Source organism: Kribbella speibonae (genome assembly GCF_004331375.1).
GTDB classification, from domain to species: domain Bacteria; phylum Actinomycetota; class Actinomycetes; order Propionibacteriales; family Kribbellaceae; genus Kribbella; species Kribbella sindirgiensis.
The window spans coordinates 1-57,671 of record NZ_SJKC01000003.1 but is presented as its reverse complement, the minus strand read 5'-3'; the positions used below and the strand labels follow the sequence as shown (position 1 = coordinate 57,671).

The 57,671-nt window shown below is 66.5% G+C and carries 54 protein-coding genes and 1 pseudogene (1 of these 55 running past the window's edge); 18 read left to right on the top strand and 37 right to left on the bottom strand.

Translation table 11 applies throughout. The features are described from left to right. From E0H92_RS21550 to E0H92_RS21535, 4 genes are all read left to right on the top strand, one after another. Positions 1-576: the 3' portion of an SAM-dependent methyltransferase gene (locus E0H92_RS21550; protein ID WP_238173535.1), read on the top strand. Its footprint begins 153 nt before the window's first position; 576 of the gene's 729 nt are visible here — the last part of the coding sequence; its start codon lies off the left edge, out of view; it ends in the stop codon at positions 574-576. A 22-nt stretch (positions 577-598) separates the two neighbouring features. Beyond that, on the top strand, positions 599-1,021 hold the full coding sequence (locus E0H92_RS21545) for a hypothetical protein (protein ID WP_131295701.1): 423 nt from the start codon (positions 599-601) through the stop codon (positions 1,019-1,021). Between the two features lie 81 nt (positions 1,022-1,102). Further along, positions 1,103-1,648 carry a TetR/AcrR family transcriptional regulator gene (locus tag E0H92_RS21540; protein ID WP_131497530.1) on the top strand — a complete coding sequence of 182 codons (546 nt, stop codon included), beginning with the start codon at positions 1,103-1,105 and terminating at the stop codon, positions 1,646-1,648. 1 nt (position 1,649) lies between these two features. Then, positions 1,650-2,819, top strand: coding sequence for an FAD-dependent monooxygenase (locus E0H92_RS21535; protein ID WP_131497529.1), 1,170 nt, complete (start codon positions 1,650-1,652; stop codon positions 2,817-2,819). Here E0H92_RS21535 and E0H92_RS21530 read toward each other — a convergent pair. The 17 genes from E0H92_RS21530 to E0H92_RS21450 all read right to left on the bottom strand — a co-directional run bounded on the left by E0H92_RS21530 (position 2,816) and on the right by E0H92_RS21450 (position 22,979). Further along, positions 2,816-3,307 (bottom strand): class E sortase, encoded by a 492-nt coding sequence (locus E0H92_RS21530; protein ID WP_131498324.1) that lies wholly within the window; start codon positions 3,305-3,307, stop codon positions 2,816-2,818. The two genes, E0H92_RS21535 and E0H92_RS21530, sit on opposite strands and share 4 nt — an antisense overlap. 309 nt (positions 3,308-3,616) lie before the next feature. Next, positions 3,617-4,141 carry an MOSC domain-containing protein gene (locus tag E0H92_RS21525; RefSeq protein WP_131497528.1) on the bottom strand — a complete coding sequence of 175 codons (525 nt, stop codon included), beginning with the start codon at positions 4,139-4,141 and terminating at the stop codon, positions 3,617-3,619. A gap of 2 nt (positions 4,142-4,143) precedes the next feature. After that, on the bottom strand, positions 4,144-4,896 hold the full coding sequence (locus E0H92_RS21520; RefSeq protein WP_238173534.1) for an aminoglycoside 3'-phosphotransferase: 753 nt from the start codon (positions 4,894-4,896) through the stop codon (positions 4,144-4,146). Next, on the bottom strand, positions 4,877-6,346 hold the full coding sequence (locus tag E0H92_RS21515) for an arylsulfatase (RefSeq protein WP_131497527.1): 1,470 nt from the start codon (positions 6,344-6,346) through the stop codon (positions 4,877-4,879). Before E0H92_RS21515 ends, E0H92_RS21520 begins: the two co-directional genes overlap by 20 nt. After that, complete coding sequence (locus E0H92_RS21510; protein WP_202873762.1) at positions 6,343-7,335, bottom strand: LacI family DNA-binding transcriptional regulator; 993 nt, start codon at positions 7,333-7,335, stop codon at positions 6,343-6,345. The genes E0H92_RS21515 and E0H92_RS21510 overlap by 4 nt, the downstream gene beginning before the upstream one ends. A 17-nt stretch (positions 7,336-7,352) precedes the next feature. Next, on the bottom strand, positions 7,353-8,228 hold the full coding sequence (locus tag E0H92_RS21505) for a carbohydrate ABC transporter permease (protein ID WP_131460474.1): 876 nt from the start codon (positions 8,226-8,228) through the stop codon (positions 7,353-7,355). Continuing rightward, complete coding sequence (locus E0H92_RS21500) at positions 8,225-9,184, bottom strand: ABC transporter permease (RefSeq protein ID WP_238152542.1); 960 nt, start codon at positions 9,182-9,184, stop codon at positions 8,225-8,227. The genes E0H92_RS21505 and E0H92_RS21500 overlap by 4 nt, the downstream gene beginning before the upstream one ends. Positions 9,185-9,187: 3 nt before the next feature. After that, a complete protein-coding gene (locus tag E0H92_RS21495; protein ID WP_131460475.1) occupies positions 9,188-10,810 on the bottom strand; it encodes a type 2 periplasmic-binding domain-containing protein in 1,623 nt (540 codons plus the stop codon). Between the two features lie 170 nt (positions 10,811-10,980). Then, the gene (locus E0H92_RS21490) at positions 10,981-11,829 is read right to left on the bottom strand and encodes a DUF11 domain-containing protein (RefSeq protein WP_131460476.1); all 849 of its coding nucleotides are present in this window, start codon (positions 11,827-11,829) and stop codon (positions 10,981-10,983) included. A gap of 162 nt (positions 11,830-11,991) precedes the next feature. Next, entirely contained in the window at positions 11,992-14,520 is a 2,529-nt protein-coding gene (locus tag E0H92_RS21485; RefSeq protein WP_131497526.1) for an ATP-binding protein, read from the bottom strand. Between the two features lie 38 nt (positions 14,521-14,558). Further along, positions 14,559-15,557, bottom strand: coding sequence for a LacI family DNA-binding transcriptional regulator (locus E0H92_RS21480; protein ID WP_131497525.1), 999 nt, complete (start codon positions 15,555-15,557; stop codon positions 14,559-14,561). 13 nt (positions 15,558-15,570) lie between these two features. Beyond that, complete coding sequence (locus E0H92_RS21475) at positions 15,571-16,389, bottom strand: carbohydrate ABC transporter permease (RefSeq protein ID WP_131460479.1); 819 nt, start codon at positions 16,387-16,389, stop codon at positions 15,571-15,573. Beyond that, the gene (locus tag E0H92_RS21470; protein WP_238173533.1) at positions 16,386-17,282 is read right to left on the bottom strand and encodes a carbohydrate ABC transporter permease; all 897 of its coding nucleotides are present in this window, start codon (positions 17,280-17,282) and stop codon (positions 16,386-16,388) included. The genes E0H92_RS21475 and E0H92_RS21470 overlap by 4 nt, the downstream gene beginning before the upstream one ends. Then, on the bottom strand, positions 17,279-18,538 hold the full coding sequence (locus E0H92_RS21465; RefSeq protein WP_131460480.1) for an extracellular solute-binding protein: 1,260 nt from the start codon (positions 18,536-18,538) through the stop codon (positions 17,279-17,281). The genes E0H92_RS21470 and E0H92_RS21465 overlap by 4 nt, the downstream gene beginning before the upstream one ends. Next, positions 18,535-20,001, bottom strand: a complete 1,467-nt coding sequence (locus E0H92_RS21460; RefSeq protein ID WP_131497524.1) for a sulfatase-like hydrolase/transferase — start codon at positions 19,999-20,001, stop codon at positions 18,535-18,537. The genes E0H92_RS21465 and E0H92_RS21460 overlap by 4 nt, the downstream gene beginning before the upstream one ends. An 88-nt stretch (positions 20,002-20,089) precedes the next feature. Beyond that, positions 20,090-20,728 carry an aspartate/glutamate racemase family protein gene (locus E0H92_RS21455; RefSeq protein ID WP_131497523.1) on the bottom strand — a complete coding sequence of 213 codons (639 nt, stop codon included), beginning with the start codon at positions 20,726-20,728 and terminating at the stop codon, positions 20,090-20,092. Between the two features lie 52 nt (positions 20,729-20,780). Continuing rightward, complete coding sequence (locus E0H92_RS21450; protein ID WP_131497522.1) at positions 20,781-22,979, bottom strand: carbohydrate-binding protein; 2,199 nt, start codon at positions 22,977-22,979, stop codon at positions 20,781-20,783. Positions 22,980-23,122: 143 nt separating this feature from the next. Here E0H92_RS21450 and E0H92_RS21445 point away from each other — a divergent pair, with 143 nt between their 5' ends. Then, positions 23,123-23,578 (top strand): hypothetical protein, encoded by a 456-nt coding sequence (locus E0H92_RS21445; protein ID WP_131497521.1) that lies wholly within the window; start codon positions 23,123-23,125, stop codon positions 23,576-23,578. Between the two features lie 7 nt (positions 23,579-23,585). Here E0H92_RS21445 and E0H92_RS21440 read toward each other — a convergent pair whose 3' ends face one another. Next, on the bottom strand, positions 23,586-23,915 hold the full coding sequence (locus E0H92_RS21440) for a cupin domain-containing protein (protein WP_131497520.1): 330 nt from the start codon (positions 23,913-23,915) through the stop codon (positions 23,586-23,588). A gap of 140 nt (positions 23,916-24,055) precedes the next feature. Here E0H92_RS21440 and E0H92_RS21435 point away from each other — a divergent pair, with 140 nt between their 5' ends. After that, on the top strand, positions 24,056-24,364 hold the full coding sequence (locus E0H92_RS21435; protein WP_131497519.1) for a hypothetical protein: 309 nt from the start codon (positions 24,056-24,058) through the stop codon (positions 24,362-24,364). 7 nt (positions 24,365-24,371) lie between these two features. Here E0H92_RS21435 and E0H92_RS21430 read toward each other — a convergent pair whose 3' ends face one another. From E0H92_RS21430 to E0H92_RS21395, 8 genes are all read right to left on the bottom strand, one after another. Continuing rightward, positions 24,372-24,752: a hypothetical protein gene (locus E0H92_RS21430; RefSeq protein ID WP_131497518.1), complete on the bottom strand. Its 381-nt coding sequence runs from the start codon at positions 24,750-24,752 to the stop codon at positions 24,372-24,374. Continuing rightward, a complete protein-coding gene (locus E0H92_RS21425) occupies positions 24,749-25,105 on the bottom strand; it encodes a hypothetical protein (protein WP_131497517.1) in 357 nt (118 codons plus the stop codon). The genes E0H92_RS21430 and E0H92_RS21425 overlap by 4 nt, the downstream gene beginning before the upstream one ends. A 201-nt stretch (positions 25,106-25,306) precedes the next feature. Beyond that, positions 25,307-26,050 (bottom strand): hypothetical protein, encoded by a 744-nt coding sequence (locus tag E0H92_RS21420; RefSeq protein WP_131497516.1) that lies wholly within the window; start codon positions 26,048-26,050, stop codon positions 25,307-25,309. After that, positions 26,032-26,568: an SMI1/KNR4 family protein gene (locus tag E0H92_RS21415; RefSeq protein WP_131497515.1), complete on the bottom strand. Its 537-nt coding sequence runs from the start codon at positions 26,566-26,568 to the stop codon at positions 26,032-26,034. Before E0H92_RS21415 ends, E0H92_RS21420 begins: the two co-directional genes overlap by 19 nt. Beyond that, on the bottom strand, positions 26,565-27,821 hold the full coding sequence (locus tag E0H92_RS21410) for a NucA/NucB deoxyribonuclease domain-containing protein (RefSeq protein WP_165549902.1): 1,257 nt from the start codon (positions 27,819-27,821) through the stop codon (positions 26,565-26,567). The genes E0H92_RS21415 and E0H92_RS21410 overlap by 4 nt, the downstream gene beginning before the upstream one ends. Positions 27,822-28,268: 447 nt before the next feature. Further along, the gene (locus tag E0H92_RS21405; protein ID WP_131497513.1) at positions 28,269-29,141 is read right to left on the bottom strand and encodes an alpha/beta fold hydrolase; all 873 of its coding nucleotides are present in this window, start codon (positions 29,139-29,141) and stop codon (positions 28,269-28,271) included. Between the two features lie 65 nt (positions 29,142-29,206). After that, the gene (locus tag E0H92_RS21400) at positions 29,207-29,824 is read right to left on the bottom strand and encodes a TetR/AcrR family transcriptional regulator (protein WP_131460488.1); all 618 of its coding nucleotides are present in this window, start codon (positions 29,822-29,824) and stop codon (positions 29,207-29,209) included. A 20-nt stretch (positions 29,825-29,844) separates the two neighbouring features. After that, on the bottom strand, positions 29,845-30,525 hold the full coding sequence (locus E0H92_RS21395) for a GntR family transcriptional regulator (protein ID WP_202873761.1): 681 nt from the start codon (positions 30,523-30,525) through the stop codon (positions 29,845-29,847). 166 nt (positions 30,526-30,691) lie between these two features. Between E0H92_RS21395 and E0H92_RS21390 the strand changes: the two genes are divergently transcribed. The 8 genes from E0H92_RS21390 to E0H92_RS21355 all read left to right on the top strand — a co-directional run bounded on the left by E0H92_RS21390 (position 30,692) and on the right by E0H92_RS21355 (position 39,103). Continuing rightward, on the top strand, positions 30,692-32,410 hold the full coding sequence (locus tag E0H92_RS21390) for a GH39 family glycosyl hydrolase (protein ID WP_131497512.1): 1,719 nt from the start codon (positions 30,692-30,694) through the stop codon (positions 32,408-32,410). Positions 32,411-32,415: 5 nt separating this feature from the next. Beyond that, entirely contained in the window at positions 32,416-33,240 is an 825-nt protein-coding gene (locus tag E0H92_RS21385) for an aldo/keto reductase (protein WP_202873856.1), read from the top strand. Positions 33,241-33,262: 22 nt separating this feature from the next. Beyond that, the gene (locus tag E0H92_RS21380) at positions 33,263-34,153 is read left to right on the top strand and encodes a carbohydrate ABC transporter permease (protein ID WP_202873760.1); all 891 of its coding nucleotides are present in this window, start codon (positions 33,263-33,265) and stop codon (positions 34,151-34,153) included. Next, positions 34,150-35,019: a carbohydrate ABC transporter permease gene (locus E0H92_RS21375; RefSeq protein WP_131497510.1), complete on the top strand. Its 870-nt coding sequence runs from the start codon at positions 34,150-34,152 to the stop codon at positions 35,017-35,019. Before E0H92_RS21380 ends, E0H92_RS21375 begins: the two co-directional genes overlap by 4 nt. Positions 35,020-35,028: 9 nt before the next feature. Next, the gene (locus E0H92_RS21370; protein ID WP_131497509.1) at positions 35,029-36,471 is read left to right on the top strand and encodes an ABC transporter substrate-binding protein; all 1,443 of its coding nucleotides are present in this window, start codon (positions 35,029-35,031) and stop codon (positions 36,469-36,471) included. Further along, positions 36,468-37,226: an SDR family NAD(P)-dependent oxidoreductase gene (locus E0H92_RS21365; RefSeq protein ID WP_131497508.1), complete on the top strand. Its 759-nt coding sequence runs from the start codon at positions 36,468-36,470 to the stop codon at positions 37,224-37,226. Before E0H92_RS21370 ends, E0H92_RS21365 begins: the two co-directional genes overlap by 4 nt. Positions 37,227-37,476: 250 nt before the next feature. After that, complete coding sequence (locus E0H92_RS21360; RefSeq protein ID WP_165549900.1) at positions 37,477-38,169, top strand: hypothetical protein; 693 nt, start codon at positions 37,477-37,479, stop codon at positions 38,167-38,169. Between the two features lie 58 nt (positions 38,170-38,227). Next, positions 38,228-39,103 carry an 8-oxoguanine DNA glycosylase OGG fold protein gene (locus tag E0H92_RS21355; RefSeq protein WP_131497506.1) on the top strand — a complete coding sequence of 292 codons (876 nt, stop codon included), beginning with the start codon at positions 38,228-38,230 and terminating at the stop codon, positions 39,101-39,103. 79 nt (positions 39,104-39,182) lie between these two features. On the opposite strand, the gene E0H92_RS21350 is transcribed toward E0H92_RS21355, so the two are convergent. The 3 genes from E0H92_RS21350 to E0H92_RS21340 form a co-directional block, all read right to left on the bottom strand. Continuing rightward, the gene (locus E0H92_RS21350) at positions 39,183-40,187 is read right to left on the bottom strand and encodes an ATP-grasp domain-containing protein (protein ID WP_131460496.1); all 1,005 of its coding nucleotides are present in this window, start codon (positions 40,185-40,187) and stop codon (positions 39,183-39,185) included. Continuing rightward, positions 40,184-41,293, bottom strand: a complete 1,110-nt coding sequence (locus tag E0H92_RS21345) for a tyrosine/phenylalanine carboxypeptidase domain-containing protein (protein ID WP_202873759.1) — start codon at positions 41,291-41,293, stop codon at positions 40,184-40,186. Before E0H92_RS21345 ends, E0H92_RS21350 begins: the two co-directional genes overlap by 4 nt. Positions 41,294-41,966: 673 nt before the next feature. Beyond that, complete coding sequence (locus E0H92_RS21340) at positions 41,967-42,575, bottom strand: flavodoxin family protein (protein WP_131497505.1); 609 nt, start codon at positions 42,573-42,575, stop codon at positions 41,967-41,969. A 22-nt stretch (positions 42,576-42,597) separates the two neighbouring features. On the opposite strand from E0H92_RS21340, the gene E0H92_RS44230 reads away from it, so the two are divergent. Further along, a complete protein-coding gene (locus E0H92_RS44230; RefSeq protein ID WP_165549898.1) occupies positions 42,598-42,735 on the top strand; it encodes a hypothetical protein in 138 nt (45 codons plus the stop codon). A gap of 39 nt (positions 42,736-42,774) precedes the next feature. Here the strand turns inward: E0H92_RS44230 and E0H92_RS21335 are convergent, their stop codons facing one another. Beyond that, a complete protein-coding gene (locus tag E0H92_RS21335; RefSeq protein WP_131497504.1) occupies positions 42,775-43,755 on the bottom strand; it encodes an iron-containing redox enzyme family protein in 981 nt (326 codons plus the stop codon). A gap of 53 nt (positions 43,756-43,808) precedes the next feature. On the opposite strand from E0H92_RS21335, the gene E0H92_RS21330 reads away from it, so the two are divergent. From E0H92_RS21330 to E0H92_RS21320, 3 genes and pseudogenes are all read left to right on the top strand, one after another. Beyond that, positions 43,809-44,030 carry a CDGSH iron-sulfur domain-containing protein gene (locus tag E0H92_RS21330; protein ID WP_131460499.1) on the top strand — a complete coding sequence of 74 codons (222 nt, stop codon included), beginning with the start codon at positions 43,809-43,811 and terminating at the stop codon, positions 44,028-44,030. Between the two features lie 22 nt (positions 44,031-44,052). After that, a pseudogene (locus E0H92_RS21325) lies at positions 44,053-44,929 on the top strand (SDR family oxidoreductase). A gap of 216 nt (positions 44,930-45,145) precedes the next feature. Beyond that, positions 45,146-45,952: an endonuclease/exonuclease/phosphatase family protein gene (locus tag E0H92_RS21320; protein WP_131497503.1), complete on the top strand. Its 807-nt coding sequence runs from the start codon at positions 45,146-45,148 to the stop codon at positions 45,950-45,952. Between the two features lie 89 nt (positions 45,953-46,041). Here E0H92_RS21320 and E0H92_RS21315 read toward each other — a convergent pair whose 3' ends face one another. The 7 genes from E0H92_RS21315 to E0H92_RS21285 all read right to left on the bottom strand — a co-directional run. Further along, positions 46,042-46,290 carry a hypothetical protein gene (locus E0H92_RS21315; RefSeq protein ID WP_131460502.1) on the bottom strand — a complete coding sequence of 83 codons (249 nt, stop codon included), beginning with the start codon at positions 46,288-46,290 and terminating at the stop codon, positions 46,042-46,044. Positions 46,291-46,338: 48 nt separating this feature from the next. Continuing rightward, positions 46,339-46,536, bottom strand: coding sequence for a DUF8129 domain-containing protein (locus tag E0H92_RS21310; protein ID WP_131497502.1), 198 nt, complete (start codon positions 46,534-46,536; stop codon positions 46,339-46,341). 178 nt (positions 46,537-46,714) lie between these two features. Next, complete coding sequence (locus tag E0H92_RS21305; protein WP_131497501.1) at positions 46,715-47,233, bottom strand: hypothetical protein; 519 nt, start codon at positions 47,231-47,233, stop codon at positions 46,715-46,717. Between the two features lie 1,067 nt (positions 47,234-48,300). Continuing rightward, positions 48,301-48,567, bottom strand: a complete 267-nt coding sequence (locus E0H92_RS21300) for a hypothetical protein (RefSeq protein ID WP_131497500.1) — start codon at positions 48,565-48,567, stop codon at positions 48,301-48,303. After that, the gene (locus tag E0H92_RS21295) at positions 48,564-49,037 is read right to left on the bottom strand and encodes a hypothetical protein (protein ID WP_131497499.1); all 474 of its coding nucleotides are present in this window, start codon (positions 49,035-49,037) and stop codon (positions 48,564-48,566) included. Before E0H92_RS21295 ends, E0H92_RS21300 begins: the two co-directional genes overlap by 4 nt. A gap of 30 nt (positions 49,038-49,067) precedes the next feature. Further along, entirely contained in the window at positions 49,068-49,952 is an 885-nt protein-coding gene (locus E0H92_RS21290) for a hypothetical protein (RefSeq protein WP_131497498.1), read from the bottom strand. Between the two features lie 74 nt (positions 49,953-50,026). Further along, the coding region (locus E0H92_RS21285) for a DNRLRE domain-containing protein (protein WP_131497497.1) at positions 50,027-57,671 on the bottom strand (7,645 nt) is incomplete at its 5' end.

The following is a 57,671-nucleotide window of genomic DNA, read 5'->3' as shown; positions in this document are numbered from 1 at the left end:
GGCTCCGGGAAGGGCGCGACCGCCGTCTTCCTCGCGAAGGAGTACGGCGTTCAGGTCTGGGCCGCCGACCTGTGGGTGGACCCAACGGACGCCGCCGCGCACATCGACCGCGACGACGTCGTGACGCTGAAGGCGGAGGCGCACACGCTGCCGTTCGCGCAAGGGTTCTTCGACGCGATCGTCTGCGTCGACGCCTACGAGTACTTCGGTACCGCGGACAACTACCTGTCCTACATCACGTCCTTCCTCAAGCCCGGCGGGCAGCTCGGCGTCGCGACACCGGCGATGACCCAGGAGGTCCGCGAGCTCGGCCACATTCCGGAGCACATCAAGAAGATGGTCGGCTGGGAGGCGCTCGCCTGGCACACGGCGGACTGGTGGCGGTTCCAGTGGGAGATCACCGAGCTCGTCGACGTCACCGCCGCGCGCCTGCAGGAGAACGGCTGGGCCGACTGGGTCAAGTGGTCCCACGCGGTCTCGGAGTACCGCGGCGAACGCGACGGCGCCCTCGACATGCTCGAGGCCGACAACGGCCAATACCTGACCTTCGCCATCCTCGCCGCCCGCAAGCGCTGACCGGCCTGGCATGCTGGGGGGCATGAGCTGGGCTGTTTATGCGATGCGCGGGCCAGGAGGCGTACGGCGCCTCGACGACATTCCGGTCGACTACGAGCCGCCGGCGGTGGGTCTGGCGACCGACGTGGTGGCCAAGGTCCGGGAAGTGGTGCCGGACGTGGACACGAGCAAACCGTCCTGGCTGGCGTTGCGAAGTCCGGAGTACGACGTCGAGATGACGATCGGCAAGGGCGTCGAGGTCCGCGACATCACGTTCTACCTGAACGACGGCCCGCGGTCGATCCCGATCGTGATGGAGATCAGCCGCCAACTCGGCGTCACGCCGTACGACACCGAGTCCGGTGACTTCCTCACCGAGGAGTCCCGGCCCCCGGTCCCGCCGCCGATGACGGCCGACGAGATCAAGATGAACAAGCCGAAGTGGTGGAAGTTCGGCCGTAAGTAGTTCTGACCCCGCTTGCCCTCGCGCTGTCACACCTTCTACGATCAGGACGATCGTACAGGACGATCGCCCTGGAGGAATTCGATGGCCCCGACGGCGAAACAAGGTCAGGAGGTACGGCGGCGGTTGCTGGCCGCTGCCGTGGAACTGATCCCCGAACGCGGCTGGTCGGCGGTGAGTACGCGGATCCTGGCCGAACGCGCCGGCGTCACCCCGAGCGTCGTGCACTACCACTTCTCGTCCGTGCAGGACGTGCTGACCGAGGCCGCGATCGCGATGATGCGCGAGGTGCTCGCGGCGACCGACTTCACGTCCGCGCCCACCCCGGCCGCCGCCGTCGACGCGATGCTGGGCTCGCTCGAGCGGTACGACGGGACCGACCCGACGTCGCTGCTCTTCACCGAGACCTACCTGGCCGCGACCCGGGACGAGCACCTGCACGCGCAGATCGCCGCCCTGATCACGGACTTCCGGACCCGGCTGGCCGACTGGCTCGCGATCCACCAGGTCGCCGAGCCGTCCGCGACCGCCGCCGTCCTCGCGGCGACCATCGACGGCCTGCTCCTGCACCGGACCCTCGGGCCGGAGTCCCCGCACCTGACCACTGTTCTGCGAAGGCTGGTGAGTTGAAATGCACGTGATCATCGGTGGAGCCGGGATCGCCGGGCTCGCGCTGGCGAACCGCCTGTCGACGCTCGGCCAGGACGTCACCGTCCTCGAACGCAGTCCGGGGCCGCGCCCGCAGGGCTACATGATCGACTTCTTCGGCCCGGGGTACGACGCGATGCGCGCGATGGGGCTGCTGCCCGCGATGCAGGAGGTCGCGTACCACGTCGAGGAGGCGGCCCTGGTCGACGCGGACGGCCGCCAGCAGGCGGGGATCAACATCCTGCAGTTCGCCGAGGGCGACGTACTCAGCATGATGCGACCGGATCTCGAACAGGTCCTCCGCGAGCACCTGCCGAGCGCCGTGGACCTGCGGTACGGCGCGACCCTCACGGGCGTCACGCCGCGCGCGGACGGCGTACAGGTCGAGCTCGCCGACGGGTCCACGCTGGACGGGGATCTGCTGATCGGTGCCGACGGCATCCATTCCGCCGTCCGCCGGCTCGCGTTCGGGCCGGAGTCGTCGTACCTGCGGTTCCTCGGGTTCCACACCGCGGCGTACAGCTTCGACGCGCCGGAGATCCACGCCGAGGTCGGCGGGCGGTTCTGCCTGACGGACACGATGGGCAGCCAGTTCGGGTTCTACGCGCTCCGGGACGGGCGCGTGGCGTCGTTCGCGGTGCACCGGACGGCGGATCCTGCTCCGCCGGCGGATACCCGCGCGGCGATCAGGTCGGCGTACGCCGATCTCGGGTGGGTGGTGCCGGAGGCGCTGGCGTTGTGTCCGGACGACGACCAGATCTACTACGACCAGGTCGCGCAGATCGTGATGCCACGGTGGAGTTCGGGGCGGGTCGCACTGGTCGGAGACGCGTGTGGGGCGGTGTCGCTGCTCGCCGGGCAAGGCGCTTCGCTCGGGATCGCCGGGGCGTTCCTGCTCGCGGACAAACTGGTGAGCTCGTCGTCGGTCGAGGCCGGTCTGGCGGAGTACGAACAGGTCTGGCGGCCTGTCGTCGAGGAGAAGCAGAAGGTCGCGCGGTCGACCGGGCGATGGTTCCTGCCGCGGACCCGGCTGGAGTTGGTCGCGCGGCGCGTCATGCTGTGGATCCTCCGCCTGCCGGTGCTCCGCAAGCTCCTCCCAGCCGCGCTCGCCGGCAAGCCCACCACGCTGATCCGGGACCTGCAGCCGACCTAGGAGCGGGTCGCGACCAGGGTGCCGATCTTGTTGATCCGGTGTTCTGGGTTCCCGAGTTCGTCGTGCCAGTAGTTGCCCGCCGCGTGGTCCTCCGGCGTGGCGCAGGTGGAGATCGTCAGCATCGGCTGGGTCGGCTTCACACCGGGGCTGCCCGGTACGGCGGCGTTCTGCTGCGCCTTCTCGGCGGGCTTGCGGAAGGAGATCGTCATCGTCCGGGTGATCACGTAGTCGTACACCGTGCTGCCGACTCTGATCAGGACGTGGTCGCCGTTCCTCAGCTCCGGCGCTCGCACGAGCGGTCGTCCGTGGCTGACGCGGTGGCCGGTCACGATGAAGTTTCCGATCTCACCGGGGCCCACCCCGCCGGCACGCCCGCGTGGGCTGGCGGCGACGCCGCGGTCCTGGATCCGGGTGCCCGGCCGGTCGTCGGCGGTGCCGGTGTAGGCGACGACCCTCAGATTGCGTACGCCGATCGCGGGGATCGACATACTCACCGGCCCGGACACGGTGGGTGCCGGACTGGGCGTGGTGCGTGTGGGCGTCGGGGCAGGCGTGGGCGAGGGCGTCGTGGCGGGAGCCGTGGGTGAGCTTGGCGTGACGGTCGGGGTGGTTGGCGGCAGGGTCGAGTTACCGGACGGAGCCGTGTCGCTGCATCCGGCGACCACCGCCAACACAACAAGGGCACCCACCAGCCTCACCCCTCAACGCTAACCACTCCCCACCGAAAACCCTCCGAAAGTTCCGCGCCGACTTGGGGAGGGTTTTGTGCCCGAAAGGGCAAGCAAACCTCCCCAGCCTCAGTCCAGGACGGTGAGTTCGGTGGGCCCGAGGCGGAGGACGCCGGAGGTGAGTGGGGTGGCGCGGATGCCGCCGTGTCCTCGCAGCGCCTGCATCGCGCCGGGTGCGAGGACCTCGTCCATCCACGCGCACGGGTTGGCCGGGCGGTTCGCCTGGAAGGTGACCGAACCCAGCGTGAAGCGCCGGCCGGGAACGCGGGTGCCGTCGGCGGCGCGGTGGGCGGCGAGTTCGTCGATCGGGAAGCCGCGGACGGCGATGTTGCGCCGGGTGAGGTGCGGGTCGAGAGGCGTGTCCAGGTTGAGAACGCGCTCGACCTCGTCGAGGGACGCGGCGTCGATCAGGGTGACGGCGGCGTTCTTGTGGATCGCTTGGGCGTAGTAGCGGTCGCCGACGATGCCGAGGCCGGCGCGGACCTCGATCTCGGTACGCGCGACCGGCTCGGGGTCGGGGCGCGGGCCGTCCTGCGGGCGTCCTTCGAAGGCGTGCTCGCGGGAGACGACCAGGGCGACGAGCTCGACTCTCATGGTCAGCCCCAGGTGAGCGGGTCGAGGAGGCGGAAGAAGTGCAGGCGGCGCGGGTCCGGGTCCGGTACGCCGTACGCCTCGAGGAACGGCGCCGGGTCGGCGGACCACTCGTCGTGGAGCTGGATCGTGGTGAGGGCGAGGTCGGTGTACCGGTCGGCGACGCCGAGTCGTCCGAGGTCGATGAGGCCGGTGACCTCAAGGGTCTCGGGGTCGAAGAAGATGTTCGGCAGGCAGGCGTCGCCGTGACAGACGACCGGCTCCAGGACGCTCTCGACATAGGGGCGCTCGGCAACTACTTGGTCGAGCAGCTCGGTCGGGTGCAGCCGGCGCCACTCGTCGGTCAGGTACGCCGGGTTCACAGCGCCACGCCGTACGACGTCGGTCGCCGTCGCGATCACGTCCGCGAGCGGCCGCTCGAACGGGCAGTTGGTCAGCGAGTGCAACTCACGAAGAACCACGCCGAGGCTCCGCATCGCACGCTCATGGGACTCCGGCGGGAGGCTGTCCCCGGGAACACCAGGCACCGCCGACGTCACCAGACAAGCACCGTCCGAGGACAACTCGAACCAGTCAACGACTGTTGCGCTGGGCAACCCCGTAGCGGCGAGCCAGGTGATGCGGTCGCGTTCGGCGGTCAGGTCGGCGACCCCGGAAGGGGCGCAGCACTTGGCGAACATGTTGCCTCGGCGGTAGACGGACGTATCGGACTCGCCGATGTCGACCGGCTCCCAGTCGTCAGCCGGCGGCGCGTGCAACGCGTTCCCTGGTGTGCTCGAGGATCGCGGTCACCGGACGCCCGGTCACCAGATTGCCGTCGGCAACGAATCCTTCCTCGCGCCCGGTCAGATCCTGGATCAGCCGCGACCGCCACAACTCCCGCAGCTCAGGCTCGGTCTTCACCAAGTTCCGCAACTCCCCCGGATCCGCGACGAGATCGAACAACTGCTCCACGCCGAGCGCAGAGCCCCAGACGTACTTGATCTTCCCGTCCGTCACCCACTGGATCGACTGCCCGAAATGCAGATGCTCGCCGTGCAACCACTCCCGCACCGGCACCGACTCCCCACGCAGGAACGGCGCCAGCGACACCCCGTCCACCGACGACGGAACCGGCACCCCGGCCAGATCGAGCAACGTCGGCATCACATCTCGCAACTCGACCACCTGGTCCACGACGCCACCGCGTACCGAAGCGGCCGAAGCCCGGTCCGCGACGACGAACGGCACCCGCGCGGACCCTTCGTACGGCACCGACTTCCGGAACATCCGGTGGTCGCCCATCATCTCGCCGTGGTCGGAGGTGAACGCGATGATCGTGTCGTCGTACACCCCGAAATCGACCAGCGCCTCGCGGATCCGGTTGAGCTGCAGGTCGATCTGCGCCATCAGCCCGTAGTACCCGGCCCGCGCGCGGTGCACGACGCGATCCGGCAGGTCCCCGATCGCCGCCTGGTAGTCCCCGTCCTGCCGGAACTCGTCCCAGTCGTCCTCCCAGTCACCCAGCGTCTGCGAGTACGGCGGCAACGCGTCGTACCGGTCGTATGCCCACGCCGGCGGATCGTACGGCGGATGCGGCCGATGGAACGACAGGTACAGGAAGAACGGCTTCGTCGGATCCCGCCGGTACAGCCAGTCGATCGTCTGCGTGCCGATCCAGTGCGTCGGGTGCAGCTCCTCCGCCTTGTCCCACGGACGCGCGACGACCGAGTTGCAGTTCACCCCGTGGTCGAAGTACTCCGCGTCCGGCGACACCCCCGGCTGTCGGCGCAGCCACGGCACGTAGTCGTCGAAGAACCCGAACTGCTGCCGGTACGTACGCCGCGAGTGGTGCAGGAACCCGTCGTGCAGGATCACGTCGTCGAACCCGAGCCGGGCCCGCTCCGGCCACACGTGCATCTTGCCGATTGCCTGCGTGTGGTACCCGGCGCGCCGGAACTCGCCCTGCACCGTTACCGGATGCGCGGCGTCGAACGGTACGCCGTCGGTGTACCCGACGCGCCCGTGCCGCTCCTGCGACTGCCCGGTGAACAGCGCCACCCGGGCCGGCACGCACGTCGGCGTCGCGGAGTACCCGCGGCTGAACCGCACCCCGTTCCGCGCCAGCTCGTCCAGATGCGGCGTCTCGACGTACGGATGGCCGGCGCACGACATCGCATCGCCCCGCCATTCGTCGACACAGATCAGTACGACGTTGGGCTGACTCAAGAAGACTCCCGGATGATCAGTTGCCAAGGGAAGTCGAACACCTCACCGGGTGCGCCCTCCCGGTCGGTCAATCTGCTCACGATGATCCGGGCGAGCGCCTCGTTGAAACCGACCGGTCCGACGGTGGACAGCGACGGGTCGAGGTGCTCGCCTTCGGGGGTGTTGCCGACGCCGACGATCGCCAGATCGCCCGGTACGTCGATCCGCAACCGGTGCGCCGCCCGGACGGCGGCGATCGCGGCGAAGTCAGTGGTGCAGTACAGCGCGGTCGGCCGATCCGGCTTGGACAGCAGCGCCATGGCGGCCCGGTACGCGCCTTCCGGGTGCTGTTCGAAGACCTCGATCTGGTCGCTGCTGATCGGCTTGCCGGCGGCGCGCAACGTGTTCACGTACGCGTCGAAGCGGGCGAACCCCTTGGTCCGGGACGTGAGTGCGCCGACGCGGTCGTGATGCTCCAGCAGGTGCTCCACCGCGAGGTGGCAGCGCGGCTCGGCGCCCGACCGGATCACGTCGAAGCCCTGCGGTTCCAGGGTTTCGCTGAACGCCACGATCTGCACGCCCTGCGCCGCGAACGCCTCCAGTTCGGCGATCTGCTCCGGGTCCGGTGTGATGCTGTCGATGAAGATCACGTCCGGCGTCCGGTTGGCCAGCACGGTCCGCCAGTCGCCGTCCGCGACGATCAGCGCGGTCTTCCCCAGCGGCGACACCGCCGTACTGACCGTGGCCGCGACGGCCTGCGACCACGGGTCCGCGAGCACGTTCAGCGACAGCAGCACCAGATCGGACTTGCCGGTCCGGATCGCGCGGGCCGCGTCGTTGCGCCGATACCCCAGGCGCGACGCGGCCTCGCGGACCCGGTCTGCGGTGGAGTCCTTGATCGTGTGGCTGCGATGCCGTCCGGACAGCACGTAGGACACGGTCGCGACCGAGACACCGGCCTCCTTCGCCACCATCCGCAGCGTCGGCCGCTCCGCCAAAGGTGAGGACATATATCGATTCTTGCAGATCACCCTTTGACGGCACCCGTAATGACGCCTTTGGTGAAGTGCCGTTGGAGGAATGGGTAGACCATGGCGATCGGGACCAGCGCGACCACGACGACGGCCATCTGCAGGGACTGGGGTTGTGGCGGCGGGTGGACGCCGAGCTGGTCGGCGGACAACGACTTGCCCTGCAGGACGTAGGTCCGCAGGATCACCTGGACCGGCCACTTCGACGTGTCGTTCAGGTACAGCAGCGCGTTGAAGAACGCGTTCCAGAACCCGACCGCGTAGAACAGCCCGACGACCGCGATCACCGCCTTCGACAGCGGCATGATGATCCGGCGCAGGATGGTGAAGTCGCTGGCGCCGTCGATCCGGGCGCTCTCCAGCAACTCACCCGGCACGTTCATGAAGAACGTCCGCAGCACCACGAAGTTGAAGGCTCCGAGCGCGCCCGGCAGGATCAGCGACCACAGGCTGTCGAGCAGCCCGAACTGCTTCACCACCAGGAACATCGGGATGATGCCCGGCGCGAACAGCAACGTGAACAGCACCATCAGCAGCACCGGCCGCCCGAACAGCACCGGCCGCGACGTCGCGTACGCCAGCGCGATCGTGACCGCGAGCGCGATCGCCGTACCGACCAGCGTCACGAACACGCTGACCAGGATCGCTCTGCCCATCAGCCCACCGGAGAAGAGCGTCTGGTACGCCTTGAACGTCGGATGCGACGGCCACAGCACGTACCCGCCCGCGTCGATGATGTCCTCGTCGCTGGCCAGCGACGTCGAGATCACGACCAGGATCGGGATGACGATGGCGAGGGCGAAGCCGCCGAGGACGACTGCTTTGATCGCCTGGTACGCCGGAGAAGGGTTCTCCTTCCAGACCGGTCTCATGAGGCCCCTCGTTTCTGGAAGATGCCCGGCTCACCGAGCCGATGAGCGAGGGAGTTGGCGCCCCACAGCAGCAACGCACCGACCACGCCCTTGGCCAGTCCGGCCGCGGCGCCACTACTCCAGTCACCACCGACGACACCCGCGTAGTACGTGAACGTGTCCAGTACTTCGGCCGCGCCCGAGCCGACCGAATCGCGTTGCAGGATGAACTGCTCGAACCCGACGCTGAGGATGTCGCCGATCCGCAGGATCAGCAGCAGCACGATGACGGTCCGCAGCGACGGCAGCGTGATGTGCCACAGCCGCCGCCACCGGCCCGCTCCGTCCGCCGCGGCAGCCTCGTACAACGACACGTCGACCGTGGTGAGTGCCGCGAGGAAGATGATCATCGCCCAGCCGGCGTCCTTCCAGATCAGCTGCGCGACGACGAGCAGCGGGAAGGTGTCCGGGTTGGTCATGAACGGAATCGGGTCCAGACCCGCCTGCCGGAGCAGGTTGTTGACGAACCCGGCACCGCCCAGCGACTGCTGGAACAGCGTCACGACCAGCACCCAGGACAGGAAGTGCGGCAAGTACGCGATCGTCTGGAACCAGCGCCTAAAACGGTTGCTGACCAGCGAGTCGACGATCAGCGCCAGCCCGATCGGCACCGGGAAGAACAGCAGCAACTGGACACCGGCCAGCACCAGCGTGTTCCGCAACGCATCCCAGAAGTCCGGGTTGGCGTACAGGTTGACGAAGTTCTGTACGCCGTTCCACTCGCTGTGCATGATGCCGAGGAACGGCTGGAAGTCCTGGAAAGCGACGACGTTTCCGAGCACCGGCAGGTAGAAGAACACCAGCAGGAAGACGACGCCGGGGATCATCAGCAGCACCATCTGCCAGTCCCGGCGCCACTTCGCCTTCAGCGGCAGGCCGTTCTTGGCCTGCCGCTTCTCCGAGTTGGCCTTCAGCATCGATCAGGACCCGGTGACCGGAACGCTCGACGGCAGTACGGCGGCGAACTCGCCGCGCATCTTGTCACCGCCGCCGGACTTCCAGCGCTTGAGCGCCGCGTCGTACGCGTCCATCTTCTGCCGGCCGGTGACGATGTCGACGATCGTGTCCCGGAACGCCGCGGTCAGCTTCGGGCCGACCTTGCTCGACGTGTCGGAGTACGTGCCCGCGGTCGGGTTCCGCATCGCGAACGTCAGCAGCTTCTGCTCGGTCTCGTAGATCTTGCGCGTGTCGTCCGGGTTCGCCGGGTTGAAGATCACGCTCTCCGGGGAGTTCATGATCTGCAGCGCACTGACCAGACCGGGCGCCTGCTGCTGACCGGCCTTCGTCAGCACCGGGTTCTTCTGCGCGTCGAGCTGGTACTGCTGCCCCTCCACGCCGAAGTTCTTGACCAGGTACTCCTTGGTGCCGAACGGCGCCGACAGGTAGTCCATCAACGCGAGCAGCTCGCGGATCCGGCCCTCGTCGGTCTTCTTGAACGGCGTGAACCCGACCGTGCCGTAGCCCATGTCGTAGACCGGCTTCGCCTTGCCGTCGTGGCCGAACGGGATCATCGTGTCCACGAACAGCGTCGGGTCCAGGGTCCGGAAGTCGGCGGTCGCACGCGGGCCGACCACGACCTGCGCGGCGATCTGGCCGTTCACCGTCTTCGGCGTGGCATCGGCCAGGTTGAGGTCCGGGTAGAACACCTTCGCGGCCCAGAGCTTGGCGGCGTACTCGACGGCGGCCTTGTAGTTGTCGGTCTCGTAGAGGTGCGTCAGCGACCGGTCCTGGTTCACGCGCCAGCCGTTCGGGGCGCCGAACCACTCACCGAACATGTGCAGCATGTTGATGATCGCCGGCTCGAGCGCGTAGTTCGTGCCGTTGGTGAGCTCCTTGCACTTGGCGAAGAACTCGTCCGCGGTGGTGCACTGCAGACCGCCGACCTTCGCCCAGGTCTTCGGATTGCCCATCATCACCTGGCCGAACGGCGTCGACGGGATCGGGGCGCCCCAGATCTTTCCGTTCACCACGGCGGTCCGCCAGGAGGCCGGCTTCAGCGCGGCCAGGTTCGGGTACTCCAGGACGGCGTCACCGGACAGGTACTTGGTCAGGTCCTGGAACTTCGCCTCGAGCATCGGGCCGATGTTCGGGATGCCCTGGTTCGGCGGCAGCCACATCAGGTCCGGCAGCGAGTCGCTGGCCAGCAGCGTCGCGAACTTCTCCGGGTAGCCCGGGTCGGTGCCGATGGTCAGCCGGAGCTCACCGCCCAGCGCGGAGTTCAGCGCCTGCCACATCGGGTTGCTGCCCATCGGCGGCGGGGGCGTCGCGAACGTCTCGGTCAGCGCGGTGACCGCGCTCTTCAGCGGCGGCGCCTTCACGCTCGAGACCGCGTCCGCCGGGAACTTCAGGAACCCGGGCTCGAGGCCGGACTCGGCCCCCGGGAAGTCCGGGTGCAGACCCTCGAACGGCTTGTACGTCGGCAGCGTGAGCTCGCCCGACGCCTTCGCGCCCCCTCCGCCCGCCCCGCCGTCGCCGCAGGCCGCCAGCGTGGAGGTGGCAATCGCCGCACCGGTCACCTGCAGGAACCGTCGCCGACTGATCATAGTTGCTCCAAGTTTCGAAGAAGTGCTCACTAACACTCACTTAAACGTTAACCCGGACCGTAAACCTGACCCACCCCTCGATGCAAGGCGTAGACACAAAAGAACCGACGGCCGCGGGGACTCGAGAACCCGCGGCCGCCGGCCGTCGTACTACCTCAGTGTGTTGTCAGTCAGCAGCGCACGAGCAGCCCGGTAACGGCCGTGCAGGAGCGCGTCGCCTTGTCGTTCGCCGCCACCGGGTCGTTCGGCGAACTCGCCGTACGCTGCGCCGTAGCGGTCAGCACACCCGCCGTGAGCATTCCGGTGTTCACCGTCAGCGTCCGCGTCACCGTGGCGCCGCTGGCCAGCGAGGCGATATCGCAGTTCACCGTCCGCGTGGTGCCGACCCGGGTACAGGTCGACGCGTAGTACGCCGTCGCCGACGGACCGGTCGCGACGACGCGCACGCCGGTCGCCGGGTCCGGACCGTTGTTCTTCACCGAGATCGTGTACGTGATCCGCGCCGTCGTCACCATCTTCACCGCCGCGGTCATCGTCACCGCGACGTCCGCCGGCTGCTGCAAGATCGTGAGCGCCGGTCCGTCGAAGACCTCGAACGCGTAGTTCTCTCCGATGAACTGGTGCTGCAGCGTGATCGTTCCGAGCGGAGCATCCGCCTTGACCCTGAGCGTGAAGACGACCGTGCGGGACTCACCCGGCGGAACGTCCGCCACCCCGCCACGAACACTGGTGCCGAGCGTGTCACAGGCGAACGCCCCCGGACACGACACCAGCTCCACCATGGCCGGCAGTGACGTCTCCTTGGCGTACAGCCCGGCCTTCCCGCCGGTGATCGTGAAGTCCCGATCGTTGTACACGGTCTGTGTGATCGTGAACGTCTGCCCACGAGCGACCGACGTCGTGTTCACTTCGATCGCACTGGTCGGTGGTACGGCATCGGCGGTCACCGGAACCGCCGCCAAAGTCGCGCCGACGACTGCAGTCACCAGCGCAGCACGAATCAACTTCCAGGCATGCATGACGTGCCCCCTTGTTCCTTCCCATGATCCCCAGCCCCCAACTGCCCCCACAGCTCCGCCGACGGCGGTGCAAGAAGTATGTAGTTGCCACTGTTCGTGGTCAACCGTTTGAAGTCTGTACTCAATCTTTCGGCATGACCGTCGGAGATCTTGCTGCGGCGGTCAGAGTGCCAAGCGGTCGAGCAGCTCCTCGACGCGCTCCGTCCTGCCCGCCTGCCGGTGACGATCCCAGTCCTCGCGGGACAGTGTGTCGCCGACGAGTTCGAGGGCTTCCGCGAGTTCCTCGTCCAGATGGGGGTTGGGGATCTCGAGCCGTTCGCCCATCGCCTCCTCCGCCCCGAACAGGTGTGCGGCGCGAACGGGATCCCCGCGGCGCAGCAGAATGTTCATCACGGTGTTCGAGAACGCCATCGTGAGCGTCGGGCTGCCGATCGCCAGCACGGTGGGAACCAGCCCACGGGCCAGCCCGCCGGCCTCGTCGAGACGGCCGGCGAGGGTCAGCAGGTAGGCGAGGTTCTGCCCCACAATGGCGAGCTCGTACGCGTCCCCGTGCGACTCCGTGATCCTCAGCGACTCCCGGAGCAGCTCCTCCGCGCGCTCGAAGTTGCCGAGTTCCTCCTCGATCCCGCCCAGGTGGTTGAGCACCCGGGCCAACCGCCACTCGTCGTCCAAGGACCGGAGCCGCTCGACGGCCTCGGTCAGCGTCACCCGCGCCGCACGTGCGTCCCCTCGCTGCCCTTGCATCGAGCCGAGCACGGTCATTCCGTACGCGATGCCGGCCGGATCGCCGAGCCCCCGGGCCATCTCGACGCTGCGGGCCGCTACCTCTTCGGCGTGCTTCGCCTCCCCCTGGATGAACAAGACGTTGCTGAATCCGCGCAGACAGGCGGCCAGCTCCGGCGACGACGTCGTACCGGCGGCAGCGACGATCTGCTCGTGCCAGGCGCGGCTCTCGGCCAGGTAGCCGCCGACGATCCAGACCCAGGCCAGGGCCGAACAGAGCCGGAGAGCGGTCGGTAGGTCGTGGCCGGTCGCCCAGCTGAGAGCGGTACGGAAGTTGTCCAGGTCGATCTCGGCACGATCGACCGGCAGGTCGGACGTGGTCTTCTTGGTGTCCTCGATCATCTCGGCAAGGTCGGCGTAGTAGCCGGCGTGGCTGCTGCGGACGGCGGCATCCTCGTCCGTGGCGCGCAGCTCGTCGGCGGCGTACCGGCGGATGGTCTCCAGCAGCCGGACGCGGGTGCCGTCGGGCCCGTCGAACACCGTGATCAGGTTGGCGTCGTGCAACTCGGCGAGGGCGTCGAGCGGGTCGATGCCCGTGGCAACCTTCTCGATCGCGGCCAGGTCGGCGCCGCCGGCGAAGACCGCTAGGCAGCGGAACGTCCGGCGGTGCTCGGGGCCGAGCAGCTCGTACGACCACGCGATCGTGTCCCGCAGCGTCCGCTGGCGTTCCGGGGTCACCGTACTGGTGGACGCGATGTCGAGCGACTGGTCGATCCTGGCCAGCAGTTCCTTGACGCTGAGCAGCCGGATCCGCGGCGCGCACAACTCGATCGCCAGCGGCAGCCCGTCCAGCCGCCGGCAGATCGCGACCACGTCGGCGGTGTTCTCCTCGGTCAGAGTGAACGCCGGCCGGACGGCCTGGGCACGCTGGACGAAGAGTTCCACAGCGGCATCCGCGATCGGGAGCGGCAGCACCGGATGCTGGTACTCGCCGGTGAGGCCGAGCGCTCGCCTGGAGGTCGCGACGAGCTTCACATGCGGCGCGCCCTCGAGGATCTCGGCGACGACCTTGCCGGCGTCCGCGAGCTGCTCGAGGTTGTCGAGGACGAGCAGCAAGGTCCGCTGCGCGAGGTAGGCGACGACCCGGCCGCGCTCCCGTGGCGGGATGTCGAGGGCCTCGGCGATCGTCGTCCACAGCACCGGCGCGGACGTGACGGCCGCGAGCGGAACGAAGTACACCCCGCCCGGGAATTTCGAGGTCAGCTCCTTGGCGACGCCGATCGCCAGGCGGGTCTTGCCCGCGCCGCCCGGTCCGGTCAGCGTGACGAGCCGTACGTCGGGCCGCTCGAGCAGACCGGTGACGCGGCCGAGGTCCGGTTCGCGCCCGAGCAGCGGCGTCGCGGGCGAGGGCAGGCTCGTCGACGTGCCGACCGTGCGTGGTGGCGGGAAGTCGGCCTTCAACCCGTCGACGGTGACTTGGAGGAGGTGCTCGGGTTCCGGGATGTCCTTGAGGTGGTGCGTCCCGAGATCGCGCAGCGTGACCCCGTCGGGCAGGTGTGTCAGCTCGCCGGTGACGGCCGACACCACGATCTGCCCACCGTGTGCGGCAGCCCCGATCCGTGCCGCGAGATGGACGTCCATACCCCAGTAGTCGTCGTCGAACACACCCGGCGTACCGGTGTGGATCCCCATCCGTACCCGCAGCTGCTCGTCGTCCGGCCATCGATGTTCCGCCAGCCGTCGCTGCCCGTCGGCGGCCGCCCGGACCGCCTCGCCGGCCGTCCCGAACACCACGAAGAAGCTGTCGCCCTCGGTCCCCATCTCGGTCCCGCCGTACGCCGTCCAGACCGCCCGCAGGATCCGCCGGTGATCTTCCAGCGCCTCCAGGTAGCGGTCCCCCAACCGGCGCAGCAACTGCGTCGACCCTTCGATGTCCGAGAACAGCATCGCCACCATTCCCCCACCCATGCCGCCAGTCTGGGTTGCTTGCCAGGGATACGCCAGGGTCAGCTGATGCCGGTGGTGCTCTCGCGGACCACGAGGCTGAAGGGAGCCTGCAGTCGTTGTGGTTCGCTTTGGGGGTCCTGGTCTTTCAGTGCCTGCAACGCCAGCCGTGCGATCGCGACCCGGTCCGGAGCGACCGTGGTCAGGGTCGGCAGCGTCGCCAGGTCGTACGGGATGTCGTCGAAACCGACCACGGCCACGTCCTGCGGCACCCGCAGGCCGCGCAGGACCAGCGCGCGGATCGCGCCCATCGCCAGCCAGTCGGTGGCCGCGAAGACCGCGTCCGGCGCCGGGTTCCCCGAGTCCAGCCAGTCACCGAGAGTCCGCTCGGCGTCCTGGCCGCGGAGGCCGCCGGTCGCGAGCACGATGTCCTCGTCCACCGGTAGCCCGGCCGCGGCGAGCGCGTCGCGGTACCCGTTGATCCGCTCGTCGTCCATCCGCGGCCCGGGCGCCAGCGCCATCACGTGGCGGCGGCCGAGTTCGAGCAGATGCTCGGTCGCGACCTTGCCGGCCTCCCGGTTGTCGATCCCGACATGATCGGCGTGGTGCTCCGTGCCGGCCTTCTCACCCAGCAGGACCAGCGGCAGCCCCGGGTCGCGGTTCCGCACATCCTCCGCGGTGAGCCCGAGCGGGCTCATCACGATGCCGTCGAGGCGGGCCGGATGCCGCTCGGTGAGCAGCGCCAGCTCGGCCTCGCGGCGGCCGCCGGTCTGGTGGAACTGCACGATCCAGCCGAACGCCTCGGCCTCGTCGAGCATCCGGGCCGCGAGCGAGGCGAAGTACGGGCGGTCGAGCTGCGGTACGGCGAGCGCGATCACACCGCTGCGCCCCTGGGCCAGGTTGCGGGCCGCGATGTTCGGCCGGTACCCGAGCTTGTCGATCGCAGCCAGCACCCGCTGCCGGGTCTCCTCGCGGACGTGCTCGGCGCCGTTGACGACGTTCGACACCGTCTTCATCGACACCCCGGCCGCCTCGGCGACATCGGTCAGGCGCGGCCTCATGTCCTGGATTTTGTCATTTGAGGCCTGAGTGGGCCATTCCGGCCAGGATGCGGCGCTGGAAGACCACGAACACCACCACGACCGGCACCAGCGTGACGACGCTCATCGCGAACAGCGCGCCCCACTCCGAGCTGCCGGTCGCGTCCAGGAAGCCGCGCAGGGCCACCGGCACCGTCAGCCGGGTTCTCGTCGACAGGTAGATCAGCTGGCTGAAGAAGTTGTTCCAGGTCCAGATGAACGAGAAGATCGCCGTCGTCACCAGCGCCGGCGACAGCAGCGGCAGGATGATCCGCCGGTAGATGCCCCACGCCCCGCAGCCGTCGATCCGGGCCGCGTCGTCCAGCTCGACCGGGATCGAGCGGATGAACTGCACCATCAGGAACACGAAGAACGCGTCGGTGGCCAGGAAACTCGGCACGATCATCGGCCAGAAGGTGTCGATCCAGTTCAGCTTCCGGAAAATCGAATACTGCGCGATCAGGGTCACGTGACCAGGCAGCATGATCGTCGCCAGCATCAGCGCGAACAACGTTTTCCGGCCCACGAAGGTGAGTCGCGCGAACGCGTACGCGGTCAGCGAGCAGGTCAGCAGGTTGCCGATCACCACCGCCGCGCAGATGATCAGCGAGTTCATCAGGTAGATGCCGAAACTGGTCCCGGTCGACGACCAGCCGAGCGCGTAGTTCCCGAGCGTCGGGTGCTCCGGGATCAGGCCGGGATGGTCGAAGATCTCGGTGTTCGGTCGCAGCGACGCGGTGATCATCCAGAGCAGCGGGTAGAGCATGATCAGCGCGCCCGCGGTCAGGCCGGCGTGGGCCAGTACGCGTCTCATCGGCGTACCCCTTCGTCTCCGTAGAACACCCAGGTGCGGCCGAGGACGAAGTTCAGTCCGGTGAAGACCGCGATGATCAGCAGCAGGACCCAGGCCATCGCGGCGGCGTACCCCATCCGGAAGTTCCCGAAGGCCTGCTGGTACAGGTACAGCGTGTAGAACAGCGTCGAGTCGGACGGACCGCCCTTGCCGCCGCTGATCACGAACGCCGGCGTGAACGCCTGGAACGCGCCGATGATCTGCAGCACCAGGTTGAAGAACACCACCGGCGACAGCAGCGGCAGCGTCACCCGCCAGAATCGTTGCCATCGGCCCGCACCGTCCACCTCGGCGGCTTCGAGCACCTCGTCCGGGATCTGCCGGAGGCCGGCCAGGAAGATCACCATCGGGGCGCCGAACTGCCAGACCCGGAGCAGGATCAGGGTCCACAACGCCGTACCTGGCTCGGAGATCCAGCCGCGGCCATGGATGCCGAACAGGCCGAGGACGTCGTTGAGCAGACCGCCGCTGCCGAAGATCTGCTGCCACAGCAGGGCGATCGCGACACTTCCGCCGAGCAGGCTCGGGACGTAGTACAGCGCTCGGTAGACAGCAAGACCTTTGAGCCCTCGGTTGAGGAGCACGGCGACGGCGAGCGCGAACGCCATCTCGAGCGGGACCGAGACGCCGACATAGATGAACGTGACCTTGAGCGACTGCAGGTACCGCGAGTCCTGGAAGAGCGCCGTGTAGTTGTGCAGGCCGGTCCACTCGGGGGTGTTCAGCAGCGCGTAGTCGGTGAACGAGTAGTAGAGCGACAGCACCATCGGGCCGATCGTCAGCCCGACGATGCCGACGAACCAGGGCAGCAGAAACAGGTACGCCGGAACGCTCTGCCGAAGTCGGCCGATCACTGCCCCAGGGTCTTTCCGGCCATTTCCGTGAACTCCTGGGCGCCCGCGGCCGGGTTGCTCTTGCCGAAGCCGATGTTCTCCGCGATCCGGCCGAACCCGGTCAGCAGCTCGCCGTACCCCTTCGGCCACGGCTTCGGCGACGGACCGACCTTGCCGGCCAGGTCCTCGACGTACTTGATCGCCCGCGCACCGGCCGACCCCGCGTCCGCGGACACCAGGTCACGCGCCTTCTTCGACGGCGGTACGCCGAGCAGGATGCCGATCGCCTTGATCGCCTTCTCGTCGTTCAGCAGGAACCCGATCAGTTTCGCGGCGTCCTCGGGGTGCTTGCTGGCGGCCGAGACGCACCACAGGTCGAGGCCCTTGACGAACTGGCCGCTCAGATCGCCGGCCTTGCCCTGCGGGACCGGGAGCACGGCCAGCGGGCTCTTCACCAGCGGCTGGTAGAAGGTGACCTGCTGGACCCAGCCGAACTGCAGTGGAGACTTGCCGGTGGCGATCAGGGACTTCTCGATCGCCGTCGTCTCACCGCTGACATTCTGGGGCGGCGCCGCCTTGGCGGTCCGCAGGTCTGCCCAGTACTGGAACCATTCCTGCACAGTGTCCTTGGTGGTCAGCAGTTTTCCGCCGTCGTCGGAAAACATTTCCGTGCCGTGCTGACGCGCGTACACCTCGAACAGCTGGAAGTTTCCGGCCTGGTCGCTCGACCCGAACGAGCCCGGCACCGACCCCGCGTAGTCGCGGGCGAACTCGGCGAACTTCTCCCAGGTCCAGCCCGCCGTCGGCACGGTCCCGCCGGCCTTCTTGATCGCGCCCTCGTCGACGTACATCGAGTAGCTGATCGAGCTCTGGCCGATGCCGTAGTTCTTGCCGTCGGCAACACCGCTGGCGGCGACGTCCTTGTCCAGACCCGACGTGTCGATCCCCAGCGAACCAAGGTCCTTCAGCGCACTCCGGCCCGCGTAGTCGCTGAAGTAGCTCATCGACATCCGCAGCACGTCGGGAGCGTTGTTACCCGAGGTCTGGGTGGCGAGCTTGTCCCAGTAGTCGTCGAAGGGAGCGCTTTCCGCGGTGTACTCCGCGCCGCCGCCCGACTTCCACGCGTCGAGGGCCTTGTTCAGCGCCTTGGTCACCGGGTCCGGGCCGTACCAGGAGACGCGCATCGGACCGGACTTGCCGGAGCAGCCAGGGACAGTGATCGCCGCCGCAGTGGCGGCGCCGAGACCCAGCAGGGTCCGGCGGCTGAGAGTGGTCATGTTGGTTCTCCTTGGGAGGCCCAGCGCCAGTTGTGGGGCAGGCGGAGCGGGGTGTAGTTGCCGTTCGGGAGGTCGTCGGTCAGCCGTGCCTGCCAGCGGGCGAGCTGGTGCAGGAGGCGGGCGCGGACGGCCACATGGACGTCGTCGTCGAAGAGGTTGCCGAGCTCGGCGGGGTCCTGTGCCAGGTCGTACAGCTCACCGGGCAGGTCGGCATGGACGATCAGCTTCCAGTTGCCGCTGCGGAGCATCCGTGCGGCGCCGGATTGCGTGACGGTGTTCAACTCGTCGAAGGTCGGGCCGTCGTACCCGAAATGCAGCGGTGGCCGGGCGGTCACGTCGTACGCGCGACCGCCGTACCCGTGCTCGGCGATGATGCTGCCGAACTCCTCCTCGGGTGCGTCCTCGCCGTGGGTGAGCGGGAGCAGGCTGCGGCCCTGGACGCCGTCGGGGATCGGTTGGCCGACGGCCTCGCAGATGGTGGGCAGGACGTCGACGATCGAGACCGGCTCGTCGCGCTGCTGCGGGTGGACGCCGTCGCCGGTGATGATCAGCGGGATCCGCATCAGGAACTCGGACAGGCCGGCGCCCTTGCGCTGCAGGCCGTACTCACCGACGTAGTCACCGTGATCGGCGAGGACGACCGTCAGGCGCGGCCGGGTGCGTCGAGCGAGTCCCTCGTGCAGGCGGGCGATCTGGTCGTCGAGGAGATTGAGCATGCCGAGATAGTTGGCGGCGTACCGGCGCCACTTGTCGTCGTACCCGGGTCGCTTCTCCTCCTGGAGCTTGCGCAGCCAGGCGTAGCTGCCGCCCTTGATTTCTGTTGCCTCCGGCCCCGTTGTGCGGTCGGGGACGTCGTCGGGGCTGACCAGGTCGAAGTAGAGCTGCGGGACCTGGTACGGGTTGTGGGGTTCGGGATAGGAGACCCAGAACAGGCCCGGCTGGTCGGGGTCCGCCTCGTTGATCGCCTGCAGTGCGTCGGTGGTGATCCGGTAGGGCAGCTGGTTCTGTACGTCGAACGGGGTCGGTTCGTCGGACACGCCGTGGTCGAGGTGCTCGAGCCAGGTGTCGAAAGCGTTTTCCTCGGCGTTCCGCTCGGGTCCCTGTGTGTGGAAGTACGGACCGGCGTAGGTGTCGAAGTCCTGCGCGTCGCGGTGCATGTGCGGCTTCCCCGCGAAGTGCAGTTGGTAGCCGGCCGCCCGCAGTACGTCGACCAGGTCCTGGGCGAACCGTGCGTGCTGGGCGTTGCTGTTCTGCCGGACCTGATGGGCGCTCGGGAACCGCCCGGTGAGCAGGCTGGTCCGCGCCGGAACGCAGGCCGGCGCGGCCGTGTACGCGTTCCGGAAATCCGTTCCGCGGTCCGCCAGGCTGTCGACGAACGGCATGGTGTCCACCGGATACCCGCTCCGCCGGGTCAGTCCCACCCGCTGCTGATCGGTCATCACGATGACGATGTCGGGACGCATCTACCTGCTCTCCGCTCGATTTACAGCGCTGTAATGCAGCGCTGTAAACCATGCCGCAGGCCTCCGCCCGACGTCAAGGGCAGGTGCGTCAGGTGAGCTGTTCGGCGAGGCGGCGGATGCCGCGTTCGGGGCTGGTGAGGACCGGGACCGCGAGGTCGAGCCCCTCGGCCGCCGACGCCATCGACGCCTGCGCGAGCACGACCACGTCACCGGCCGCCGCCTTGATGGCCTCCGCCACCAGCTCGTTGTGACGCACGCGATCTCCCGCGACCGCCGCCTCGAACGCACCCGGTACGACGACCTCGTCGATCTGGACCTCGCGGCCTTGCAGCTCGGCTCGCTCACGCAAGAGCGCGGCCGTCGGCTGCACCGTCGTGGCCAGCGTCGCGATGACACTCACCCGATCGCCCGCACGAACGGCCTCGTCCGCCATCGCCTCGTCGACCCGGTGCACCGGAACACCGAGCCGATCGGCCAGCGGCCCGGCGTACTGCGAGATCGACGAGCACGTGAACATCACCGCCTCGGCGCCGGCCGCGACCGCGGCACCACCAAGATCGGCGAGCCGCTGGGCGACCTGCTCAGCCGTGGCGCCCCGCCCCAGATCGGCAACGATCTTGTCGTCGAGAAGGTTCTGCACCTCCACGCCAGGCAGATGCTCGGCCGCGAGCGTCGCGAACGTCGGAATGACCACGGCTCCGGTGTGCAGAAAGGCGATACGCGTCACCACACCACCCTGACACGCCACCGACCGTTTATGCAATCGTTTGCGCCGAGCCTCAGGTTGTCAGCCTGAGGTAGTCCAGATTGAAGCCACCCGTCTCGCAGTACACGGTGATCACCTGATCCCCGGCCGGCAACGTCACCTGCGCCTGCACCGACTGGTAGCTCGCCCATCCTCCGGTATCCGGCACCGACACCTTCGCCAGCACGGTCCCGGCCGGATCCCGAATGGACACCGCGTCCGCGGCCACAGCACCCGTCCCGTTCGCAACCCGGAGCTCGAGGTTGTACGTGCCCGCCTGCGCGATATCGACCCGGTACTGCAACCAGTTCCCGGCCGCGGTCCAGCCGACGTTCTTACCGCCACTCGCGGCCGGGTTGCTCTCGACGAAGTTGGCCCCGCCATCGGTCCACCCATGCTGAGCGACGTACGACTCGGCCTCGACCTTCTCGCCGACCGGCGCTCCCCTTGGATTCACGGTGAGATGCACCGTGACCTCGTCGTTCGCCGCGCCGTCCGTCACGCGGAACTTCAGGTCCTGCTCGCCGGCGACGGTCGGGTGGATGCTCACCAGGCCGGTGCTCGCGTCGAGGCTGACTCCAGCCGGCAGGTCCGTCGCGTAGTACGCGAGCCGATCCTTGTCGCGATCGGTCGCCCGCAACTGGACCTGTGTGGTCTGGAACTGGTCGGCGGTCACGTTCGGAACGTCATCGAACTGCGGCGCCCGGTTGTGGTGCGACGACGGGACATCGCCGTGCCACCGGTACGTCGCGTACGAGTTGGCCGGCACTGTCACGGTGAACGACCGGCCCGCCAGCGTGATGCGGACCGTACTCGGCGCGGCGTTGGCGTTGCCCACGATCGCGACGAAGTTGTCCCCGCGGTCCTTGAACACCACGTTGCTGATTCCGTTCGCCGTGGCGCTCGACTCGACGCGCGTGTGCTCCGGCCCGAGGTACTTCGCGAACTGCCCCATCGCGTACAGCTCGTCCCGCACGGAGAACGTTTTCGTCGTCGTGTCGACCTTCACGAGCCGGTTCGGCCACTTCGTCGTCCGGCCGACCTCTTCCCAGTCGATGTTGTTGTCCCGCGCCGGCGTCCAGTGCAGCGTGCCGCCGTCCTGGTCGGTGGTCTGCGCCCACAGCACGTACGACGACGCATCGAGGCGGAAATAGTTCAGAATCGTTTCCGGATTGAGGTCGCTCGTTTCCGTCATGTGCACGGGTTTTCCGAACTCCTCGTACGCGTCCCGCATCACCGCCGGGTCGCCCCAGTACGGGTGGAAGGCGATCGCGTCCGACGCTTTCCGGGTTTCCGGGTCGTTGAAGATCCGGTAGTAGTTCTTGGTCTCGGTGCTGTTCGGGTCGCGCCAGTCCCAGAAGTTGAAGTCGTGCACGTAGAGCTCCGTGCGGAGCCTGGCGCGCCGTACCTCGCGTTTGATCGCGACAGCGAGTTTCTGCTGCTGCTCGACGCTGATGTCCATCGCCGGGTAGACCACGTCGATCCCCGGCTCGTTGAGCAGGGTCAGCGCGTCGATCTTGATACCGCGCTGCGCGTACGCCTGCAGGTACTTCACGTAGTACTTCGCGAACACGTCGATGCAGTCGTCGCGGAGCTTGCCGACCTGGTAGTACGACGTCGTACTGCCCGGCTTCAGCGCGACCTCGCCGGTGAACCGGTTGTTGGTCTTCATCCACGCCGGCGCGCTCCACGCCGACGCGAAGAACGTGGCCCGCGGGTTGTACTTCTGGATCAGCTTGACCGTGTCGACGATGTGCGCGTCGACGTCCCGCTTGATCGAGAAGTACTTGAGGTTCCGGTCCTCGGCGACACCGGCCGGCAACTCGTCGTACGACCAGAACGGGAGGTGCTCGATCAGGTCCGGACTCCCGATCGTCAACCGGAACCGGTCGAACCCGGCGCCGGTCTTCGGATCCACGAGCAGCCGGATCGCCCGCTCCCGCTCCTGCGGCGTCAACTTCCACAGGTTCGACACACTCGTCTCGTCCAGGGAGAAACCCACCCCGGTGTACTTCTGCCTGCTCACACTCGGGTCGATCACGACCGTCGCGTCGGCAGTCGCCGCGTCGTTCCCGACGTACGTCGACGGCAACGGCTGCCAGGGGTGCGCCGCGCCACTCGAGTACGACCCGCTGACCACCGCCCCACGCTGGGCCGCGGCGGGCCCGCCACCCGCCGCCAGCCCGGCCGCCACTACGCCAACCACCACCGCAAGCCCAAGAGTCCGCCTCACAAACCCTCCAACCAGGGAAAGCCTTTACCGGCAGGCAGACTCTAAGTTCAGATTCCCTCCACCAACACCCCCTGCCGGTTCCGGAACTGGTTCCGCAACTTTCCGCGACCCGGCAGACTTATGCTCGAGACAGGAGATGGTGCGTGATGGACGACAAAGCGAAACTGCGGGTCAAAGAGGCTCTGGTCGCGCACCTCGAGGCGCATCTCCGCGCGACGAACGCCGCCGTGGGCCGGGAGGACTCGGCCGCGCGCCTCGACCCGGACTCCTCGTTCTCGGTGGACGACCAGTCCCAGGCCGACGCGGCCGGTGACCTGGGCGGACTCTACGAGGACGTCGCGGAACGTCAGCACAGCACCGTGGCGCAGGCCGAGAACCTCGACTTCGCGCCGACCAGCGAGATCCAGCCGGGCGCGATCGTCGTACTCGACGACAACCACTACGTCGTCGGCGTGGTCAGCTCACCGTTCGAGTGCGACGGGATCACGTACGAAGGCATGACGACCGACGCGCCCCTCTACGACGCGCTCAAAGGCCTCCACGCCGGAGACACCGTCACCTTCGCCGCCACGGAACACCGCATCGACTCGGTGTCCTGACCGTCCGTCAGTGCAACGCGACCGACAACAGCAGAACAGACGCGGCGCGAGCATGTACGTCGTGACGCTGCGGAGGCACCGCCACGAGATCGCCTGTCCGCAACTCGACCTCGGTGTCACCGGTCCGAAGGAGAACGTCCCCCTGCAGGCACATCAGCGAGGCGTCTCCGGGGCTCTGATGTTCGCCGAGCGTCTGCCCGGCGTCCAGCGCGATCAACGTCTGCCGCAACCGGGCCCCGGGCCGGCTGTACAACGTCGTCGCACTCCGCCCGCTGTCGTTCTCCCCAGCCAGCTCCAGGTGAACAGCCGCCAACTCCTCGACCCGCAAGACCTCCATCAGCCGATCGTCGCACCGGGCCGCCAAAGACTCCACCCCCGCGGGGGCCGTCGTACGACTGTGGTCTGAGGTGCGGTCAGGGCGGTGGTCCGGTTTGTCCCTGATGTGGCGGATCGCTGTAGGTCGATAGTTTCGAGGACGTGATGACGTTCCAGATCAAGATCGAAGGTTTCGCCGACGCCGACGAGGCCCTGGCGATGCAGGAGCCGGTGGCGCGCGTGTTGTGCCCGGTCGCCGAACACAACGGCCCGTGCGAAATCCCCTGGGCCTTCACACTGACCGACAACCACGACCTAGTACTAGGCATCTACACAACCCGCCAAAGGGCCGCCGAGCTAACAGCCGACGTACAACAAGCCACCGCCCACCCCACCGCCCTGACAAAAGCCCCACCCGGCCACTTCGACGACCTAGCCGACCAGTACCGAATCGAACATCCCTCGACCTAGAGAGCGTTCATGCGTCCTGACGGCTCGCGAAGGCGAGAAGGGCGAGTGCTCCGGTCCCCACGACCAGCAGCCCGGCCTCCCCGATCCCGACCGCGAGCGAGCGCGCCTCCCCGAGATCGGCCAGATGCGAGACCGCGTGCAGCCCGTTCCAGATCGCGGCGACGACCAGCACCGGCGTACGCCAGGAAGTACGCCGTACGGCGAGCAACAACCCGACCCCGATCGCGATCGAGGCCGCCCCGAAGTCGTGCACCAGATGATCGTTCCGTGGGCCGAAGTCGGCCAGCGTGCGCGTGAACGATCCGCTGCCGACCGCGGCCCAGATACCCAACGCCGCGAAGAGTCCATCGAACGCCGCGATTGCGATCGACGACCATCGATGCCTCATGCAACTGTTCGTTCGGCTCGGCGGATGGAGCGTTGCATGCCGAGGCGCCAGAGGAGGGCGGGGCGGGAGGAGGTGCGGAGGTGGTGTTCCTCGCGCATTGCGGTGAGGAAGTGGGCGGTGAAATCGGTTCGGGGTTGTTGGGCGTGTACTTCGGCGACGGTGCTTCGGGCGAGCTCTGGACGTCGTAATCCGACAACGTCCAGGTGTGTGCCGGCGTGCAGGAGATGGGCCTCGGCGCCCCAGGACAGTGGTACGGCGACGTTGAAGTGGGCCGCGATCGCGTCCGCCACATCGTCGGCCAGCGCAGTACCTCCGCCCGCCTCGATCACGACCCGCCGCGACCTCGGCGACACCTTCCGGACCCTCCGCCGCCAATCCCGTCTCAGCCGCAAACAAGTGGCACGAACCCCAGGCTGGCCTTCGCGCCACCCGAACCGCGACGCCAACGTCATCATCTGGCCCCACCACGGCGGCACCTGCCAACGCTGGCACCTCACGCCGATGTAGAGCGACCGGGTGGGACCTCCGACCAGTTGGTCCGAGATCCCATCGGATCACCGCGTACCGATCACCTTGGCCGCCCGCGCCAGCACCAAGTTGCTGGTGCTGCCGAACGTGACCGGTGCATCGGCCATCTCGATGCGGAACACCAGGTCGAATCGGACCGGCGTGGACTTGATCACCACGTCGCCGTTGCTGTTCGTCGTGTACGTCGCTCCTTGGGTGAACGGCGGGTCGCCGCGGAACGGCGACTCATGGAACCAGGTCGTACCGACGGCGCCGGCCCAGGGGACCATCTTGTTGGTCGCTGCGTCGTAGCGGGTGACGTGGAACGTGATCGTCGTCGTTCCGGTGGCAGCGTCCCAGACACCGGTGCCGGTCACCGCTGACTTGAACCGTACGTCGGTGGTGGGCTGGTTGAAGACGACGTCCGGCCGGTCGACCGGATCGCTCACCTTCCAGGTCCACGTCCCCATCGGGTCATTGCTGTAGACGTCACTGAGCGCCGTGTTCCGCTGCAAGAACCAGGCGTCGGTTGTGAGGGTAGTGCCGACGCTCGCGACCCAGGTCACATTCGAGGGCGCCCCGGCGGTGCAGCTGCGAGTCGGGTTGAACTGCAGGAAGGGCTTGTCGACCGCGATCCGGGCCGGCGGGGTCAGCGTGCAGCTCAGCGCCGGGTCATCGGTGCTAGTCGCGCTGCTGAGACCTGCCGTCCCCAGGACGGCGGCCAGTCCAGCCGCGACGATCAGCACGAACGTTCCGCCGCGCCGCGGTCGTTTCAGAACTCGGGTTCCCATGAGGAGATCCAATTCATCCGGTCGTTCACGTATTCGAGTCGGTAGTCGGCGCTGGTCCCGGCGTACGCGGCCAGCGTCGAGGTCAACAAGCCGGTCAGCGTTCCGTCCGGCGCTGCCGGCCGCGGCCCGTCCTCCGGGCTGGCGTTCCAGACCCTGCCGACGTCCACTGTGTCCGCCATCAGGAAATCGCCGCTGCCGTTGGTGGCAAAGGGAAACGCCTCGACGTCAGCACGCCGGCACCAGCCGACGGGCCAGCTGCCCTGCTCGGCCACGACGTCGAGCGGCAGCCACTCCCACCAGGGTGGGAAGACGAAGAAGCCAGGGTGTCCAGGGCCCTCGGGATGCGCGCCGTCGCCCATCCGGTACAGGTCGACGAGCGCCTCAGGCCTCCGCACACCGAGGTGGCGGGCCGTGTCGGCCAGCTGGTGTTCAGGCGGTGCTGGTCGCAGCTCGGTCGCCGCCAGCGGCTGGCGGAGCAGCACCTTCCAGAATTCGGCCCACAAGTCAGGTGCGGTCAATCCTCCCCCTCAACACATTCCGGCTCTTCCGGAGGCTCGGGATACGTCGGCCCGTCGAAGATGTCGACCTGGAACTCGTCGCCCTCGAGCACTCTGTCCTTCACCAGCCACTTGCCCATCCAGCAGCCCGACCGGCGGTTGTCACGATAGTTGATGTACTTCACCGAGAAGTCGTAGTTGGGCAGCGGTGGGGCGAGCGAGCCTTCCAATGTGCTGGCGAAGGGGTACTCGTCGCAGTCGGTGTCCGGCGGCTTGATCGGGACCGCTGCCTGGCAGGCCTTCCTCGATGCGTTCCGCTGGGCATCCTTCAGCGCGTCGTCCCAGTGCCGATGCAGGTTCGTCGCGATCGTCTTCGTCCCGTTCTCCGGAGGCACCGGGTCGGTCGAGTTCGGGTTCTCCTGCGCCTGCCGGATGTGCTGCGCCGACTGCGTGATGCCGGCGTCGTTGATGTTGAACCGCAGGTGCGGCAAGGTCGGGAAGACGCACGCCTCCTTCTTGAACTCGCCCCGGGTCAGCTGCGCGGAGTCACACCGCCAGCTGGTGCCGAACTCCTGGATGCCACCGATCTGCTGGTCGACCTGCTGGCCACCGGTGGTCGTGGTGAAGTAGTACGGGAACCGGAACCGGCCGGTGTCTCTGCTGATCGGGTTGGTACTGGTCGGCATCCTGGGCGACTGCATCGTGAAGGTCAGGCCGATCGAGCCCAGGTCACGCAGCCCGATGCTCTGCCGGGTCGCCGGGGTGATCGAGCACGCCGCGGGCAACTTGTCGGTCGAGCAGCTCGGCGTCATCGAGATCACCGCGATGTCGGCGAGCACGCCACGCCGGGGCGGCACATGAATCTCGTCCGCCTTGAAGGTCACCGTGACCGTTCGGCCGTCCTCCGATGCCTGGGCCATCATCGTCATCCGGAACATCAACGTCCCGAGCGGATAGATCTGGTTGGGTGCCCAGAACGTGACGCCATGCTGCTTCCAGGCACAGAACTGGAAGTGGTTCACGACCCGCCCACCGGTGGACGAGTTGGTGGTCTCTCCCAGGCTGCCTTCCTTGTGGCAGTCCTCGTCGGTCCAGTTGGTGAAGTCCTCGTACGGTCGTGGGCGGTCTCCTTCGGCCAGGGACTTCGGCTGGCCGCGGTCGGGCTGTGACGGAGTTGGCGTCGGGTTGCCGGCGACGGCCTGCTGAGCAGCCGTCGAGGTCAACCCCAACGCGAGAACGAGAGACAACAAGGACAGCGATTTGAAACGCCTCACCGAAGAGCCCCCAGGATGGTGTAGGTGTGCGCCCGTGGGCGCCGTGCACCCGACCATCGGTGCCGCCGAGACTCGCGTTACTGAATTTGCAACAACCTGCAGACATTGTTGACCCGTGGGCTCAACCACCCCTACGATCACCCGCCGGCGCGCCGCGGTGCCGCCCTGCAGCTTCTGGCAGTGGCTGTGGCCTGCTGGTAGGGCTGGAAGCCTGGCCGCCTCCAAAGGTCTGTCACATTCCGACCGCCGAAAGGTAGCCCGGGCCTCGGTTCGGTGCGAAGCCGGCGTCGAGGACCGACACCAGATCCCCTGCCGCCATGCCTATGGTCCTGCGTCCCCACGGGTTCAGGACGAGCGGCTGCTGCTAGCGGTTGCTGTCATTGTCCGTGCCATTGGCCTGGGTATTGAGCCTGGGGAAGTAGAGGTCGTCCTCACCGCCGCGCAGCCCTATCGCTGCCATCGCGCCAACCCTTCGCTTGCGACAAGCTCCGGCTGATCCTCGGCGACGTACGTGAAGGAGTCGGGAATCAGCTGCACCCGAGTCCCGAGTCGCTCGGCGTACGCCGCGGCGTGGGCCGGCGGGAACACCCGATCGTCCCCCGCCCAGAGCACATCGACCGGCTTGCCGAACTCCTCGACGAGCGTAGCGGCGGCAGCCCGGCTGTACCGCTCGTCGACCGCACCGATCGCCTTCCGCCCGTCGTACCGAATCGCCGCATCGTTCAGCACCGGGTCGATGTAGCCGCGCATCGTGACCTCGTCGATCGGGTACTTGGCCAGCCAGCCGTACGTGTTCCGCCATCGCCAACTGCCCGGCCATCGCAGCACCTGATAGAGCGCGCGGTACGTCAACGGATGCACCGCCGTCCGCTTGAGCAGCGGAAACCCGCCCGGCGCCGGCGGCCACGTGCAGGACGGCGTCTCGCACGACGCCAGCACAAGGCGCCCGAGACGTTCTGGGTACGCCGCCGCGGCGAGCTGACTGTAGGCGCCGCCCGAGTCGTTGCCGAACAGGATCACGTCGCGGAGACCGAGCGCATCCAGGAAATCAGCGATCAACCGTGCGATCCCGGGCGGCGACAGATCGGCGTCCCGGTTCATCGGCACCAGATGAGACCCCAGCGGCCAGTCCGGGGTGATGCACCGGAACTGCCCCGACAGCAGCGGCACGACCTTGCGCCACAGGTTCGCGTTCACCAGATACCCGTGCACGAAGACGATCGGCGGACCGTCCCCGACCGCGTGATACCGCACGGTTCCGGCCGGCAGCTCGACGTCGTACGCCGTACCCAACCGCGCATCGCGTCGGACCGTCAACACGTCGCGACCTCCTTCTTGTAATCATTGCAAGAAGTGTCCGCACACTAGCACAAGTCTCGCGAGGATCAGTCCTGCTCGACCAGGAGACCGCGGGCGAACGCGTCCGTCGCCGCCCGGAGCAGACGCTTCAACTGCCGTGGGGTGCGTTGCAGGCGATCCTGCCGCCAGCCCAGGCTGATGATCCCGTTCCACGAGGACCACAGCACGGTCGCCATCTCTTGGGCGTTGACCTTGCGGATCGTGCCGGCCTTGATACCGCGCTTGATCGCGTCGACCATCCGCCGGTTCTGCTCGTCCACCGAGTCCGCCAACCGCTCCGCGAGTTCCTGCCCCGCGGCATAACTCCCCGGCTCCGCGGGGAACGCCAGCATCCGGAAATACTCAGGATTGGCCAGGTAGAACGCGAGGTACTCGTCCGCCGCGGCGTACAACTGCTCGACCGGCCCGCGGCCCTCGACGTACGCGAGATCCATGAACTGCCGATCCACGACAACGGCCCGCTCCACCAAGGCGGCGTACAACCCGGCCTTCGACCCGAAGTGGTTGTAGACCGACCCGATCGCGACACCAGCGGTGGCCGCGATCTCTTCGACCGTGACGTCCGCGACGGACCGCGCCGCGAACAGCTCCTCCGCAGCCTTCAGCAAGGCATCGATCGTCCGCTGCGCCCGTGGATCCGTCATCGTGCAACCATTGCACAACGTCAGCGGTCGGGCAGGTTGAGCCGCTTCAGCCGCTCGTACGCCCCGAGGATGTGCTTGTCGATCCCGTCCTGCGCGGCTTGCGGATCACCGAGGGCCAGGGCGTCCCGCAGCTCCTTGTGCTCGCTGTAGCCGACCTCCAGGAAATCCGGGAAACTCGCGTTCCGGGCTCGCAGGAAAACCGTCACCTGCCCGCGGATGGATTCCCATACCCGCTGCACCCGGCCGTGGTCGCAGTACGCGTAGATGATGTCGTGGAACTGCAGGTCCAGCCGGACGGCGTCCTCCGGATCGATCTTGGTGTCGACGCTCTTCATCTGCTCCAGGACCGCGTCCATCTCGGCGAATCCCGCGCCCTGCATCCGGGTGCACGCGCGGCCGGCGGCGAGTCTCTCGATCGCGCCGCGGAGGGTGTGCACCTCGTCGACGTCGGTCTTGGTCAGAGTGCTGACGAAGGCCCCGCGGTGCCGCCGGAGCTCGACGTGACCCTCTTCCTCGAGCCGGGCCAGCGCCTGCCGGATCGGCCCGCGGCTGACCTTGAGCGCGTCGGCCAGCTCGGTCTCCTTGAGATGCTGGCCCGGCTGGAAGCGCCCGCCCGTGATCATCTCGCGGAGCACGTCGGTGACCAGATCACCGAGAGCGCGCTGCGACGGCAGCGGGGACACGACATCGTCGGGGATCAAGCCGACCACCTCCTCGGGCCAGTTACCGCCAGTAGTCCGGCGCAGGGACGACTCTAACCCCTGTCCGGTCTCTCTGTAGATTGTAAACAGTTACTCATTGACAGTAAACGAAGTGCCGAGCAGACTCGGGAACCTCCCCCTCAGGCAGAGAGAGGTCATAACGCCGATGACCACCGACACACCGGTTCACACTGGACGCAGGGCCCTCGGGCCGTTTCCGCCGGCCGCTCCCCGGAATCCCGACGCACCGCACGTTTCCGCGGCCACGATCGAGGTCGACGCCGCGTGGACCGACGGTCCGCTGACGCGCATCTGGGAGAGCTTCGGGTACGACGAGTTCAACTGGACGTACACGCCCACCGGAAAACGCCTGCTGCAGACCTTCGCCGACTTCTCCGGCGCCGGGTACTTCGTCCGGCCGCACTACATGTACTGCTCCGGCAGCGGATTCGGCATCCCGCACTGGAGCTCCGGCAACGTCTACCACGAAGACGCCGACGGCAACCCGTACTACGACTTCACGCTGCTGGACCAGGCGTACGACGCGATCGTCGGCGCCGGACACCACCTACTCGTGGAACTGGGCTTCACGCCGCGCGACCTATTGCCACCCGAGGCCGCCGAGCTGACCGTCGTACCGAGCCCGACTGCCTACACGAACTACGAGGCAGGTGCCTGGGGATATCCGCCCAAGGACTACGCCAAGTGGGCGGGACTGATCAGCGCCACGGTGCAGCACTGCATCGAGCGGTACGGCGAGGCCGAGGTGAAGACCTGGCTCTGGGAGCTGTGGAACGAGCCGGATATCTCCTATTGGCGCGGCACTCTCGACCAGTACAACGAGCTCTACACCGCGACGGTCCAGGCGATCCGCGGCGTGCTCCCCGAGGCCAAGGTCGGCGGACCGGCAGTCACCAGTGGCGGAATCAGTTTCCTGCAAGGTTTCCTGGACTACACCTCGCGTCGCGACGAGCCGCTGGACTTCATCTCGTACCACACCAAGGGCTGCCACTTCCCGACCCGCGACTACCGCCCGTTCGCCGAGCCGGCGGCCGAGCAGCTCAGTCCGTCGTCCACGAAGATGCTGTACGACCTGCGCGAGTTCAACCGCCTGATCGGGTCGTACGACGCGTACGCCGAGCTGCCGGTGATCGTCGACGAGTGCGACGCGGCGGTGCCGGCGCATTTCGGACGCTACGACAACCGCAACTACAGCTTCCAGAACACCGAGTACTACCCGGTCTTCCAGGCGAAGTTGATGAAGAAGATCCTCGACCTGAACGCCGTTGAGCCGGCCCAGGTCGCCTACGCCACCTCATGGAGTTTCTACTTCGAGGCCGAACGCTACTTCGAAGGCACCCGGTCCTTCCTCACGGCGGGTGGTGTCGAAAAGCCGTTCCTCAACGCCTATCGGATGCTGTCGCTGCTCGGCCGGGACCGGCTGCGGACAACGTCGGACGCGGCATGGCAGGTCGGCGAACTCGAGGGTACTGACGGCAGCAGCATGCCTGAGGAAGTAGACGCCCTCGCGTCGCGTTCGGAGGACGGGAGCGTTGCCGTGCTGATCTGGCGGCACATCGACGACCAGTACCAGACCAGCGAGGACCTGACGCCGGTGACGGTGACCGTGCGCAACCTGCCGGCCGGTTCGTACCGCTTGCGGCACCTGCGCATCGACGCCGACCACAGCAATGCCTTCACCGTCTGGCAACAGCTCGGTTCGCCGCAGGATCCGACCGCCGAACAGCTGGCGGCGATCAAGAGCCGCCAGGGTCTCGAGGAGTTCGAAGCGGAACGCAGCCTGACTGTGGACGGCGACGTCTCACTTGAGGTCTCCCTTCCGTTGCCGTCGGCATCGTTGCTGATTCTCGAACCGAGCAGCTGATCGTGATGATCACACTGACCAACGGCGTCCGGATTCCGCAGCGCGGCTTCGGCGTCTTCCAGGTCCCGCCGGGCGACACCCAGCGGGTCGTCGAGCAGGCGATCGAGATCGGGTACCGCCACATCGACACCGCGGCGGCGTACAACAACGAGGCCGGTGTCGGCGCCGCCGTACGGGCCAGCGGGCTGCCGCGCGACGAACTGTTCGTCACCACCAAGTTGCGCAACGGCGAGCACGGTTACGAGACGGCGCTGACGGCGTACGACGACACGCTGCAGCGACTCGGCCTGGACTACGCGGATCAGTATCTCGTGCACTGGCCGCATCCGACGGCAGATCGCTATGTCGACAGTTGGCGTGCGCTCGAGCGGATCTACGCCGACGGGCGGGTCCGGGCGATTGGTGTGTCCAACTTCCTGCCCGAACACCTGGACCGGTTGGCGAAGGAGAGCGAGATCGTTCCGGCGATCAACCAGATCGAGCTGCATCCGAGTTATCAGCAGCGCGAACTGACCGCCCTGTGCCGCGAGCGGTCGATCGCGATCGCGGCGTACTCGCCGCTCTGTCAAGGCCACGACCTCGACCTTCCGGTCCTGGCGTCGATCGCCGGTGCGCACGACGTGACGCCGGCGCAGGTGGTGCTCCGCTGGCACCTGCACCAAGGGCACCTCATCATCCCCAAATCGGTCGCTCCGGAGCGGATCCGGGCGAACTTCGACCTCGGCGGCTTCGAGCTGACCGACGAGGAGATCGCGTCGATCACCGCGGCGGAGAGCGGTCACCGGATCGGCAACGATCCCCGCACCTTCGCGCTCAGCCAGATCAGGTAGCCCGGCCATGACGAGCAGATCTGTGCGCTTCAGGACCACCTGGATCTGGATCTTCCTGGTGCCGACGGTCGTGCTGTACGGCGTCTACACCATCTACCCGATCATCGCGAGCTACTGGTACTCGCTGGTCGAGTGGAACGGTTTCGACAGCGGCCAGAAGTTCGTCGGCCTGAGCAACTACCGCGAGGTCTTCGCCGATCCGCTGTTCTGGAACTCGTTCAAGGTCACGCTGTTCTTCATGCTGCTGGTGGTACCGGCGCGCGTGCTGCTCACGCTGCTGCTGGCGATGGTTCTCAACTCCCCGAAGCTGCCGCTGATCGGTCTGCTGCGTTCGGCGTTCTTCATCCCGGTGGTGACCACGACGGCGATCATCGGCGTGGTCATGCGCTTCATCCTGGATCCCGCCAGCGGTCCGATCAGCACAGCGCTGATGAAGCTCGGGTTCGGTGGCGTCGACTTCCTGGGTGATCAGCACCTGGCCCTGCCGACCGCGGCCGTGCTGTACGTCTGGAAGTTCTTCGGCGTCACGATGATCTACTGGCTGGCGGCGTTGCAGACCATTCCGTACGAGTTGTACGAGGCAGCTCGGATCGACGGCGCCGGCACCGGGCAGCTCTTCCGGCACATCACCCTGCCGATGCTCAAGCCGTTCCTGATCATCATCACCGTGCTGACGGTCGAGGAGACCTTCCACAACTTCGACCTGATGTACACGCTGACCGGCGGCGGCCCGTACTTCCACACCGAGATCATCGAGATCTACATCTACCGCTGGGCCTTCGCCGCCTCGATCCCCCAGCTCGGGCACGCCTCCGCGGCCGCGGTGATCTTCGGTCTGCTGGTCGCCGTCGTCGGAGCCCTTCAGTTGTGGGGCGTGTACGCCGGACGCCGCCTGAGAGGAGACCAGCGATGACAGCGCAAGCCGTCGTACGCACGGATCGGCGACGGCGCCTGATGCACCGGGTGCCGTGGTGGATCGCCGCGCTCTTCCTGGTGGGTATCGCGGTGCTCTGGATCTTCCCGTTCCTGTGGATGCTGTCGGCATCGCTCAAGGACAACATGGAGATGTTCACCGGCGGGCTGAAGCTGTGGCCCTCGACGTTCGTCTGGGACAACTACTCGCGGGCGTGGAACGACGCCCACTTCGGCCGGTACCTGATCAACACCGTCGTCACCACCGTCGTCACGGTCGTGATCGTCACCATTCGCTGCGCGACCGCCGGGTACGTCCTGGCCCGCTACCGATTCCGCGGGTCCAAGCTCTTCCTCGGCGTACTGATCGCGACGCTGTTCGTCCCCACCGGCTACACGATCATCCCGGTGGTCAAGATCTCGATGCAGCTGCACCTGATCGACTCGCTGGGCGGCATGATCCTCGCGCTCAGCGGCGGGGCGTACGTGTCGGCGATCCTGTTGTACTACGGGTATTTCCGGCAGATCCCCCGCGAGCTGGAGGAAGCCGCGGTCGTCGACGGCGCGGGGTTCGTCCGTACCTTCTTCTCGGTGATGCTGCCGCTGGCGATGCCGGTCACGGCGACCGTCGCGGTCCTGACCTTCATCACGACCTGGAACGCCTTCTTCCTGCCGCTGGTGTTCACCTTCAGCCGGCCCGATCTCCGGACGGTGAGCGTCGGCATGCAGGCGTTCGTCGGTGAGACCGCGACCGACTGGTCCGGTATGGCCGCGGCCGGGGTGATCTCGATCGTCCCGGTGGTCGTGCTCTTCATCTTCCTGCAGCGCTACTTCGTCGAGGGAATCTCCGGCGCAGTCAAGTCCTAAGGAGTGGAAATGACCGAGATGACACGTCGCAGTCTGCTCGGCGCATCGGTATTCGCCGCCATCGGCGCCGCGACCGGATGCAGCGGTTCGAGCACCCAGAGCGGAAGCACGAGCGGGGGTGCCACCGGAACGCTGGACTGGTGGGACCACTTCAGCTCGTTCAAACGCCTCAACGACGACTGGGCCAAGACCCAATCGCCGGCCCTGAAGACCAACGTCGGCCATACGTACTACGACGCGTCCAAGGCGACCCAGGCGTTCCAGCTGGCGCATCAGGCCAACAAGATGCCGGACGTCTACTCCAATGTGATCGGGCTCCCGTTGCCTGCCCTGGTGAGTGGCAAATGGGTACACGAGGTGACGATCCCTGCCGACGTGAAGTCCAAGCTTCCGAAGGACGCGTTCACCGAGGGCATCACCCAGCTGGACGGCAAGCTGTACGGGTTCCCGATGTTCAGCTTCCGACAGAGCTCGACGCTGGTGTGGGTGAACAAGGACCACTGGTCCAAGGCCGGGCTCGATCCGAACAACGTGCCCAAGGACTACGGCGCCTTCAAGGACGCGTTGGGGAAGCTCAAGTCGGCCGGGATTCAGCCGCTCACGCTGGCGATCGGCGCGGACGGCGGGCGCATCCGTGATCAGGTCGACGACATGGCCCAGGCTGCCGGCTTCCCCGGGTATCAAGGCCTGCAGTTCACCACCGGCGAGTACGCGTACCACCACGACGCCTATGTGGGCGTGATCGAGTTCTTGAAGCAGTTGAACGACGACAAGCTGATCATGCCCGGCTCGAACAACTTCGGCGTCGTCGACGCCCGGACCCGGTACGCCTCCGGTGCGGTCGGGACCTTCATCGACGGCATCTGGTGTGCCGGCGGATCCAAGGCGCTGGCGCCGACGATCGTCGACAAGCTCGCCTCCGGTCAGATCCTGGTGCCGACCGCCGGTACGGATCCTTGGTGCTACCGCGGCCGTCCTGCCGCGACGTACTTCGTTTCCGCGGACAGCAAGAATCCCGACGCGGCCGGACAGCTGATCGCGTCGTTCATGTCCGACGACTACCAGAAGGGGATGGTCGAGGCGATGGACCAGCCGCCGTTGAACCTTGATCAGGTCGCGTCGTCGAACGTCGTCGACGCGTACAAGAAGGGCGTCGAGTACTGCAAGGAAAACGTGTTCTTGATGCCGCAGGCGATCGTGAAGAACCCCGCGATCGCGCGCGTCGACGCACTCCGCAAGCCCGTCACGCCGCACGTCGGCAACATCGTCCAGGGCTACCTCGGCGGATCGATCAAGGACCTCAAGGCCGAACTGAAGAAGCTCAGCGACGCCACCACCGCCGACCGGGCCCAGGCCCTGACGAAGGCCAAGGCAGCCGGCGCGAAGGTGTCCGAGTCCGACTACGTCTTCGCCGACTGGAAACCCGGCCAGGACTACGGAGCCCCGAAGTGACCGGCCCGCGTACCGCGATCGTCACCGGTGCTGCCTCCCCACGCGGCATCGGCCGCGCGACCGCATTGCTCCTCGCTGGGCAGGGCTGGAACATCGGCATCCTCGACATCGACGCCGTCGGCGGCAAATCACTCGCCGCGGAGATCACCGCGAAGCACAACGTCACGGCGTACGCCGTCGCCGCCGACGTCTCGAACGAAGCAGAGGTCCGCACAGCGATCGACGAACTGGAAGCCGCCCTCCCACCCCTGGCAGCGCTGGCAAACATCGCCGGCGTCAGCTCCCCCGTCCCCTACCTCGAACTGACCTCCGACGAGTGGCACCGAGTCATCAACACCAACCTCAACGGCGTCCACTACGTCACCCGCCGAGTCGCTGAATCCCTGGTCCGCCATAGCTACGGCCGAATAGTCAGCGTCTCCTCAACCTCAGCCCAACTCGGCGGCGGCACCTACAGCAAAACCCCGTACTCGGTCGCCAAGGCCGGCGTCATCGGCCTGACAAGAGCCCTGGCCAGAGAACTAGGCCCTCACGGCATCACCGTCAACGCAGTAGCCCCCGGCCCGATCGACACCGACATCATGGGCGGCCCTCTAACCCCCACCCGCCGAGCAGCCCTGGTAGACAACCTCCTGACCACCCGCCTAGGCCAACCCAACGACATCGCCCACGCGATCGCCTTCCTCCTATCCGACCACTCCACCTACATAACCGGCCACACCCTCAACGCAGACGGCGGCCTCTACATGCACTGACCTGATCGTTTGACAGACACTCTTCTCGGGGACACAACGTCGCGACAGGCGCACGTTCTCAACCAACCGGATAGGAGCGCCAGTGACCGAGACGTGCCCGAGGTGCGGACGCGATGCGCCGCCCGTTGCGTGCTGTCTCCGCGTTGGCACATGCCGGTCCTACTGCCGAAGCTGTACCAGAGGCATCCGCGCCCGCCGGATCGACGGATTCCCGGTCGACCTACTGACCTGCACAGACTGCGGCCAGCGCGTGATGGTGCACCGCGGCGAACGACGTCCGCGCTTCGAATGCGACCTACGCGACATCCGTTCCGACCAGTTCTTCGCCGACCTGCTGGCCCAGCGACGCGCAGAGGAGCAGGCCGCCGGATTCGAGTACGTCGCCCGCGCGCACCACCACCTGCTGAACACCAGCGGACGAGCCAAGTACGCGTCGAGCATCTGGTACCGGCATTCCGTCTGCGGCGCGATCGTGCCCTCGTGGCAGTTCCGCAGAACAGACCCCAGGACTGGCGAGGGCGCCCCGCCGCTCTGTTACTACTGCGGCGGAGAACCCTGGAGACGACCCAACGCACGGAACCCCGAGGACCCAGCCCTCCTCTACCTGGTGCGATTCCAAGCCCGTGGAAGCCGTTTCCTGAAGATCGGCCTGACCGCCCCAGGGCTCGACCGCCTGGACGGGCATCTGCGCCTCGGCGCTGCCGTCGTCCAAGTGGCCGAGGCACGCTTCGACCGCGTCTCGGCAGCCGAGAAGCAGATCATCGACCTGTGCAGCCACCTACGCACCGAGCCACACGCCTTCATGGCCCACTTCGGCACAAAAGAGACCTTCCGAATGGCCGCCCAAGCCCTGATCGGCGACCTCACCACCCACATCGGCCGCGGCGCCCACGACCGCACCGGCCCCTGGCGCCAAAGGGCCACCCACCGCCGAGCCCACTAGGTGCGCGATGGCGATCGGCTCTGTATTTGTAGATTCCGGCTGGTGCAAACTCTGTTGAGTGACAGACCTTCATCCCGTCCCGCCTGAGCTGCTCCTGGCCCACGAGCGCTGGACAGCTCGCGACCGTCCAGCTCAACCGGCGCCGCACTGGTTCCCACACCGCTGGACCGCCCGGCTCCCCGAACACGCGGACTTCATCGACACGCTCCCGAACCCCATCAGCCGAGAAGCGGTCACCTCACAGTTCGTCGACGCCGGTGACAGCGACGAGGCCGCACTGCGCGCTTTTCTGGCCGCAATGATCTGGGGCCACGGCCGAAACGGGTACGGGGCCTACCGCACGGCGGCCGTCCTCGCGGCATCAGACCACGCTGGCGAGTGGCTGTCCGAAGCCCTACAAACCACCCGCGCCGCCGGCGGACCGGCCGGCTTCGAGTACCTCGCCAAGCACCGCCTCAAGGGCCTCGGCGTCGCGTTCGCGACGAAGTACCTCTACTTCTGCGTCACCCCCGAGTCCAAGGTGACACCCGCACCGATTCTCGACCGCATCGTCCGCCACTGGCTCGCAACCCACACCGACTGGCAACCACGACTCGACTGGCGCATCGCCGACTACCAGCGCTACTGCGATCTGGTCGTCCATTGGTCGGACCAACTCACCGAACCCGCAGGCACAGTCGAATACCTCATGTTCGCCAGCGGTCTCGGCACCGCAAGCCAGTGGACAGACTCCCGCGAACACGCCACGCGGCCGCCCCTCAACTCGAACGCAGACGCCAACGCGGTACTCGCAGCCCTCGACGAGGCAGCCGACGCCTTCGAAGCACTCACAGAAGACGTCACCCCCGAAGACGCCGAGGACTTCGAACGCGGCCTACGAGCCTTGAAACGCATCGTCGTCGCCCGATCCCACTGCGGTCCACAAACGAACTGATCCACCGGTACTTCAGCACCTTCGCCAAGACCGACAGCCACCCCGCGGCTGCCACTGAACCAACGTCACGACCAGCGCCTCACAGCAAGTGGTTTGCCTGGGTTCGGCGTTCGAGGGCTTCGATGACGGTTGGGCAGACGTCGATGTCGTAGAGCCTCTCGACGCTCTGCATGCCGCCGGGGCTCTCCGCGTTGATCTCCACGACCTTGTCGCCGATCACATCGATGCCGACGAAGTACATGCCGTCGGCCACGAGTTTGGCGCTCATCGCTTCGATGATGCCGAGTTCCACAGCACCGATCTCGAGCGGTACCGGGCGTCCGCCCTTGCTGATGTTGGCGCGCGGGTCGTTGCCCTGTGGTACGCGCCGGAAGGCGGCCGGCTTCCCGTCGCGCTCGAGGAGCTTGCCCTCGAGCAGGAAGATCCGGGCGTCGCCGTCCTCGCCGCCGTCGACGAACTCCTGAACAACCGCGTAGCCGTCCTGCCGTACCGCCTCGGTCATCTGCGCGAGGTTCGGTTCGTCCTCGTCCTCGATCATGAACACGTTCCGGCCTTTGGCGCCGTACAGCGGCTTGACGACCGAGTGGCCGACCTCGGCGACGAACCGCTCGATCGCTTCCGGGTCGTGCGTCACCAGCGACCGAGGCCGGATCTTCGCGGGAAATTCCTCCAGGTAGAGCTTGCTCGTCGCCCGGATCAAGGACATCGGGTCGTTGACGACCGTGACGCCTCGCGCCTTGAGCATCTGGCCGAAAACGACGCCCAGTGGACTGGCCCACGGCCGCTTCTGCAAGTCGTCGATCGATTCGTTCCGCAAGAACAAGGCATCGAGGTCGTCCAGGACGATCCGTTCCGCGTCACCGTCCTTGATGCGTTCCATGAAGGTCTCGAGCGTGTCGTCCTTCTCGAACTCCGCGGCCCGGGCCCGGGCCACCAACTGCCCGTCGCTCTCGCCGAGTTCGACGTCGCACACCCCGACGTACCAAACCTCGTGCCCGGCCTGAGACGCAGCTCGGGCCAGACGGGTAGTCGTGTACTCGTCGATCTCGGTGGCGACGTCATTGACGAAGAAGGCGAGTCTCATGCCGCCACACCTCCTTCGTACAGGTCCGTGACCGAGACCCCTGCGCGCAGTCTGTCGAGACGCTCCTGCGCACCCGGCACGTCCAGCCAGCGAGGACGGACCCATGGTGCTTCGAGTACCTCGCGGTCGAGCAGGTCCTGGATCAACGGAATGTGGTCCAGCGCGAACTTGCCGGCGAACAGCACATCCAGACTGTTGCCCTCCGCAAGGGATTCGAGGAGGCGCGTGATCCCGCGCAGGTAGATCGCGTCCTTCACCGAGCCGCCTCCGACCACCACCCTGATGGCTATGGTCCAGGCGGTCCTCGTCGGGATCCGGTGTTCCGCCCGCAACGACTCGAAGATGTCCAGGAACCCGGCGCCGCCGACCATCTGAGCGACGGCGACCACCCGTGCCGCGAGTACGCGGAGACGCCGCGGGTCCAGGCCGCCGCTCAGGTATTCCGCGAGTACAGCAAGGCCCTCCTGGGTCTCGTCGTAACCGGGCAGTCCGATCGAGAGCAACGTCAGGGGTTGTCTGGCGCCGTTCTGGTACGTGACGACATGGGTGCCGACCTCGTGGTGCAGCAACGGCTCGACGCGGTCCGCGCGGAACGTGGCGGCTTCCGGGATGAGCAGCCGGCCGAACGACACCATCAGCTCTGACACGTCTTCGCGCACCGCGACGTTCGCCGGAAAGCCTTCGTACACAGCACGATACCGATCGAACTCCGCACGAGCCGCCTCCGCGAACGCACCGGCCGTGACGGTTCGGGTGCTGGGAGCTTGGATCGGGATGGTCGCGAGCAGCTCCTCCGCTGTCGCCACGAGAGGCTGAGCAACACCGCCGTACAACTGCAGCGACCCGTACACGAACCGTGACGTATCGCGATCCTCCAACGCCGTGATCTGCCGCGCGATCTCATCCCGCTTCGCTCGGAAGAGCGTGTGCAACGCAGGGTCGTCGACGTTCTCGATCTCGAGACTGTAGAGCTCACGCCGTACCAGATCCGGCTCGAACTCCAGCGGCCTGAGCCTGAGCGTAGGCGCTGTACCAAAATCACACCGCTCAAAGTCCGCCCACGCCTCGGCAGCATTGACCGGCGTCGTGTTGATCAGCAGGTCCAAGCCTCGCTCGATCTCAACAAGCCGCCCATCAATCTCAAGCGCGACCCCAAGCCGCTCCTGCGAAATACCCATCTACCAGACGTACCCACCAACAATCCCAAACACACTCCACCCGAGATGCGATCGCTCCGCCCGTGAGCCAGCGGTACGTTGGGTTCACCCGCGGTCGCCAGGTGTCAGCAGCACCCGCTGGAGATCACCCTTCACCCGGTCGGCGGTCGGTGCGGCGTTGACTCAAATCGACACGTCGGCTGCGAACCAGGAGGAATGTCCCGCCACCCACAACGGTAGCCACGACCACTACGGCTGCCACGACCCAGCCGGCACCGTTGTAGTCCCTCGGACTCGAGTTCGCGGAGCCCGGCAGATCCGGCGCGGTCGAGCTGCTGGAGCCGGGCGACGGCGACGGCGCGGCCTGCACAATGACCGGTCCAGCAGCGAACGGTGCCAGTGCAAGCACCAGCACGGCCGCTGCAGCCAGCATTCGCCACGCTCTGCTGATCATGACCTGCCGGTGCCCACAGCGCATGGCGGCAAACGATTCGGCACCAGCAGTGGCATGCGCACCGAGGCCGCCACCACGCGTCACCGGAATCGGCTAGATGCGCGACGGCCGGACTCAGACCGGTCCGCGGCGCCCTTGACCACGGGCCGCTCTCGGGACCTGGTCAGCTCATGTCGCCGTGTACTGCTCGTTGCGTAACAGCCGTGCCAGGTGTGCTGCGTTGGCAGCGGCTGTCTTCGTGGTGGCTCCGGTTGTGTCCGGTTTGGGGCCGGCCTCGTTGTAGTCCACTGAGCCCATCGCCTCCCCGACCCAGTACGTCGCACCGGCCGCGGGAATGGTGAAACCGACGTCGTTCAGGGCCTGGAAGACCTCGGCCGTGACATGGTGGGCGCCATCCTCGTTGCCGACGACACCGACCACGGCGACCTTGCCGTAGATCAGCGGCCGACCCTCGTCGTCCTTCTCGGACAGCTCGGCGTCCAAGCGCTCGAGCACCATCTTGCAGACGCTCGCCGGCTGGCCCATCCAGATCGGCGTGGAAACGATCAGGATGTCCGCGGCCAGGACCTTCTCCCGCAGCGCCGGCCACTCGTCTCCAGCTCCCTCGTCGACGCTGACGCCGAACCGCACGTCGTGGTCGGCGACCCTGACGAGATCACCCTCGACGTCATGATCGGCGAGCGCGGTGAGCAGTTCACGCCCGATCAGCTCGGAGCTCGACTTGGCCGGTGACCTCTTCAACGAGCAGCTCAGGACGAGCGCCTGCAATGACGGCATGTGCGATATCTCCCGTTCTGGCGTGGCATCTGCAGCCGAGTGTGCACTCTTGGTACCCAGCGGCAACCAGTTCCAGCTCTGGAACACCGACGCGCAGCCTGACTATCGCTGGTCCGCCGAGGATTACAGCACCCCGGACCTGCTCCCGTTCGTCGGCTAGATCCTGAGCCACAGTCACAGAGTCGCGAACAGTTGCAGGTCAGCCGCAGCGGCGAGCTGATCGGTCGGGGGCGTTCCACCTGGTCAGTAGGTCGTCCGCGAAGAGGTCGTCGAGGGTCAAGGCACACCGCGCGCCGAACAGTACGTCGCCGATCGCATCGGGACGTTCTCGCACGTAACTGCCGCACAGGTCGTGCGCCGCCACCTGCTCGTGAACCGCGTCGGCCTCGACATGCTCGGTGAAGTAGCGGGCCTGTGCCTCCGACGCCCCGAGCCGGATGGCACCCGTCGCGTACTGCCGGTTCGGGAGCGTCGACGTCATCTCGAAGGCGGCCAGATGGCCAAGGAGCGCAGCCGTCCACCGGCTATGGATCGCGAACAGCGACATCACGTTCGAGACCGCCAGCGTGACCGCCGGTACGGCAGAGACGTAGTAGCCGTAGGTGTCATCGAGGTCCAGCCAGCGCATCGTCGTACGGAAAAGCTCGGAGTGCATCCGTTCGGGCCGGCCGCCGCCGTACTCGTCCGCCTCGATCTCGACCAACGCCGCCTTCGCCGCGCCGTCGAGACGCGCGATGCCGAAGCTGTGCGGATCGGCCTCCTTGAGCTGGTACACGGATCGGTTCAGCACGAACTCGCGGAACTGCTCTCGCGTCGCGTGCCGACGCAGGTACGGCGCGAACCGCGGACCGTCGACACCGTCGATGAGCGCCCGCAACTGCTCAGCCACCGGCCGCTCGTCCACGCGGCTCCGGCAGGTCGTCTGCAGCCAGTCGGTCCACGGCCGTTCCAGCCGGGAACGGAACGCGATGATCGCCGGATCCCATTGCCGCTCCGGATCGACATCGTCAAATCCGCGGTACTGCAGCTCGTACGCGACCCAGAGCGCCAGCTGCAGATCGTCATCGGCATACGGATCATCGCGTACGCCGACCTCGACACCGCCGACCGCTGTCTCGCGTCGCAGGAGACTGTCGTTCAGCCAGGAACTGAGTGGTCCGCGCGGCGGAGGTAGTTGCATGCCGCACCGGTACCCGCCGGATAATCCCGGATTCGGGTGGGTACCGCGACGGCATGACCGAGATCCGCGCCTACCCGGACGGTCCGTTCCTGGTCCGCGGCGAGTTCGAGCTCCTGGACGAGAACGGCGATCCGATCCCGGCGTCGCGCCGTACCATCGCCCTCTGCCGCTGCGGCCGCACCAGCATCCCACCCCTGTGCGACGGCACCCACACGCTGCCGATCAACCGGAAGCCGGCCGGAGAACCAACCACACGCCGGGTACCGCGAGCATGAGGGTGACGACGAAAGGCAGACGATGAGCAGCGATCCGCGGACCAGGTACGCCGGACCGGAGCAGCAAGACCCGCAGAAGCAAGAGCACCCCGGACACGGCGGCGCGATGAGCCCTGAGCCAGACTACGGCGAGAAGACCTATCGCGGCAGCGGGAAACTGACCGGCAAACGAGCCTTGATCACCGGCGGCGACTCGGGCATCGGACGCGCCGTCGCGCTGGCGTTCGCCCGCGAGGGTGCGGACGTGATGATCTCTCACCTCGAAGCCGAGGAACAGGACGCCGGCGAGACCTGTCGCCTGGTCCGCGAATCGGGCTGTACGGCGGCCTCACTGGCCGGCGACATCCAGGACGAGCAGCACTGCCGGCGACTCGTGGCACTGCGTGCAGGAGCTCGGCGGTCTCGACATCCTGGTCAACAACGCGGCGTACCAGATGTCACGCGAAGGCATTGCGGACATCTCCACCGAGCAGTTCGACCAGGTGCTGAAAACCAATGTCTACGCGATGTTCTGGCTCTGCAAAGCCGCGCTGCCGCACCTGACCGAAGGATCGGCGATCATCAACACGACCTCGATCCAGGCGTACGAACCGTCGCCGAATCTGCTCGACTACGCCACCAGCAAAGCGGCGATCCTCAACTTCACCAAGGGTCTCGCGCAGGAACTGGCGCCGAAGGGCATCCGCGTGAACTCTGTCGCGCCCGGCCCGATCTGGACGCCGCTCATCCCGGCGACACTTCCCGCCGACAAGGTCGGCGAATTCGGCGCCGACACCCCACTCGGCCGAGCCGGCCAACCCGCCGAGCTCGCACCGCTGTACGTGTTCCTCGCCTCGGACGACTCAACCTACGTCACCGGCGAACGCATCGGCGCCACCGGCAGACGCCCCCTACCCTGACCATCGCGTTTCCGGTACCGGTCAACGGGCACCGGGGCACTTTCGAGGGAAGCCGAGCATGCCGATGTCGATCTGGGAACGCTGAGAACGGCGCCGAAGCCAGGGCAAACCGCAGGAACTCCGAGAGCTGAACGCTTGAGTTCAGTGCGCGGCGGCCTCATGGCAGGAGCTGCGGAAAGGACAGGGGCACCCTAGATCGCCTTGCGGGAGGCTGTGATGCGCGTACTCATGCAGAATCCTGAGGCCCTGTACGGCGACTGGCCTCGGCGTCGCGCTGTTCTCGCGGCAGGGCTGGACGACATCAGTCCGGATCTCGTGGCGTTCGTCGAGTCGGTCGTCACCGACAAGTACGACCAGCCGCGGGATCTCCTCGGACCGGACTATCACCTGGCCCACGGGTCGGCTCGAGGCGCCGATGGGGCCGGCATCACGATCGGCAGCCGGTGGCCGATCGGCCAGGTCCATCAGCTCGATCTGCACGTCACACCGCGCGTCGCCCCGGATTTCCCGGCGTCGACGATCGTGGCCGAGATCGACGTACCCCAACCGATCGGTTCGGTGTTGTTCGCCTGCACCAATCCGAGTTGGCAGATGCCCCTGGAACTCGAGCGACAGATGCAGGCCGTCGCCTCGGCCAGATTCATCGAGAACCTGGCAGGCGACCGTCACGTCGTACTGGCCGGAGACTTCGATGCGACCCCCGAGTCAACCAGCATGCGGTTCTGGCGCGGTCTCCATGCGCTGGACGGAGTGAGCGTGTGCTACCGCGACGCCTGGGAGACCACGCATCCCGGTGAGCCCGGGCATACGTTCACCCCGGCGAACGGTCGGGTCCTCGCGGGTCCGGTGGCCTGGGACGTTGCCCGCCGGATCGACTACATCATGGTCCACTGCGGGGAGCGCGGCCCGACCCTCGACGTCGCCACCTGCGAACGCACCTTCGAACACCCCGTCGACGGCGTCTGGGCCAGCGACCACTTCGGAGTCACCGCCACCTTCGAAGCCCACACCCCGGCCACCTGACGGTGTTTTGTCGGAGTGGCCGGCAGCAGAAGGCGCTGCGTCCCGAACATTACGCCGTGAGCGGACGGTAAGTTGCTCACTGCAACCGGTCAGAGATGCTCGCTGGACTCGTTCTGTTCGTCCGGTGGCAGGACCTTGTCGCCGTCCGGCTGCTCGTCGACCCGCCGCGTTTCCCCGGCCGAGTCGACGATCTCGCTCTCGGACGGGTCGGCGGAGGTGCGGACGTTGTCGTCCACGGAGTTCACCGCCATCGCGCTCGGGTCCACGTCGTCGATCGTCGGACGATAGTCGTCACCACGTTCGCCGGGCTCCTGGTATTCACCTGGGTTCTCGGTCATGAAGAGTCGGTGCCCGCCGGCGACCTGCTGCAACCGTCTGCGCCGGCGTCAGGATTGTCGTCGTTCGGCCGCGCGAAGCTGGTCCCGTCGACGGCTGAGCAAGTCGAGAACCTGCTCCCTCGCGCCATGGTTCCGCTCGTAGCCGATCAGCTGCTCCACCTGCTGGATGTCGAGCGCATCGATGCGTGCGGCGAGCGCCCCGGGTGGCACGAGGTCGAACTCCGGTACTGGCAATGAAGTACTCATGGCGTCTCCGTTCCGGCCGCGGTCCCCGGCCTCGGCAATTCGGCCTCAGGACGCGCCCCACCGCAGCAGGGCGGCACCTCGCTCTCGTACACCAGTTCCAGTCTGCTCACGTCCATCGAGGCCGAGTACCCCACCACCACCCCACGAAACAAGCTGGTTCAGCTAGTCGACCGCATTGTCAGGCCGGGATTACTGTCGGCTCGAGGCGAACCAGGCCCTCGGGCAGTGCGTCGGCCCATTCAGCCATCTCAGCGGTCACCCGGAACATCATCGCCGCGATGAACGGTTGAGCCTGCTCATCCGAGCCGGTGCCGAAGGATTCCAGGCGCCAGTCTCGCCAGTGGGCGTGCAGGACGTCGTACACCTCGTCGATCTGAGCACGGGTGAACCGGCTGGGCACCACGCACAACTGCCGTGGCAGTTTCGGCGACAACTGCCGGATCACCGCATCCACATCGGTAGCAGCGACGACCAACACCTCCTGCTCCGGGGAGGGACGGAAGATGGCCAGGTGGACGATCGGTCCGGACGACTCGCGGTCGCGGAGGTCAACGTCCAACTCGACCACGCCGTGCCGCCAGCCACCGGGCGGCGGCGGGCACGGCGGGTCCCTCCGAGCTGCACGCGGCTGCCAAGCAGGGATCTCCGCCGACAGGACCTCGACGTCGATGCTCTCGTCGCCCCAGATCCCAACCACCGAGACGCCCAGACCTCGGTTCGCTGCGATGGCCGCAGCGACTGCCTCGCCATCTGCCCCGATCAACCGAACCGACCGATCTGACTTCCAACCCGGCGCTTTCCACGTCAAATCATGCACACGGGCCAAGTCCAACCAATCACCGTCCGCCCCAGCCACGAACCGCCCCCAAGTCCGGACCCGGTCCCCCACCCCGAACACCAAATCTCTCGCCGCCATGACTACATGCTGCTCCGTCCGAACGCTTTCGGCATGCCCCCACCAGCCCATAGTCCCGCGGGACCAAGCGTCCAGGCGCTACCAGTTCGGCGTATGTCCGCGCCGGCCAAGACCGTTCCTCGGCGGGCCTGGGGGAAGAGTGAGCGATCCGCCTAACGTCGGCGCAGACGGTTGGCCTGCCCGGACGCCTTCGTCACAGCTCGTTCGACCGCCGGCGGTGGCTTAGTAGTCGCCGCGAGCGCCAGCTCGCAGCTGGTCGGCGGTAGCCGGTGGGTGGGAGCGCGCGGAGCGGGCACGGGAGGAGCGGAGCGACGGAGTGGCTGCGTAGCACGCGGGGGCTATCACATTCATCCGAGGTATTTGGAGCCGGTGAGGAGCCGGTGAGGGGACTCGAACCCCTAACCCCCGCTTTACCGGAGCACGCCTGTCGCCGTACCGCATCACTACCCAAAAGTTGCCACTGACCTGCTAACTCCCTAATGGAGAGTACTCAGCTGTTGGCGTCTGTGCTCGGCATGTTCCGTCCAATCCGGTGAGTAAAACGGTGAGTTGCGGCCGGGCAGGAGGCGGCACGGAGCGGAGGTGATCGGGGCACGCTGGCGAGACTGAGACGCAACTCAATCCCCATGGGCGATCAGGGCCGTCGTCTCATCGCCGATGCGCCACCACGTGCCTTCGATTCTCACGCAGCCGACTTCCTCCGTGACCAGCCGACGCGGCACTGGCCGCGCTTGTAACAAGACGCGACGCCCGAGCACCTGGCTGCAGAAGAGCCCTGCTTCTTGGAGACCATTGCTAGTCCGCCCGTTGCATGCGAGAACATCCGGGCAAGCGCCCCTACTGTCAACCTACGGATCACGATCAGGTCGCGGCAACGACTTCGCACCTCGCCTGGTCGACATCGATCGTGGCAACCCGCCGATGTCTGTGGAATCAGCGGCGAGAACACCACCAGACACCGGTACGATCGGCCGCCGCCCGTCCGCCGGCAAGGACCAGGACATCTTCGATCTGGCTATACGGCTCAGGATCGTGACCTGGTCGGCCAGGCCGACGCAGGTGTAGCGGGTCGAGATCGACGCCGCGGTGCCGACCTTCTCGGACTGGTTCGTCACCCGGTCGAACGCGTCATAGGTCTGGTTGCGCGTGAACGTGGGGTGCCGGCGGTGTCGAACTTTTGCTGGCGGACGAGCCGGTCGTAGGCGTTCTGCTCGACGCCCTGCGTGCCTACGTCGGTCGTGGTCGCGCGGCCGAACGGGTCGTATCGGTAGTTGCGCGTAGTCGACCCGGACACGGTTTTGGTGAGGCGGTTGCGGTCGTAGGTCATCGCCGACGTCGTCGCGTCGATCGTCTGCTTCTTCGTGTTGCCGGCCGCGTCGTACTCCCACGACTCGTTATCGCTCTTGTCCGTACCGGTCTTGGTGACCGTCGCGAGCTGCCGGGCCGGGGTGTAGGTGTAGGTCGAGGCCTGGTCCAGATACAACGCCGAATTTGCCTGCAGGACCTCCTCGAGATCCTGCGAACGATCACCATCAGCGGTGTACTTCAACGCATGCGACGACACCAACAGGCCGGACGCACGCACTTGCCACAGGCTCCCTCCAGATAGTCCAACTCAACTTGCGGGAGCGTTCCAGCCAGTTGTTGAAGAGATCGCGAGCGCCGTGAGAACGGCGCGGCCGAGTGCGGCCGCCTCCCGCCAGTCAGCGACGTCCAACAATTCACCCGGGCGACTTCCGAACCAATCACCATCCTGCCGCTTGTGACGAGGGGACACACACGCACGGAAACTATCCTCCGCGACGATGATGGTTACGGTCCGGGCATTGGTATGAAAATCACGCCATTCCACATCACCCACGAATTTCAGCAACTCGGCCACGTCGTGCGCAGACTCTTGAATCTCCGAACTAAACACGTCGCGAATCAGCACTGCGAGCCGAGATCCCGCCACCTCAGGCTCGACATCAGAAGGCATTGCTAGGAACGGGCGCACGATCCCCGAGCCGCCATCGGCATGCGGCCTGTATGCATGGGCATACAGCACGCCGTGGTAACCATGCACGCCGATGGATGCACTTCGCAACGGCCGTCTGTCATGGTAGTCGACATCACTGGTGCGCCATCCGCGCCCACCGCGTTCGCTGTCAATCGCGCCTGCCAGGAGAGGGCCTCCCCGTAGACGTGTGTCGCCCGCCCACTGTGCCGATGAGAGGACTGCCGGTACGACGTACTCCCGCACGCTCCGGCACACCTGCGCATCACCAGCCGACAACATGTCCTCGACCGCCGAGTAGCACAGATCGAGCACTTTCACGTCGCGGTCGACAACCGCGCGCCGAAAGATTCTGGATACGAATACATCACGCACCAATTCTGCCGTGACGAGCCAAGCGGGATCATCGTCCACGTACATCGCTGCTATGTCGACAGCAGCCTCGGGGAACCGATCAGTAAGGTACTCCGCGAGGTTGTCAACGGTTACCAATTCCGTCATCACCGCGCCCTCCTATCGGCGTCGACGACAATCACCATCGCGCTGATCTGATCCGATCGATCTGCACCGCAGATATTTCATGATACCGGAGCTGGGCATCCGTACTGCGGGAACGGCGGTGGGAGGAAACCGCAGCTCGGCTTACCTGCCATGATCCTGCCCGCTTCCCACGCGTACTGAGCGTCACCAACAAGGCTAAGAACGGTCAGAGTGCGCCCCAGGAAGACTGCTCCACCAGATCCGCGGAAAGTTTGGCTGTAGGCTTTCGGATGCTGTTCAGTGAACTGCGCGCCTGTCTCGCCGGAGACTGCTTGGTTCCTTACAAGCCGCTCCATCGCTGCGTCAACGTCGCCTCGTACACCGCGCGAATCGAGTTCCGCAGTAACGGCGTTCGCCTGGTCCTTCATCGTCAACACGTCCCATGAGTCTTTGAACAACCTTCGGAGCAAGATCTCGTCAGCTTCGGCCATCCCTCGTCCGCCATGGAATCTGTCGGCGTCGCTCTTGCTTAGAGCCTTGGCGTACCCATTCGCCAACTCGAGGACCTTCTGGAGATGATACGTGGCATTCTTCCCGGACCCCGTCTTGGCGCCCGTCAGCAACTCATTCCGCAAAGCGGTGGTCGTGCGACCGTCATCAAATACCTTCTTGGCGCCGGGACGCGCATATTCGCCGTCGACAAGAGCTTGCAGCCCTGGGTCAACCGTCCTCGGTGGCGTCGCCACCGTCACCGGCGGCCGCGGCGTTTCCGGGACCCGTTCACCGTTGTCATCGATGTTGTAGTGGCCGTTGAGTTCGATGCGGGTGATGGGGTTTCCGCCGCCGAACATGTACCGGTTTGCGTTCCACGGATCCGTACCCAAACCTAGATCCTGAACGGCCCCGTCGAACATGTCGCGGGACAGGAACCGGTTCAGGCCTGGGTTGTACTCGCGGAACCCCATGTCGTAGGTGCCGGTGGCGCCGTTGAAACGGCTCGAGTTGAAGCGGTACGGGTTGACGATGTCGGCGTCCTTCGCCGGGTCGTCCTGGATTGCGTCGTCACCGGTGGTGCCGACCTTGTCGGCCTGGCCGTAGGCGGTGTAGCGGTAGGTCGACGTGGTCGTGCCGGTGGTCGCGTCGGTCAGCGTTTCGGTGTCACCGTGGGGGTTGGTGCCGTAGAACGACTTCTTCGACGTGGTGCCGTTGACCGGGGAGTCGACCAGGGAGAGGTTTTCGCCGTTGGCGCCGTAGGCGTAGGACTTCGAGACCTTCCAGGTCCCGCCGGTGTCTTTCTCCTCCTCGGCCGCGACCTGGTCGGCCAGGCCGACGAAGGTGTACCGGGTCGAGATCGACGCCGCGGCGCCGACCTTTTCGGACTGGTTGGTGACCCGGTCGAACGCGTCGTAGGTCTGGTTGCGGGTGAACGTCGGGGCGCCGGCGGTGTCGAACTTCTGCTGGCGGACCAGGCGGTCGTACCCGTCGTAGGCGTTCTGCTCCACGACCTGCGTGCCGGCGTCCGATGAGGTCGCGCGACCGAACGGGTCGTAGCGCTGGTTCACCGTTGTCGTACCGGTGACGGTCTTGATCAGACGATTGCGGTCGTAGGTCATCGTCGACGTGGTCGCGCCGATCGTCTGCTTCTTCGTGTTACCGGCCGCGTCGTACTCGTAGGACTCGTTGTCGCCCTTCTCCACGCCGGTTTTGACGACCGTCTCGAGCTGTCGGGCGGGTGTGTAGGAGTAGGTCGAGGCCTGGTCGAGATAGTCCGTGGAGTTCGCTTTCAGGACCTTCTCGACGTCCTGCGAACGATCACCGTCAGAGGTGAAGCGCAGCGCATGCGACGAGATCAGTTGCTGGTTGTGCTTCTCGGTCTGGATCCGGGGCAGGCCGTCCTCGTGGTACGTGAACGTGGCCAGGTTGCCGTTCGGTTTCGTGATCGTCGAACGCAGACCACGCCCGTCATAGGTATAGCTCCAGGTGTCTGTACTCGTCGATGTCGAGCCGGCCTTGACCGTGTCGACCAGATTGCGGACATCCCACGTGTAGCCGGTGTACCGCGTGACCAGCGGGCTGCCGGTGCCGGCATCCGCAAGGCGCTGCGCGTTGGTCGACAGCACGTTCGAGTCGAGGTCATAGGTGTAGTCGGTCTGAGCCTTGGGGTTGCCCGCCTTGAGCTCCTGAACCTGCGTGGTCCGGGCGAGGCCGTCGCTCGTGACCTTGAATGTGTCGGTCAAGGCGTTCGGGTTGTTGTCCTTGACCTCAGTCTGCTGACCATTCAGGTCGTAGTTGTAGGTGAAGGAGCGGTTGTCGACCGGGCTGGTCGAGACCAGCTTGATCGCGTCCGCGGACACCACACCCGTCGCGGACGGCGCCAAGGTGATCGTCTTGGCGACACCGTTCGGGAACGAGTAGTTCCCGAGATTGATCCACGGGTTCGCCGCGGTGCAGGCCTTTTGGTCGACCGTCTTGGTGGCCGCGCCGGTGGAGTGGTTGATCGTGTACGTCGCCGCTGTGGTCGCGTCGGTACGGACCGGGCAGGACGCGTAGACATCGAACGCACCCGCCACGTCCGGCAGCACCCGCCAGCTGAAGATGTCGGTCGAGCCTGTCACCGCGGCGTGGTAGCGGTAGTCCGCGCCCTGGGTGTTCGTGCCGCCGGTGACCGTCGACCACGTGCCGGTCGAGCTGGATTGCCAGGTGTCGGCGTTGTCGACGATGTCGACCGGCTGCTGCGCGGCGGTGTCCGACCGCGACTGCAGCGCACCGTCCGGGTAGTAGCCCCAGGCCTGGGTCCGCTTCGCGTCGTCGCCCGGCACCGTCAGCGTACGGTCGGTTTGCTGGCCGAGCTGGTTGTAGCCGTATGTCGCGGTGATCTGCCACGGATCCGTCGACGTCTTGATGTCACCGGAACCGAAGTAGGTGAAGTTCGTCCACTGCGCGGCAGGTGGTGCGGTCGCGGCGAAGGTCGGCTCTGACTGGGCCTTGATCTCGCCGGTCGGGTAGTACTGGATGAACGTGCTCGACGGCGTCTTGTACAAGGCCGTCGCCGTGTCGAACGCCGACTTCTTCTGCACCGGCCGGTTGTTCTTGTCATACACCGTCTCGGAGTACCGGCCACTCGGCCGCGTCTGGCGCGTGACGTTGCCGGCCTGGTCATAGGCCAACTGCGTGACCCGGTCCTCCTGATGACCGCCGATCGGGGTGTGCGGAACATGGATCGCGATCGGCTGACCGGCGTCGTCGTACTCGGTCGTCTTCGTATTGCCGGTCTGGTTGATCTCCGACGTGACTAGCCCGTCGGCGTCGTAGATCGTCTTGCTCGTGTACCCGGCCGCATCTGTGACTGCGGTAGGCCGATGGTTCAGGTCGTAGACCGTCTTCGAGGTGTAGTCCGTCGCGGGAGACGCGTTGCGCAGCGGATCCATCACGGTCACCTGGTTGCCGACCAGGTCGTACTCGTACGTCGTCGTCGGCGTCTTCGTCGTCCCGCCGTCAACGAACGGCGTCTCGACCTTCAGCACCTGACCGATCCGGTCATAGCTGTACTTGGTGACGAAGTCGTTCGGGTCCGTCGTGGTTGCGACGCCCTTGGGCGCGGTCTCGGTGATCTTGCGGCCCAGTACGTCGTAGGTGTAGGCGAGCTGACGTCCGGTGGTGTTGTTGTCCGGCAGCGTCTTGGTCAGCAAGTTGTCCGCGGCATCGAACGTCGACACCGACTGCGCACCGTTCGGCGCGGTCTCCTTCGTGACGTTGTCGTTCAAGTCGTACTCGGTCGCCGTGGTCCGAGTCACCGCCCCGTCGTACGGCTTGGTGATCTTCGTCGGCCGCCCGAACGCGTCGTACTCCGCGACCGTTTCCCGGCCCTGCGCGTCGGTGACCTTCAGCACGTTGCCTCGGTCGTCATAAACGAAGTCCGTCTTCGCGAGCTCCGGGTCGGTGATCGACAGTGGGTAGCCGCTGTCGTGGTAGTCCGAGTCGTCGCCGTACTGCGTCGCGTTGCCCCGCGCGTCGAGGACAGTCGCCAGGGTTCCGTTCGAGTTGTAGGTGTACGTCGGACCGAAACCCAGACCATTCTTGACGGTCTTGACGTTGCCGTTCGCGTCGTACGTGAACGTGTCCGTCCGGCCCGCGGCGGTCTTCTTCGACAGCAACACCGTCGGCTTCGCGCCGGTGGTCAGCGTCTGGTAGGACAGCACCACACCAGGCAGACCGTTCTCGACCGCCATCGCATCCTTCACGACGAGCGGATATCCGGTCTTCGGGTCGTACTCCCACGTCGACACCGCGTCGTTGGGCTCCTGCAGCCTGATCACGTTGTGATCGCGGTCCCAGGCCAGCAGCGTCGCCTTGTCACCGCCGATGGCGTTCTGGTTGGCGTCCACGATGCCCGTCGTACGACCGAACGCATCCATCCGGTACGTCGTCACCGACGGCGTGGACCCGTTGACGTCGGTGACCATAGCCTCACGAACCTTCGCCACCGGGTCGGGATCGGCATAGGTGAACGTGGTGTCGTTGCCGCGGCGATCGGTGTAGCTCTTGGGCCGTCCTGCGTAGGCCGAGGTCTCGTTCGGAGCGTAATACTGAACCTTGGTCTCCGCGCCGGTCTGAGGGCTACGTGGATCCTTGACCGAGATCAGCCTCGTGTTGCTGTTGTTCGATGTGTCGGTATAGGCGAACTGGAACGACTTCACCACCGCACCTGGGTCGAACGCGCCCGCGTTGAACGGGCCACCGTCCTCGAGCTTGATCAACTGGAGCGAGCCGTTGTAGTTGAACTTCAACCCGCGCCCAGACACGTCACGGATCCACGCGACGTGTTTGTCGGTCCCGGTGAGATATCCCAGCGTCAACACCTGCCGACCACTCGCATCCATCACGGTGGTCAACCGGCCGAAGGTGTCGTAGCTGAACGACATCGTGTTGCCGTTACGATCGACAACCGACGTCTGCCGACGCGTGGTGGAGTCGAAGAAGAACCGAGTACCGTCAGGCCGCGACAGCAACCACTTGTTCGCGGCGCCAGGAGTCAGGTCCTGCGTCAGATCAAGCGCGACACCCGCCGGACGCGTATAGGTGACCTCCTGCGGAGTCCGTGTCGCCTCCCTGTAGTAGTGCGTCGTCCCATCGCCGTCCACGAACGACATGACATTGTCGTTGACGATGGACAGCCCCTCGCCCAACCGCGCCAGCGTCGCCGGCTGCACAGAGAACCCGTAACCAGTCGCTGACGACGTCGTCGACGTGCCGTCCTGGCTGTTGTACGCCAACCTGACGAACGCAGACGGTCCGATCGACGGGTTCGACAAGGCGTCGTACGACCACACGACGTTCCCGTTGTACAGGTTCGTCAGCAACTGCGATCCACCACCGGTCTCCTCACCGGCATACGACAAGAACCTCTCCAGTCCCAACTGGTTCGACGTCGGGTCCTCGACATACCGGTCCACACACAACAGGCCCGACGTCTCCATCACACAGCCCTGTGCAGGCCTGGCCGGCGGGGACGACGCGTTGTCACCGTCGAACCAGGTCTTGTCAGGCTTCCTGAGATCCAGATGCAGGTCGTACGACTGCCGCTTCGACCCCGAATCGGAATTGATCGGCGCCTTCATCGGAAGGTCGACGGTCTTCGACTCACCCGGCGCCAACGCCCGCCCCAGCGGGACACTGAGACGCTCGCCCTCGGTCGTGAGATCGACGAGGCTGCCGGGATCGGTCCACCGATACGACACCAGCAAATCGCCCAGCCAGGAGACGTTCGTCGTGTTCGTCACCGTAACCGGGGTCGTGACAGTAGTGTTCGGATGGAACCGTTCAGGAATCTGGTCGGCCTGGTAGGTCTCGGCCTCGTTCTTGGCCAGGTGCTCGATCCACAGCCTCGGGCGGAACAACGTGTCCGGGGACTCGCCGTTGGTGATGCTGAACAGCTGCTGCTGCACGGTCTCGTCGTGCGTTTTCAGTAGCAGGCCGTGGTTGTTGCCGGGATTGTCGACCCAGGACTGGATCTTCGGTAGCAGCGCACCGCCTTGTGCGGGCGACTTGAACGTCAACTGCTTCGGGTTGTTGTCCGAGGTGAGACTGGCCAGCACCGTCGAGTCGTAGTCACCGCCCGCGCCGGTCCAGTTGATCGTCGACGCCGCCTGGTTCCAGGTCGCCTCGGTCTCGACGAAGTCCCGGGTCAGTCCGTGCAAGTCAAGGGTCGCGGTGCCGGTGCCGGACCCGTAATTCGCGAACAGTTCTACCCGCGCGTCGGTCACCTTCGTGCCCTGCTTGATCGCCGACGTGTCGAACTTGAACACCCCGCGCTCGATGCCGTATGTCGGGTGGTTGTTGCCGACCTGCACCCAGTACCGCGTGTTCCCGCTGCCGCCGTCCGGACGCGACACGTTCTCCGTCGGCTTCGTCTTGCTCAACGTTGTGTCGGAGATGTCGCCGCCGAACGACTGCAGGATCCGGCCTTCGCGCGGCATCGTCACGGTCTGCACGTTCGACGCGGCCTTGCCGTTCGACGTGCCGTCGCCGACTGTCCGCGCTACAACCCAATAGCTGTACGTCGCCGGATCAGGCAGCGCCCCGTCCAGCGTCGACGGCTTCGCGGTCGCATCGGTGAACGATGTCACGTCTGGCGGGACTGTCCCGACCAGCTCGAGCGCGCCCGGGGACGTGGTCGAGAAGTAGTCACCCACCGGCGTGGTGCAACCGTCCGACGGCAGTGCGCGGCAGCCGCGGAAGATCTGGTACTCGACCAGGTCGTCGTCATCGGCCGGCGTCGGGTCGATGTACTTGTTCCAGGACAGCTCCGCGCCGGACGCGTTGATCGTCGACGGCGGGTTCAGCGTGACACCGGGCTCGTCGTAGGTGATCACCAGGTTCGGCCGGGCCGCCGTCTCCCCGCCGTACGCTTCCTCGCTCGCGCTGTAGTACAGACCGCCGGCAGGCGCCGTCGCCGGGTTCTCGTCGACGGCTTTCAGCATCACGCCGAAGTTCGACGTCGGGTTGCTCACCCACGACTGCGCATAGCTGCCCAAGCCGTACGAATGCCAGCCGTCACGATCGCCCGCCTGCTTCGTCGCCGTGGAGTACTTCGTCCACTTCATCGCATCCGCGATCGGGATCGTCGCGGGCGCACCAGTCCCGGACTGTCGGACCGCCTTCACCTGTGTCGTGTTGCCGGGGCGCGCATGTACCGTCCCCAGCGTGTACCACAAGTCGCCTCCGGCTCCGGGTGTGCCGGCTGTCTGGTTCCACTGGACGGTCTGCGTGGTCGGCACGCCGGCAGACGTCGCCCCGACCAGTGTCGTCGGCAGAATGCCCCGCACGCTGTTCGGGTAGTAGTGCCCCTGCACCTGGTAGTCGCCCTCGCTCGGCACTCGCACGTTCCACGTGAACGAGTCCGGAGCCGTACCCGTCAGCGCGTACGTGAACGACCCGTTGACCGCGCTCGCGTTGCTCTGGTACTTCCACGGCCCTTCGTACGTCGCCGACAACGTGTCCTGGTCGTCGACCTGCACCGTGTTGGACGCGTAGGTGCCGTTGAACGCCGTGTTCATCGACGTCCACGTCGCCGTCGACTCCGTCCAGGCGGACGTGACCTTGACCGCGGCGAACGGCAGCGTCACGTCCGCACCGAAGCCTGCTCCGTAGTGCATGTTCAGGTCGGCCGAGCGGATCGTCGTGGTGGTCGGGATCATCGACGTGTCGAACTTCAGCAGGCCGCGCCAGGTGTTGTGGCTCGCG

Excerpts from the sequence above, each read along its gene's own strand:
- E0H92_RS21545 (WP_131295701.1), top strand. The coding sequence starts at position 599 with ATGAGCTGGGCTGTTTATGCGATGCGCGGGCCAGGAGGCGTACGGCGC.
- E0H92_RS21540 (WP_131497530.1), top strand. The coding sequence starts at position 1,103 with ATGGCCCCGACGGCGAAACAAGGTCAGGAGGTACGGCGGCGGTTGCTG.
- E0H92_RS21535 (WP_131497529.1), top strand. The coding sequence starts at position 1,650 with ATGCACGTGATCATCGGTGGAGCCGGGATCGCCGGGCTCGCGCTGGCG.
- E0H92_RS21530 (WP_131498324.1), bottom strand. The coding sequence starts at position 3,307 with ATGTCGATCCCCGCGATCGGCGTACGCAATCTGAGGGTCGTCGCCTAC.
- E0H92_RS21525 (WP_131497528.1), bottom strand. The coding sequence starts at position 4,141 with ATGAGAGTCGAGCTCGTCGCCCTGGTCGTCTCCCGCGAGCACGCCTTC.
- E0H92_RS21510 (WP_202873762.1), bottom strand. The coding sequence starts at position 7,335 with ATGTCCTCACCTTTGGCGGAGCGGCCGACGCTGCGGATGGTGGCGAAG.
- E0H92_RS21505 (WP_131460474.1), bottom strand. The coding sequence starts at position 8,228 with ATGAGACCGGTCTGGAAGGAGAACCCTTCTCCGGCGTACCAGGCGATC.
- E0H92_RS21500 (WP_238152542.1), bottom strand. The coding sequence starts at position 9,184 with ATGCTGAAGGCCAACTCGGAGAAGCGGCAGGCCAAGAACGGCCTGCCG.
- E0H92_RS21495 (WP_131460475.1), bottom strand. The coding sequence starts at position 10,810 with ATGATCAGTCGGCGACGGTTCCTGCAGGTGACCGGTGCGGCGATTGCC.
- E0H92_RS21490 (WP_131460476.1), bottom strand. The coding sequence starts at position 11,829 with ATGCATGCCTGGAAGTTGATTCGTGCTGCGCTGGTGACTGCAGTCGTC.
- E0H92_RS21485 (WP_131497526.1), bottom strand. The coding sequence starts at position 14,520 with ATGGGTGGGGGAATGGTGGCGATGCTGTTCTCGGACATCGAAGGGTCG.
- E0H92_RS21480 (WP_131497525.1), bottom strand. The coding sequence starts at position 15,557 with ATGAGGCCGCGCCTGACCGATGTCGCCGAGGCGGCCGGGGTGTCGATG.
- E0H92_RS21475 (WP_131460479.1), bottom strand. The coding sequence starts at position 16,389 with ATGAGACGCGTACTGGCCCACGCCGGCCTGACCGCGGGCGCGCTGATC.
- E0H92_RS21465 (WP_131460480.1), bottom strand. The coding sequence starts at position 18,538 with ATGACCACTCTCAGCCGCCGGACCCTGCTGGGTCTCGGCGCCGCCACT.
- E0H92_RS21460 (WP_131497524.1), bottom strand. The coding sequence starts at position 20,001 with ATGCGTCCCGACATCGTCATCGTGATGACCGATCAGCAGCGGGTGGGA.
- E0H92_RS21440 (WP_131497520.1), bottom strand. The coding sequence starts at position 23,915 with ATGGAGGTCTTGCGGGTCGAGGAGTTGGCGGCTGTTCACCTGGAGCTG.
- E0H92_RS21430 (WP_131497518.1), bottom strand. The coding sequence starts at position 24,752 with ATGAGGCATCGATGGTCGTCGATCGCAATCGCGGCGTTCGATGGACTC.
- E0H92_RS21420 (WP_131497516.1), bottom strand. The coding sequence starts at position 26,050 with ATGGGAACCCGAGTTCTGAAACGACCGCGGCGCGGCGGAACGTTCGTG.
- E0H92_RS21400 (WP_131460488.1), bottom strand. The coding sequence starts at position 29,824 with ATGACGGATCCACGGGCGCAGCGGACGATCGATGCCTTGCTGAAGGCT.
- E0H92_RS21390 (WP_131497512.1), top strand. The coding sequence starts at position 30,692 with ATGACCACCGACACACCGGTTCACACTGGACGCAGGGCCCTCGGGCCG.
- E0H92_RS21385 (WP_202873856.1), top strand. The coding sequence starts at position 32,416 with ATGATCACACTGACCAACGGCGTCCGGATTCCGCAGCGCGGCTTCGGC.
- E0H92_RS21375 (WP_131497510.1), top strand. The coding sequence starts at position 34,150 with ATGACAGCGCAAGCCGTCGTACGCACGGATCGGCGACGGCGCCTGATG.
- E0H92_RS21370 (WP_131497509.1), top strand. The coding sequence starts at position 35,029 with ATGACCGAGATGACACGTCGCAGTCTGCTCGGCGCATCGGTATTCGCC.
- E0H92_RS21350 (WP_131460496.1), bottom strand. The coding sequence starts at position 40,187 with ATGAGACTCGCCTTCTTCGTCAATGACGTCGCCACCGAGATCGACGAG.
- E0H92_RS21340 (WP_131497505.1), bottom strand. The coding sequence starts at position 42,575 with ATGCCGTCATTGCAGGCGCTCGTCCTGAGCTGCTCGTTGAAGAGGTCA.
- E0H92_RS21335 (WP_131497504.1), bottom strand. The coding sequence starts at position 43,755 with ATGCAACTACCTCCGCCGCGCGGACCACTCAGTTCCTGGCTGAACGAC.
- E0H92_RS21330 (WP_131460499.1), top strand. The coding sequence starts at position 43,809 with ATGACCGAGATCCGCGCCTACCCGGACGGTCCGTTCCTGGTCCGCGGC.
- E0H92_RS21320 (WP_131497503.1), top strand. The coding sequence starts at position 45,146 with ATGCGCGTACTCATGCAGAATCCTGAGGCCCTGTACGGCGACTGGCCT.
- E0H92_RS21315 (WP_131460502.1), bottom strand. The coding sequence starts at position 46,290 with ATGACCGAGAACCCAGGTGAATACCAGGAGCCCGGCGAACGTGGTGAC.
- E0H92_RS21310 (WP_131497502.1), bottom strand. The coding sequence starts at position 46,536 with ATGAGTACTTCATTGCCAGTACCGGAGTTCGACCTCGTGCCACCCGGG.